The 56,134-nt window shown below is 57.7% G+C and carries 56 protein-coding genes (2 of these 56 cut by a window edge); 32 read left to right on the top strand and 24 right to left on the bottom strand.

What is annotated here, in order from left to right:
- The 4 genes from relA to eno form a co-directional block, all read left to right on the top strand.
- A protein-coding gene (relA, locus tag ES815_RS05290; protein ID WP_142486935.1) for a GTP diphosphokinase crosses the window boundary here: on the top strand, positions 1 to 2,002 show its 3' portion. 236 nt of this gene lie to the left of the window's left edge; 2,002 of the gene's 2,238 nt are visible here — the last part of the coding sequence; the start codon falls outside the window, past its left edge; its stop codon occupies positions 2,000 to 2,002.
- Between the two features lie 112 nt (positions 2,003 to 2,114).
- On the top strand, positions 2,115 to 2,906 hold the full coding sequence (gene mazG, locus ES815_RS05285; RefSeq protein WP_142486934.1) for a nucleoside triphosphate pyrophosphohydrolase: 792 nt from the start codon (positions 2,115 to 2,117) through the stop codon (positions 2,904 to 2,906).
- A gap of 224 nt (positions 2,907 to 3,130) precedes the next feature.
- Complete coding sequence (pyrG, locus tag ES815_RS05280; RefSeq protein ID WP_142486933.1) at positions 3,131 to 4,768, top strand: glutamine hydrolyzing CTP synthase; 1,638 nt, start codon at positions 3,131 to 3,133, stop codon at positions 4,766 to 4,768.
- Between the two features lie 82 nt (positions 4,769 to 4,850).
- Positions 4,851 to 6,146, top strand: coding sequence for a phosphopyruvate hydratase (eno, locus tag ES815_RS05275; protein ID WP_032613680.1), 1,296 nt, complete (start codon positions 4,851 to 4,853; stop codon positions 6,144 to 6,146).
- A gap of 54 nt (positions 6,147 to 6,200) precedes the next feature.
- Here eno and ES815_RS05270 read toward each other — a convergent pair whose 3' ends face one another.
- Positions 6,201 to 7,418 (bottom strand): glycosyltransferase, encoded by a 1,218-nt coding sequence (locus ES815_RS05270; RefSeq protein WP_142486932.1) that lies wholly within the window; start codon positions 7,416 to 7,418, stop codon positions 6,201 to 6,203.
- 254 nt (positions 7,419 to 7,672) lie between these two features.
- On the opposite strand from ES815_RS05270, the gene queE reads away from it, so the two are divergent.
- Complete coding sequence (gene queE / locus ES815_RS05265) at positions 7,673 to 8,344, top strand: 7-carboxy-7-deazaguanine synthase QueE (RefSeq protein ID WP_142486931.1); 672 nt, start codon at positions 7,673 to 7,675, stop codon at positions 8,342 to 8,344.
- 74 nt (positions 8,345 to 8,418) lie between these two features.
- Complete coding sequence (locus tag ES815_RS05260; RefSeq protein ID WP_142490018.1) at positions 8,419 to 9,204, top strand: SDR family oxidoreductase; 786 nt, start codon at positions 8,419 to 8,421, stop codon at positions 9,202 to 9,204.
- A gap of 57 nt (positions 9,205 to 9,261) precedes the next feature.
- On the opposite strand, the gene queD is transcribed toward ES815_RS05260, so the two are convergent.
- Positions 9,262 to 9,627, bottom strand: a complete 366-nt coding sequence (gene queD / locus ES815_RS05255) for a 6-carboxytetrahydropterin synthase QueD (protein WP_185902389.1) — start codon at positions 9,625 to 9,627, stop codon at positions 9,262 to 9,264.
- Positions 9,628 to 9,931: 304 nt separating this feature from the next.
- On the opposite strand from queD, the gene cysJ reads away from it, so the two are divergent.
- The 3 genes from cysJ (at position 9,932) to cysH (ending at position 14,257) form a co-directional block, all read left to right on the top strand.
- Positions 9,932 to 11,737 (top strand): NADPH-dependent assimilatory sulfite reductase flavoprotein subunit, encoded by a 1,806-nt coding sequence (cysJ, locus tag ES815_RS05250; RefSeq protein ID WP_142486930.1) that lies wholly within the window; start codon positions 9,932 to 9,934, stop codon positions 11,735 to 11,737.
- Positions 11,737 to 13,449 (top strand): assimilatory sulfite reductase (NADPH) hemoprotein subunit, encoded by a 1,713-nt coding sequence (gene cysI, locus ES815_RS05245; protein ID WP_142486929.1) that lies wholly within the window; start codon positions 11,737 to 11,739, stop codon positions 13,447 to 13,449. The genes cysJ and cysI overlap by 1 nt, the downstream gene beginning before the upstream one ends.
- Positions 13,450 to 13,522: 73 nt before the next feature.
- A complete protein-coding gene (gene cysH, locus ES815_RS05240; protein WP_142486928.1) occupies positions 13,523 to 14,257 on the top strand; it encodes a phosphoadenosine phosphosulfate reductase in 735 nt (244 codons plus the stop codon).
- Between the two features lie 90 nt (positions 14,258 to 14,347).
- Here the strand turns inward: cysH and ES815_RS05235 are convergent, their stop codons facing one another.
- A complete protein-coding gene (locus tag ES815_RS05235; RefSeq protein WP_142486927.1) occupies positions 14,348 to 15,391 on the bottom strand; it encodes an aminopeptidase in 1,044 nt (347 codons plus the stop codon).
- A 239-nt stretch (positions 15,392 to 15,630) separates the two neighbouring features.
- On the opposite strand from ES815_RS05235, the gene cysG reads away from it, so the two are divergent.
- The 13 genes from cysG (at position 15,631) to rpoS (ending at position 26,869) form a co-directional block, all read left to right on the top strand.
- A complete protein-coding gene (gene cysG, locus ES815_RS05230) occupies positions 15,631 to 16,989 on the top strand; it encodes a siroheme synthase CysG (protein ID WP_142486926.1) in 1,359 nt (452 codons plus the stop codon).
- A gap of 155 nt (positions 16,990 to 17,144) precedes the next feature.
- Positions 17,145 to 18,053, top strand: coding sequence for a sulfate adenylyltransferase subunit CysD (cysD, locus tag ES815_RS05225; protein ID WP_142486925.1), 909 nt, complete (start codon positions 17,145 to 17,147; stop codon positions 18,051 to 18,053).
- 9 nt (positions 18,054 to 18,062) lie between these two features.
- A complete protein-coding gene (gene cysN, locus ES815_RS05220) occupies positions 18,063 to 19,490 on the top strand; it encodes a sulfate adenylyltransferase subunit CysN (protein ID WP_142486924.1) in 1,428 nt (475 codons plus the stop codon).
- Positions 19,490 to 20,095, top strand: a complete 606-nt coding sequence (gene cysC / locus ES815_RS05215; RefSeq protein ID WP_142486923.1) for an adenylyl-sulfate kinase — start codon at positions 19,490 to 19,492, stop codon at positions 20,093 to 20,095. The genes cysN and cysC overlap by 1 nt, the downstream gene beginning before the upstream one ends.
- 56 nt (positions 20,096 to 20,151) lie before the next feature.
- Positions 20,152 to 20,475 (top strand): DUF3561 family protein, encoded by a 324-nt coding sequence (locus tag ES815_RS05210; RefSeq protein WP_142486922.1) that lies wholly within the window; start codon positions 20,152 to 20,154, stop codon positions 20,473 to 20,475.
- Between the two features lie 166 nt (positions 20,476 to 20,641).
- Positions 20,642 to 20,953, top strand: coding sequence for a cell division protein FtsB (gene ftsB / locus ES815_RS05205; protein WP_039029953.1), 312 nt, complete (start codon positions 20,642 to 20,644; stop codon positions 20,951 to 20,953).
- A 21-nt stretch (positions 20,954 to 20,974) separates the two neighbouring features.
- Positions 20,975 to 21,685: a 2-C-methyl-D-erythritol 4-phosphate cytidylyltransferase gene (ispD, locus tag ES815_RS05200; protein WP_142486921.1), complete on the top strand. Its 711-nt coding sequence runs from the start codon at positions 20,975 to 20,977 to the stop codon at positions 21,683 to 21,685.
- On the top strand, positions 21,685 to 22,164 hold the full coding sequence (gene ispF / locus ES815_RS05195; RefSeq protein WP_040074259.1) for a 2-C-methyl-D-erythritol 2,4-cyclodiphosphate synthase: 480 nt from the start codon (positions 21,685 to 21,687) through the stop codon (positions 22,162 to 22,164). Before ispD ends, ispF begins: the two co-directional genes overlap by 1 nt.
- Positions 22,161 to 23,210: a tRNA pseudouridine(13) synthase TruD gene (gene truD, locus ES815_RS05190; protein WP_142486920.1), complete on the top strand. Its 1,050-nt coding sequence runs from the start codon at positions 22,161 to 22,163 to the stop codon at positions 23,208 to 23,210. The genes ispF and truD overlap by 4 nt, the downstream gene beginning before the upstream one ends.
- A complete protein-coding gene (gene surE, locus ES815_RS05185; protein WP_142486919.1) occupies positions 23,191 to 23,952 on the top strand; it encodes a 5'/3'-nucleotidase SurE in 762 nt (253 codons plus the stop codon). The genes truD and surE overlap by 20 nt, the downstream gene beginning before the upstream one ends.
- Positions 23,946 to 24,572: a protein-L-isoaspartate(D-aspartate) O-methyltransferase gene (locus ES815_RS05180; RefSeq protein WP_142486918.1), complete on the top strand. Its 627-nt coding sequence runs from the start codon at positions 23,946 to 23,948 to the stop codon at positions 24,570 to 24,572. The genes surE and ES815_RS05180 overlap by 7 nt, the downstream gene beginning before the upstream one ends.
- A gap of 116 nt (positions 24,573 to 24,688) precedes the next feature.
- Positions 24,689 to 25,816: a murein hydrolase activator NlpD gene (nlpD, locus tag ES815_RS05175; protein ID WP_142486917.1), complete on the top strand. Its 1,128-nt coding sequence runs from the start codon at positions 24,689 to 24,691 to the stop codon at positions 25,814 to 25,816.
- A 60-nt stretch (positions 25,817 to 25,876) separates the two neighbouring features.
- Positions 25,877 to 26,869, top strand: coding sequence for an RNA polymerase sigma factor RpoS (gene rpoS / locus ES815_RS05170; protein ID WP_032613624.1), 993 nt, complete (start codon positions 25,877 to 25,879; stop codon positions 26,867 to 26,869).
- 53 nt (positions 26,870 to 26,922) lie between these two features.
- On the opposite strand, the gene ES815_RS05165 is transcribed toward rpoS, so the two are convergent.
- Positions 26,923 to 27,300: a DUF4440 domain-containing protein gene (locus ES815_RS05165; protein ID WP_142486916.1), complete on the bottom strand. Its 378-nt coding sequence runs from the start codon at positions 27,298 to 27,300 to the stop codon at positions 26,923 to 26,925.
- Positions 27,297 to 27,713: a MarR family winged helix-turn-helix transcriptional regulator gene (locus ES815_RS05160; protein WP_142486915.1), complete on the bottom strand. Its 417-nt coding sequence runs from the start codon at positions 27,711 to 27,713 to the stop codon at positions 27,297 to 27,299. Before ES815_RS05160 ends, ES815_RS05165 begins: the two co-directional genes overlap by 4 nt.
- A gap of 172 nt (positions 27,714 to 27,885) precedes the next feature.
- Here ES815_RS05160 and ES815_RS05155 point away from each other — a divergent pair, with 172 nt between their 5' ends.
- From ES815_RS05155 to ES815_RS05145, 3 genes are read left to right on the top strand one after another with little or no spacing between them, the layout of a single operon-like run.
- Positions 27,886 to 28,488 (top strand): non-oxidative hydroxyarylic acid decarboxylases subunit B, encoded by a 603-nt coding sequence (locus ES815_RS05155; RefSeq protein ID WP_142486914.1) that lies wholly within the window; start codon positions 27,886 to 27,888, stop codon positions 28,486 to 28,488.
- Positions 28,478 to 29,905, top strand: coding sequence for a non-oxidative hydroxyarylic acid decarboxylases subunit C (locus ES815_RS05150; protein ID WP_142486913.1), 1,428 nt, complete (start codon positions 28,478 to 28,480; stop codon positions 29,903 to 29,905). The genes ES815_RS05155 and ES815_RS05150 overlap by 11 nt, the downstream gene beginning before the upstream one ends.
- A 10-nt stretch (positions 29,906 to 29,915) precedes the next feature.
- Positions 29,916 to 30,137, top strand: a complete 222-nt coding sequence (locus ES815_RS05145; protein WP_142486912.1) for a non-oxidative hydroxyarylic acid decarboxylases subunit D — start codon at positions 29,916 to 29,918, stop codon at positions 30,135 to 30,137.
- Between the two features lie 94 nt (positions 30,138 to 30,231).
- Here ES815_RS05145 and mutS read toward each other — a convergent pair whose 3' ends face one another.
- Together mutS and ES815_RS05135 are read right to left on the bottom strand one after the other, a co-directional pair.
- Positions 30,232 to 32,793, bottom strand: a complete 2,562-nt coding sequence (gene mutS, locus ES815_RS05140; RefSeq protein ID WP_142486911.1) for a DNA mismatch repair protein MutS — start codon at positions 32,791 to 32,793, stop codon at positions 30,232 to 30,234.
- A gap of 113 nt (positions 32,794 to 32,906) precedes the next feature.
- Positions 32,907 to 33,137, bottom strand: coding sequence for a SymE family type I addiction module toxin (locus tag ES815_RS05135; protein ID WP_142486910.1), 231 nt, complete (start codon positions 33,135 to 33,137; stop codon positions 32,907 to 32,909).
- A gap of 190 nt (positions 33,138 to 33,327) precedes the next feature.
- Between ES815_RS05135 and ES815_RS05130 the strand changes: the two genes are divergently transcribed.
- Complete coding sequence (locus ES815_RS05130; RefSeq protein WP_185902388.1) at positions 33,328 to 33,672, top strand: nitrous oxide-stimulated promoter family protein; 345 nt, start codon at positions 33,328 to 33,330, stop codon at positions 33,670 to 33,672.
- A 3-nt stretch (positions 33,673 to 33,675) separates the two neighbouring features.
- Here the strand turns inward: ES815_RS05130 and ES815_RS05125 are convergent, their stop codons facing one another.
- The 6 genes from ES815_RS05125 to ascF form a co-directional block, all read right to left on the bottom strand.
- A complete protein-coding gene (locus tag ES815_RS05125) occupies positions 33,676 to 34,908 on the bottom strand; it encodes an MFS transporter (RefSeq protein WP_142486908.1) in 1,233 nt (410 codons plus the stop codon).
- 13 nt (positions 34,909 to 34,921) lie between these two features.
- A complete protein-coding gene (locus ES815_RS05120; protein ID WP_142486907.1) occupies positions 34,922 to 35,683 on the bottom strand; it encodes an ABC transporter ATP-binding protein in 762 nt (253 codons plus the stop codon).
- Positions 35,683 to 36,720, bottom strand: coding sequence for a FecCD family ABC transporter permease (locus ES815_RS05115; protein ID WP_142486906.1), 1,038 nt, complete (start codon positions 36,718 to 36,720; stop codon positions 35,683 to 35,685). Before ES815_RS05115 ends, ES815_RS05120 begins: the two co-directional genes overlap by 1 nt.
- Positions 36,720 to 37,718, bottom strand: coding sequence for an ABC transporter substrate-binding protein (locus ES815_RS05110; RefSeq protein ID WP_142486905.1), 999 nt, complete (start codon positions 37,716 to 37,718; stop codon positions 36,720 to 36,722). Before ES815_RS05110 ends, ES815_RS05115 begins: the two co-directional genes overlap by 1 nt.
- 193 nt (positions 37,719 to 37,911) lie before the next feature.
- Entirely contained in the window at positions 37,912 to 39,336 is a 1,425-nt protein-coding gene (locus ES815_RS05105; RefSeq protein WP_142486904.1) for a 6-phospho-beta-glucosidase, read from the bottom strand.
- Between the two features lie 18 nt (positions 39,337 to 39,354).
- Positions 39,355 to 40,806, bottom strand: a complete 1,452-nt coding sequence (gene ascF, locus ES815_RS05100; RefSeq protein ID WP_142486903.1) for a PTS cellobiose/arbutin/salicin transporter subunit IIBC — start codon at positions 40,804 to 40,806, stop codon at positions 39,355 to 39,357.
- Between the two features lie 244 nt (positions 40,807 to 41,050).
- Here ascF and ES815_RS05095 point away from each other — a divergent pair, with 244 nt between their 5' ends.
- The gene (locus tag ES815_RS05095; RefSeq protein ID WP_142486902.1) at positions 41,051 to 42,070 is read left to right on the top strand and encodes a LacI family DNA-binding transcriptional regulator; all 1,020 of its coding nucleotides are present in this window, start codon (positions 41,051 to 41,053) and stop codon (positions 42,068 to 42,070) included.
- On the opposite strand, the gene ES815_RS05090 is transcribed toward ES815_RS05095, so the two are convergent.
- A complete protein-coding gene (locus tag ES815_RS05090; protein WP_142486901.1) occupies positions 42,065 to 43,717 on the bottom strand; it encodes an SgrR family transcriptional regulator in 1,653 nt (550 codons plus the stop codon). The genes ES815_RS05095 and ES815_RS05090 overlap by 6 nt on opposite strands.
- Before the next feature lie 43 nt (positions 43,718 to 43,760).
- Here ES815_RS05090 and ES815_RS23745 point away from each other — a divergent pair, with 43 nt between their 5' ends.
- Positions 43,761 to 43,925, top strand: a complete 165-nt coding sequence (locus ES815_RS23745) for a hypothetical protein (RefSeq protein ID WP_185902387.1) — start codon at positions 43,761 to 43,763, stop codon at positions 43,923 to 43,925.
- Between the two features lie 29 nt (positions 43,926 to 43,954).
- On the opposite strand, the gene ES815_RS23740 is transcribed toward ES815_RS23745, so the two are convergent.
- The 3 genes from ES815_RS23740 to norV form a co-directional block, all read right to left on the bottom strand.
- Positions 43,955 to 44,113, bottom strand: a complete 159-nt coding sequence (locus ES815_RS23740) for a hypothetical protein (RefSeq protein ID WP_185902386.1) — start codon at positions 44,111 to 44,113, stop codon at positions 43,955 to 43,957.
- A gap of 164 nt (positions 44,114 to 44,277) precedes the next feature.
- The gene (gene norW, locus ES815_RS05085; RefSeq protein ID WP_142486900.1) at positions 44,278 to 45,411 is read right to left on the bottom strand and encodes an NADH:flavorubredoxin reductase NorW; all 1,134 of its coding nucleotides are present in this window, start codon (positions 45,409 to 45,411) and stop codon (positions 44,278 to 44,280) included.
- The gene (gene norV, locus ES815_RS05080) at positions 45,408 to 46,856 is read right to left on the bottom strand and encodes an anaerobic nitric oxide reductase flavorubredoxin (RefSeq protein ID WP_142486899.1); all 1,449 of its coding nucleotides are present in this window, start codon (positions 46,854 to 46,856) and stop codon (positions 45,408 to 45,410) included. The genes norW and norV overlap by 4 nt, the downstream gene beginning before the upstream one ends.
- Before the next feature lie 189 nt (positions 46,857 to 47,045).
- Here norV and norR point away from each other — a divergent pair, with 189 nt between their 5' ends.
- Entirely contained in the window at positions 47,046 to 48,560 is a 1,515-nt protein-coding gene (gene norR / locus ES815_RS05075; protein WP_142486898.1) for a nitric oxide reductase transcriptional regulator NorR, read from the top strand.
- On the opposite strand, the gene gutQ is transcribed toward norR, so the two are convergent.
- The 7 genes from gutQ to srlA form a co-directional block, all read right to left on the bottom strand.
- On the bottom strand, positions 48,557 to 49,522 hold the full coding sequence (gene gutQ / locus ES815_RS05070; RefSeq protein ID WP_142486897.1) for an arabinose-5-phosphate isomerase GutQ: 966 nt from the start codon (positions 49,520 to 49,522) through the stop codon (positions 48,557 to 48,559). The two genes, norR and gutQ, sit on opposite strands and share 4 nt — an antisense overlap.
- Complete coding sequence (locus ES815_RS05065; RefSeq protein ID WP_142486896.1) at positions 49,515 to 50,288, bottom strand: DNA-binding transcriptional repressor; 774 nt, start codon at positions 50,286 to 50,288, stop codon at positions 49,515 to 49,517. Before ES815_RS05065 ends, gutQ begins: the two co-directional genes overlap by 8 nt.
- A 63-nt stretch (positions 50,289 to 50,351) precedes the next feature.
- Complete coding sequence (gene gutM / locus ES815_RS05060) at positions 50,352 to 50,711, bottom strand: transcriptional regulator GutM (protein WP_142486895.1); 360 nt, start codon at positions 50,709 to 50,711, stop codon at positions 50,352 to 50,354.
- An 83-nt stretch (positions 50,712 to 50,794) separates the two neighbouring features.
- Positions 50,795 to 51,574 (bottom strand): sorbitol-6-phosphate dehydrogenase, encoded by a 780-nt coding sequence (gene srlD, locus ES815_RS05055; RefSeq protein ID WP_142486894.1) that lies wholly within the window; start codon positions 51,572 to 51,574, stop codon positions 50,795 to 50,797.
- Positions 51,575 to 51,589: 15 nt separating this feature from the next.
- Positions 51,590 to 51,952 (bottom strand): PTS glucitol/sorbitol transporter subunit IIA, encoded by a 363-nt coding sequence (srlB, locus tag ES815_RS05050; protein WP_142486893.1) that lies wholly within the window; start codon positions 51,950 to 51,952, stop codon positions 51,590 to 51,592.
- A gap of 12 nt (positions 51,953 to 51,964) precedes the next feature.
- Complete coding sequence (locus ES815_RS05045) at positions 51,965 to 52,924, bottom strand: PTS glucitol/sorbitol transporter subunit IIB (protein WP_142486892.1); 960 nt, start codon at positions 52,922 to 52,924, stop codon at positions 51,965 to 51,967.
- On the bottom strand, positions 52,921 to 53,484 hold the full coding sequence (srlA, locus tag ES815_RS05040) for a PTS glucitol/sorbitol transporter subunit IIC (RefSeq protein WP_142486891.1): 564 nt from the start codon (positions 53,482 to 53,484) through the stop codon (positions 52,921 to 52,923). Before srlA ends, ES815_RS05045 begins: the two co-directional genes overlap by 4 nt.
- A gap of 269 nt (positions 53,485 to 53,753) precedes the next feature.
- Here srlA and mltB point away from each other — a divergent pair, with 269 nt between their 5' ends.
- The 3 genes from mltB to recA form a co-directional block, all read left to right on the top strand.
- A complete protein-coding gene (gene mltB / locus ES815_RS05035; protein WP_185902385.1) occupies positions 53,754 to 54,848 on the top strand; it encodes a lytic murein transglycosylase B in 1,095 nt (364 codons plus the stop codon).
- A 175-nt stretch (positions 54,849 to 55,023) separates the two neighbouring features.
- Positions 55,024 to 55,521, top strand: a complete 498-nt coding sequence (gene pncC / locus ES815_RS05030; RefSeq protein ID WP_142486889.1) for a nicotinamide-nucleotide amidase — start codon at positions 55,024 to 55,026, stop codon at positions 55,519 to 55,521.
- Positions 55,522 to 55,608: 87 nt separating this feature from the next.
- On the top strand, positions 55,609 to 56,134 hold the 5' portion of the coding sequence (gene recA, locus ES815_RS05025) for a recombinase RecA (protein ID WP_142486888.1). Its footprint extends 533 nt past the window's final position; only the first 526 of its 1,059 coding nucleotides appear in the window; its start codon is at positions 55,609 to 55,611; its stop codon lies beyond the right edge, outside the window.

Here is a 56,134-nt window from a genome sequence, read left to right as displayed (position 1 = left end):
CATGCTGTTCCCGCTGGCCGACGCCGAGGTCGTCTCCGAAGAGGTGCTGCGCGAAAGCGTCGGTAAATCGATCGTGTCGCTGATCCACGGCGTGCGCGACATGGCGGCGATCCGCCAGCTGAAGGCCACCCACACCGACTCCGTCTCCTCCGAACAGGTCGACAACGTTCGCCGTATGCTGCTGGCGATGGTGGATGACTTCCGCTGCGTGGTCATTAAGCTTGCCGAACGCGTCGCCCATCTGCGGGAAGTGAAGGACGCGCCGGAAGACGAACGCGTGCTGGCGGCGAAAGAGTGCACCAATATCTATGCCCCGCTGGCGAACCGGCTGGGGATCGGGCAGCTGAAATGGGAGCTGGAAGATTACTGCTTCCGCTATCTGCACCCGGCGGAATACAAACGTATCGCTAAACTGCTGCACGAGCGCCGTATCGATCGCGAACACTATATCGAGGAATTTGTCGGCGGCTTACGTCAGTCGATGAAAGAAGAGGGCGTGAAGGCCGAAGTCTACGGCCGGCCGAAGCATATCTACAGCATCTGGCGCAAAATGCAGAAAAAGCATCTCGCCTTTGATGAGCTGTTTGATGTGCGCGCCGTGCGCATCGTGGCCGAGCGTTTGCAGGACTGCTACGCCGCGCTGGGGATTGTTCATACCCACTTCCGCCACATGCCGGATGAGTTTGACGACTACGTCGCCAATCCGAAACCGAACGGCTACCAGTCGATCCATACCGTGGTGCTGGGGCCGGGCGGTAAACCGGTCGAAATCCAGATCCGCACCAAACAGATGCACGAAGAGTCCGAGCTGGGCGTTGCCGCGCACTGGAAGTACAAAGAGGGCACCTCAGGCGGGGCGCGCTCCGGCCACGAGGATCGCATCGCCTGGCTGCGTAAGCTGATTGCGTGGCAGGAAGAGATGGCCGACTCCGGCGAGATGCTCGACGAAGTGCGCAGCCAGGTCTTTGACGACCGGGTCTACGTCTTTACGCCGAAAGGCGACGTGGTTGACCTGCCGGCAGGCTCAACGCCGCTCGACTTCGCCTATCATATCCATAGCGACGTGGGGCACCGCTGCATCGGCGCCAAAATTGGCGGGCGCATCGTGCCGTTCACCTATCAGCTGCAGATGGGCGATCAGGTGGACATCATCACCCAGAAACAGCCGAACCCGAGCCGCGACTGGCTGAACCCGAACCTGGGCTATATCACCACCAGCCGCGGACGCTCCAAGATCCACGCCTGGTTCCGTAAGCAGGATCGTGACAAGAACATCCTTGCCGGTCGTCAGATCCTTGACGACGAGCTGGAGCATCTGGGCATCCACCTGAAAGAGGCGGAAAAGCAGCTGCTGCCGCGCTACAACTTCAACGAGCTGGATGAGCTGCTGGCCGCCATCGGCGGCGGGGATATTCGTCTTAACCAGATGGTGAATTTCCTGCAGGCGCAGTTCAACAAACCGAGCGCGGCGGAGCAGGATGCGGCGGCGCTGAAGCAGCTGCAGCAGAAGAGCTACACTCCGCAGCACCGCAGCAAAGAAAAAGACAACGGCAGGGTCGTGGTGGAAGGCGTCGGTAACCTGATGCACCACATTGCCCGCTGCTGCCAGCCGATCCCGGGTGACGAGATCGTCGGCTTTATTACCCAGGGGCGCGGGATCTCTATCCACCGTGCGGACTGCGATCAGCTCGAGGATTTACAGTCTCACGCGCCCGAACGTATCGTTGATGCGGTGTGGGGCGAGAGTTACTCTGCGGGCTATTCGCTGGTAGTGCGGGTTTCGGCCAACGATCGCAGCGGCCTGCTGCGCGACATTACCACCATTCTGGCGAACGAAAAGGTGAACGTGCTGGGCGTCGCCAGCCGCAGCGACACCCGTCAGCAGCTCGCCACCATCGATATGACCATCGAAATCTATAATCTGCAGGTGCTGGGCCGGGTGCTCGGCAAGCTGAACCAGGTGCCAGATGTGATCGACGCCCGTCGTCTGCACGGCGGGTAATCCATCGCACATTCTTCTCCCCGGCGGCGTGTTGCTTGCCGGGGCTACGCTTTCACGTAGGCCGGGTAAGGCGCAGCCGCCACCCGGCGTTACCGATTTAACAGGATAAGACATGACCCAAATCGACCGCCTGCTCGGCATTATGCAACGTCTGCGCGACCCGGAAACCGGCTGTCCGTGGGATAAAGAGCAGACTTTCGCCACCATCGCCCCCTACACCCTGGAAGAGACCTACGAGGTGCTGGATGCCATCTCCCGGGAGGATTTTGACGATCTGCGCGGCGAGCTGGGCGACCTGCTGTTCCAGGTCGTGTTCTACGCCCAGATGGCCCAGGAAGAGGGACGTTTTGATTTCAACGATATCTGTGCCGCCATCAGCGATAAGCTGGAGCGCCGCCACCCGCACATTTTTGGCGATGCCACCGCTGAAAACAGTACTGAAGTGCTGGCCCGCTGGGAGCAGATCAAAAGCGCAGAACGCGCTGAAAAATCGCAGCATTCAGCGCTGGACGATATCCCGTTAAGCCTGCCGGCGCTAATGCGCGCGCACAAGATCCAGAAACGCTGCTCGACGGTCGGGTTTGACTGGACCTCATTAGGCCCGGTGCTCGATAAAGTCCATGAAGAGATCGACGAAGTGATGCACGAAGCGCAGCAGGCGGTGGTGGATCAGGAGAAGGTCGAAGAGGAGATGGGCGATCTGCTGTTTGCTACCGTCAACCTTTCACGTCATTTGGGCGTCAAAGCCGAAGTGGCGCTGCAAAAAGCCAACCTCAAATTCGAACGCCGTTTCCGGGAAGTGGAGCGCATTATCGCTGCCCGCGGCCTGGAAATGACCGGCGTGGACCTTGAGGCGATGGAAGAAGTATGGCAGGAAGTAAAACGCCAGGAATCTGATCTCTAACGAGTTTTTACGATCAAGCGCAATTTGTGTGATTTTTTAAATGACAAGCGCTTGATTTGCGTCAAAAACATTTACCCAAAAGGGGCTATTTTCTCACTCCCAATATGAGTCAAAGCCTGAGACAGGAGACGGAGAATGAAAGTTTGTGGCGCTCGCCGTGTTCGGGTATACTACTTTCCCGTCCTGGTTATTCCATCGTTTCACCCTAACTTCTCAGGTTCAGCATGACAACGAACTATATTTTTGTGACCGGCGGGGTTGTATCCTCTCTGGGTAAAGGCATTGCCGCAGCCTCCCTCGCAGCCATTCTTGAAGCCCGTGGCCTCAATGTGACCATGATGAAGCTGGATCCGTACATCAACGTCGATCCAGGTACCATGAGCCCGATCCAACACGGGGAAGTGTTCGTTACTGAAGACGGCGCTGAAACCGACCTGGACCTGGGTCACTACGAGCGTTTCATTCGCACCAAAATGACCCGTCGTAACAACTTCACGACTGGCCGTATCTACTCCGACGTTCTGCGCAAAGAGCGCCGTGGCGACTATTTGGGCGCTACCGTTCAGGTTATCCCGCACATCACCAACGCCATTAAAGAGCGTGTTCTGGCAGGTGGCGAAGGCCACGACGTGGTGCTGGTCGAAATCGGCGGTACCGTAGGTGATATCGAATCCCTGCCGTTCCTTGAAGCGATTCGCCAGCTGGCGGTAGATATCGGTCGTGAACACGCGCTGTTCATGCACCTGACCCTGGTGCCGTACATGGCTGCCGCAGGTGAAGTGAAAACCAAACCGACCCAGCACTCCGTGAAAGAGCTGCTCTCCATCGGTATTCAGCCTGACATCCTGGTTTGCCGTTCCGATCGTGCCGTTCCGGCCAACGAACGTGCGAAAATTGCATTGTTCTGTAACGTGCCAGAAAAAGCCGTTATTTCAATGAAAGATGTCGATTCCATTTATAAAATCCCGGGCCTGTTGAAATCACAGGGTCTGGACGATTATATTTGTAAACGATTCAGCTTGAACTGTCCGGAAGCTAACCTGTCTGAATGGGAACAGGTTATTTATGAAGAAGCGAACCCGGCAGGCGAAGTGACTATCGGTATGGTCGGCAAGTACATTGAACTGCCGGACGCCTATAAGTCAGTTATCGAAGCGCTGAAACACGGTGGCCTGAAGAACCGCGTAACCGTCAACATCAAGCTGATTGATTCGCAGGATGTTGAAACCCGCGGTGTCGAAATTCTGAAAGATCTGGATGCTATTCTGATCCCTGGCGGCTTCGGCTACCGTGGCGTTGAAGGCAAGATCGCTACCGCACGCTATGCGCGTGAAAACAATATTCCTTACCTCGGCATTTGCCTGGGTATGCAGGTTGCGCTGATTGAATTTGCCCGCAACGTGGTGGGGATGGAAAACGCGAACTCTACGGAATTTGTGCCAGACTGTAAGTACCCTGTTGTGGCGCTTATTACCGAATGGCGCGACGAAGAAGGTAACGTCGAAGTCCGTACCGAGAAGAGCGATCTGGGTGGCACAATGCGTCTGGGCTCTCAGGCCTGTCAGCTTTCCGACGACAGCCTGGTACGCCAGATGTACGGTGCGCCGACAATCACTGAACGCCATCGTCACCGTTATGAAGTCAACAACCTGCTGTTGAAACAAATTGAAGCTGCGGGCCTGCGTATTGCGGGCCGCTCCGGGGATGATCAGTTGGTCGAGATCATCGAAGTGCCGAACCACCCATGGTTCGTCGCCTGTCAGTTCCACCCGGAATTTACTTCTACGCCGCGTGATGGACATCCGCTGTTTGCTGGCTTTGTGAAAGCCGCCAATGAGTTCCAGAAGCGTCAGGCGAAGTAAGAAAAGTTAGAACGGCAGCGCGTACCAGGGGTACGCGTTGTTTGTCTGGAGTTTTAGTTTAACTTGTACTGAGGAAAATCTAATGTCCAAAATCGTTAAAGTCATCGGTCGTGAAATCATCGACTCCCGTGGTAACCCGACTGTTGAAGCCGAAGTACACCTGGAAGGTGGTTTCGTCGGTATGGCAGCTGCGCCGTCAGGTGCATCTACTGGTTCCCGCGAAGCGCTGGAACTGCGCGATGGCGACAAATCCCGTTTCCTGGGCAAAGGCGTAACCAAAGCTGTTGGCGCGGTTAATGGCCCAATCGCACAGGCAATCCTTGGCAAAGACGCCAAAGACCAGGCTGGCATCGATAAAATCATGATCGATCTGGACGGTACTGAAAACAAATCTAACTTCGGTGCGAACGCAATCCTGGCTGTTTCCCTGGCGAACGCCAAAGCAGCAGCTGCTTCTAAAGGTCAGCCACTGTTCGAACACATCGCTGAACTGAACGGCACTCCAGGCAAATACTCTATGCCAGTTCCGATGATGAACATCATCAACGGCGGCGAGCACGCAGACAACAACGTTGATATTCAGGAATTCATGATTCAGCCAGTTGGCGCGAAAACCCTGAAAGAAGCAGTACGTATGGGTTCTGAAGTGTTCCACAACCTGGCTAAAGTTCTGAAAGCTAAAGGTATGAACACTGCTGTAGGTGACGAAGGTGGTTATGCACCTAACCTGGGTTCCAACGCCGAAGCACTGGCTGTCATCGCTGAAGCGGTTAAAGCAGCAGGCTACGAGCTGGGCACCGACATCACCCTGGCGATGGACTGTGCAGCATCTGAATTCTACAAAGACGGTAAATACGTTCTGGCTGGCGAAGGCAACAAAGCCTTTACCTCTGAAGAGTTCACTCACTTCCTGGAAGACCTGACCAAACAGTACCCAATCGTCTCTATCGAAGACGGTTTGGACGAATCTGACTGGGATGGCTTCGCATACCAGACTAAAGTACTGGGCGACAAAATCCAGCTGGTTGGTGACGATCTGTTCGTAACCAACACCAAGATCCTGAAAGAAGGTATCGAGAAAGGCATCGTTAACTCCATCCTGATCAAATTCAACCAGATCGGTTCTCTGACCGAAACTCTGGCTGCGATCAAAATGGCGAAAGACGCTGGCTACACTGCCGTTATCTCTCACCGTTCAGGCGAAACTGAAGACGCGACCATCGCTGACCTGGCTGTTGGTACCGCTGCTGGCCAGATCAAAACGGGTTCTATGAGCCGTTCTGACCGTGTTGCTAAATACAACCAGCTGATTCGTATCGAAGAAGCGCTGGGCGAAAAAGCACCATACAATGGTCGTAAAGAGATCAAAGGTCAGTAATTCATTCTGAACCTTCATCTTTAGAAAAAACCCGCTTCGGCGGGTTTTTTTTTATCATGACACCGTCGGTACGCTATGACGTGTACATACCGCCTGTTCAATAATATCGGCAGCCCGTGCTGCCCCTCCGGCGTTTATCAGTTGAGTCTGGAGGGCGGTGATGCGCTGCGTGTACTGCTTATTTTCCAGCAGGTCGAGAAGATGCTGGCTGAGCGTGCGGCTCGGCGAAAAACGGCAAGCCTTAAGGCCAATGCCGCTGAAGACGACTCGGGCAGCGACGCCTGGCTGATCAAACGCCAGAGGCACGGCGAGGATCGGCGTGGCGGTGGCGATGGCATCCATAACCGTATTCAGCCCTGCGTGGGTAATGACGGCGCTGGCATCGCGCAATACCGCCAGCTGATCGGTAAATCCTATGGTATGCGCCCCCGCATGCGCCAGCCGGGCGGTTTGACTGGCATTTAGTCCGTCACAGTGGGCAATAAGCAAGGGCACTCCAGCCTGTCGGCAGGCGCGGGCAATCTTGCGGAACAGCCCATAGCGGTAGCCCTGGAGCGTGCCTAATGACGCAAAAACAAACGGCTTTTTATTGCCGGAAGAAACCCTTGGCGGATCGTAGCGTAGCGGGCCTACCGCATGGAAGCAGGCGGGCAAGGTGCGTGGAAAATCAAAGCCTGGGATGGTCTGGCTGATTTGCGCCAACGGAGACAGGCATTGATCCAGCCTGTTGCGCGAGGCCAGACCAAATGCCCGGGCATGACGGGCAATGACCCGCCCCTGTCTCGACATCAGCCAGTCATAAACATCCGCGCTGGAGGCGTATAATTTCCGGCTGCGATCGCTGGTGCCATAGCGAAAAGGCATCACCGGCAAGGGGATGGTGTTATCCCGGTTTACCGGCAGGGCGCAGCAGATGGAGATAAAGGGCAGGTTGAGCGCTTGAGCAACCAGCCCTCCTGCCGGCTCCATCTGATCGACAATCACGGCGTCAATATTGTGCCGTTGGAAGGCGAGGGGCAGTTCACGGCACAGCATATCGGTAACGCTTGCCATACCTGATATCAGGCGAAAAAACCCCGGCTCGTTTATCGCTGACGGCGTTGGGTGACCCACGGCGATGAAGTTTGCCTGCGGTTCCCTAAGCAAGGTGCGAGCCTCTTCCTGCTGAAAAAAAGTAACCCGATGGCCGCGCACGATAAGGTGTTTTGCCAGTGCTTCCATAGCGTGCATATGGCTGTATAACGGTAGCGTTATTACCGCAAAATGGCTCATTCTGCTTGTCCAGTATTCTGATGGCTACTCAGTCAAGGGGGTTAACATCGACGCGAGCCGGGTGGGCGATATCTTAAAAGCGTAGCGTAAGTTTTCATGTTTTTAACATTGCCTTCTGACGACAGCTTTCCACCTTAAGGCTGTTAACCTGGCTATCCTTAAACTGACAGGAATAAAATCGTGGCCAGGGTTGTTTTGCCTGATTATGTGCGATCTGCAATAATGCCCACCTGTAAATCTGACCAGAGATAACTATGCAGTACCCGATTAATGAGATGTTCCAGACCCTGCAAGGCGAGGGTTACTTCACCGGCGTTCCCGCTATCTTCATTCGTTTGCAGGGATGCCCGGTTGGCTGTGCCTGGTGTGATACCAAACATACCTGGGAAACGCTTAGCGATCGGGAAGTGTCACTGTTCAGCATCCTGGCCAAAACCAAAGAGAGTGATAAATGGGGCGCGGCGAACCCGGAAGATCTGCTGGCGATTATTGGTCGTCAGGGCTGGACGGCGCGCCATGTGGTGATCACCGGCGGGGAACCCTGCATTCACGATCTCTTGCCGCTGACCACACTGCTCGAAAAAAATGGCTTTAGCTGCCAGATTGAGACCAGCGGAACGCACGAAGTGCGCTGCTCCCACACCACCTGGGTGACGGTATCGCCAAAAGTGAATATGCGTGGCGGTTACGAAGTGTTGTCCCAGGCGCTGGAGCGTGCCGACGAGATTAAGCACCCGGTAGGGCGCGTTCGTGATATTGAAGCGCTGGATGAACTGCTGGCGACGCTGACCGATGACAAACAGCGGGTGATTGCTTTACAGCCGATCAGTCAGAAAGAGGACGCCACGCGTCTGTGCATTGAGACCTGTATTGCGCGTAACTGGCGACTGTCGATGCAGACTCACAAATACCTCAATATCGCTTAGCAATGACGTAGATATTGTCGGACGGAGGCATATTGTCCGGCAATCATTACGCTTCAGGGAGAGTAATTGACATGATGTCAACTGAGCCACTCAACGCATTTTCCATGGATTTTTTCTCGCTGAAGGGAAAGACCGCCCTGGTGACCGGCGGCAACCGAGGCCTGGGGCAAGCTTTTGCTGTGGCACTGGCGAAAGCGGGGGCCAATATTTTTATCGCGGGGATTAGCGATGAGAATGCCAGCACCCGCGAGCTCATCGAATTGCAAGGCGTTGAGGTTGAATTCATGTCAGTGGATATTGCCGGTGAGGGTATGCCCGAACGGATAATCAATGCCTGCTGTCAGCGTTTTGGTACCCTGGATATTCTGGTCAACAATGCGGGCATCTGTAAGCTAAACAAGGTGCTGCGTTTTGGGCGAGATGACTGGGATCCGATGATTGAGGTTAATCTCACGGCAGCATTTGAGCTCAGCCATAAAGCGGCAAAAATAATGATCCCGCGCCGTAGCGGTAAGATTATTAATATCTGTTCGGTTTTTTCATATTTAGGCGGAAGGTGGTCTCCGGCCTATTCAGCAACCAAGCATGCGCTGGCTGGATTAACCAAATCCTATTGCGATGAGTTAGGCGAATATAATATTCAGGTGAATGGTATTGCCCCTGGCTACTATCACACCGATATCACGGCAATAACGCACAGCACCCCAAAGGAATATAAGCGGGTACTTGAGCATATTCCTGCCAACCGATGGGGGGAGCCGCAGGATTTAATGGGGGCGGTAGTATTTCTTGCCAGCCGGGCCTCAGATTATGTCAATGGCCATATCCTGGCCGTAGATGGCGGCTATCTGGTGCGTTAGCGCGTTGAAAACGGTAAAGACCCGCCAGACGGCGGATCTGATGCGGGAAAGGGGAGATTACTCTCCGCGATACACACAGCCTGCCGTGCAGGTCTCTTTGATCATCACTGCGCTCAGCAGGGGCACCAGCGGCTTAATCTCATCCCAGATCCATTTCGCCAGCACTTCGCTGGTCGGATTCTCCAGTCCTGGAATATCATTCAGATAGTAGTGATCGAGACGGTTATAGGTTGGCTTAAACGCGGCCTTCAGCTCGGCAAAATCCATGATCCAACCGGTATGCGGATCGACTTCACCCGTGATCTCCAGGCGCACCATAAAAGAGTGCCCGTGGAGGCGACCACATTTATGCCCTTCCGGGACGTGAGGGAGATGGTGGGCGGCTTCGAAGATGAAATCTTTAAACAGTGTGGTGGACATCATGAACTCTCAAAAATGCGGAAAAAACCGCCGCATAATACCGGAAAGGACATTTTTTATCATTACCTAAAACGGCCATTCATACCCGGCTGGTTTTTCGAGACCACTAACTCGGTTTTTTCCTATAATTTTCAATTTGTTAATTAATCGTTTTTATCGTTAAGAACGATAGCAAAAACAGGTTAGTCCATTTGGTTATTTATTATTTCCATCCCGTCTTTAATTGTTATGATCCGCGCCGTTAACCTTACACTCTGTTCTGTCTTTCAGATAAAAATTCAGCTTTGCTACTGGAACATAACGACGCATGACAACACAGGCCCCACCTTCAAATTTGCTTCCCCTGAACCCGGAGCAACTGGCACGCCTGCAGGCGGCCACCACTGATTTTTCGCCTACCCAGCTTGCCTGGGTCTCCGGTTATTTCTGGGGAATGCTCAATCAACAGCCGGGTGCTGTGGTGAGTGCACCGGCTGCGGCCGTTGAGATCCCGGCAATTACGCTTATCTCCGCTTCGCAAACCGGCAATGCCCGTCGCGTGGCGGAAGCCCTGCGGGACGATCTGCTCGCGGCCAAACTGAACGTGAACCTGGTGAACGCCGGGGATTATAAATTTAAGCAAATCGCGTCAGAGAAGCTGGTCGTTGTCGTGACCTCTACCCAGGGTGAAGGTGAGCCGCCTGAAGAAGCGGTTGCGCTGTATAAGTTTCTGTTCTCGAAAAAAGCGCCAAAACTGGCGGGCACCGCCTTTGCGGTCTTCGGCCTTGGCGACTCCTCCTACGAATTCTTCTGCCAGTCGGGCAAAGATTTTGACAGCAAGCTGGCCGAGCTGGGCGGTGAGCGCCTGCTGGACCGCGTAGATACTGATGTCGAATACCAGGCCGCGGCTGCCGAATGGCGCGCGCGCATTGTCGATGTGCTGAAAGCCCGCGTGCCGAAAGAGACGCCTGCGCAGGCAACCCTCACCGCGACGGGCGTAGTCAACGATATTCACACCAGCCCGTACACCAAAGAAGCCCCGCTGACGGCGAGCCTCTCGGTTAACCAGAAAATCACCGGTCGCGACTCTGAAAAAGACGTGCGCCATATCGAAATCGATTTGGGCGACTCCGGCCTGCGTTACCAGCCGGGCGATGCCCTTGGCGTCTGGTATCAGAACGATCCGGCGCTGGTCAAAGAGCTGGTTGAGCTGCTGTGGCTGAAGGGCGATGAGCCGGTCAGCGTAGACGGCAAAACCCTGCCGCTCTCTGAAGCGCTGCAGTGGCATTTCGAGTTGACCGTCAACACCGCCAACATTGTGGAAAACTACGCCACCCTGACCCGCAGTGAATCCCTGCTGCCGCTGGTGGGTGACAAAGCCAAACTGCAACAGTATGCCGCTACCACCCCAATCGTCGATATGGTGCGTTTTGCCCCGGCACAGCTGGACGCCGACGCGCTGATTGGCCTGCTGCGCCCGCTGACGCCGCGTCTGTATTCTATTGCCTCTGCGCAAGCCGAGGTGGAGAGCGAAGTCCACGTCACCGTGGGCGTGGTGCGTTATGACATCGAAGGCCGTGCCCGTGCCGGTGGTGCCTCCAGTTTCCTGGCGGATCGCGTGGAAGAAGAGGGCGAGGTGCGGGTCTTTATCGAGCACAACGACAACTTCCGTTTGCCAGCCAACCCGGAAACTCCGGTAATTATGATTGGCCCGGGCACCGGCATTGCGCCGTTCCGCGCCTTTATGCAGCAGCGTGCCGCCGACGAAGCGCCGGGCAAAAACTGGCTGTTCTTCGGCAACCCACACTTCACCGAGGATTTCCTCTACCAGGTGGAGTGGCAGCGCTACGTGAAAGAAGGGGTTCTGAGCCGCATCGATCTGGCCTGGTCCCGGGATCAAAAACAAAAAATATACGTACAAGACAAACTGCGCGAACAGGGCGCAGAGCTGTGGCGCTGGATCAATGACGGTGCCCACATTTATGTCTGCGGCGACGCCAATCGCATGGCGAAAGACGTTGAGCAGGCGTTGCTGGAAGTGATTGCTGAATTCGGTGGCATGGATACTGAATCGGCGGATGAATTTTTAAGTGAGCTGCGCGTCGAGCGCCGTTATCAGCGAGATGTCTACTAATGAGCGAAAAACATCCTGGCCCTCTGGTGGTCGAAGGCAAACTGTCTGATGCCGAGCGCATGAAGGTTGAGAGCAACTACCTGCGCGGCACCATTGCTGAAGATTTAAACGACGGTCTGACCGGCGGTTTCAAAGGCGACAACTTCCTGCTGATCCGTTTCCACGGCATGTACCAGCAGGACGATCGCGATATCCGTGCCGAGCGTGCTGAGCAGAAGCTGGAGCCGCGTCACGCGATGCTGCTGCGCTGCCGTCTGCCGGGCGGCATCATCACCACCAAACAGTGGCAGGCGATCGACAAGTTCGCCCATGACAACACCATTTACGGCAGCATCCGTCTGACCAACCGTCAGACCTTCCAGTTCCACGGTATTCTGAAGAAGAATGTGAAGCCGGTACACCAGATGCTGCACTCCGTCGGGCTGGACGCGCTGGCGACCGCCAACGACATGAACCGTAACGTGTTGTGTACCTCCAACCCGTACGAGTCCGAGCTGCATGCCGAAGCCTACGAGTGGGCGAAGAAGATCTCCGAACATCTGCTGCCGCGCACCCGCGCCTATGCCGAGATTTGGCTGGATCAGGAGAAGGTTGCGACCACCGACGAAGAGCCGATCCTCGGTCAGACCTATCTGCCGCGTAAGTTTAAAACTACGGTGGTGATCCCACCGCAGAACGATATCGATCTGCACGCCAACGACATGAACTTCGTGGCGATTGCCGAGAACGGCAAGCTGGTGGGCTTTAACCTGCTGGTGGGCGGCGGCCTGTCCATTGAGCACGGTAACAAGAAAACCTACGCCCGTACCGCGAGCGAGTTCGGCTTCCTGCCGCTGGAGCACACCCTGGCTGTGGCGGAAGCGGTAGTGACTACGCAGCGCGACTGGGGCAACCGTACCGATCGTAAAAACGCGAAAACCAAATACACCCTGGAGCGCGTGGGCGTAGAGACGTTCAAAGAGGAAGTGGAGCGTCGCGCCGGCATCAAGTTTGAGCCGATCCGCCCTTACGAATTCACCGGTCGCGGCGATCGCATTGGCTGGGTGAAAGGTATCGACAATAAATGGCACCTGACGCTGTTTATTGAAAACGGCCGAATCCTGGATTATCCGGGACGTCCGCTGAAAACCGGCCTGCTGGAGATCGCGAAGATCCACAAGGGCGAGTTCCGTATTACCGCCAACCAGAACCTGATCATTGCCGGCGTGCCGGAAAGCGAGAAAGCGAAGATCGAGAAGCTGGCGCGGGATCACGCTCTGATGGACGCGGTGAAACCGCAGCGTGAAAACTCGATGGCCTGCGTCTCCTTCCCGACCTGTCCGCTGGCGATGGCCGAAGCCGAGCGCTTCCTGCCGTCGTTCACCGATAAAGTGGAAGCGGTGCTGGAAAAACACGGCATTCCTGATGAGCATATCGTGATGCGCGTAACCGGCTGCCCGAACGGCTGTGGCCGTGCGATGCTGGCAGAGCTGGGTCTGGTGGGCAAAGCTCCCGGGCGTTACAACCTGCACCTGGGCGGGAATCGCAGCGGGACGCGCATTCCGCGTATGTATCGCGAGAACATTACGGAACCAGAAATTCTAGACTCCATAGACCTGCTTGTCGGGCGCTGGGCGAAAGAGCGCGAAGCGGGTGAAGGCTTCGGCGACTTTACGGTGCGTGCGGGCATCATTCGCCCGGTGCTCGATCCCGCAAGGGATTTCTGGGAGTAACATCCCACGGGTTTATCAGTTGTAGGCCGGGCAAACGCAGTGCCGCCCGGCAAAACAGGCAAACGAGGTTCTTATGTCCGTACTCGATCTAAACGCCCTTAACGAACTGCCGAAAGTCGAACGTATTCTGGCCCTGGCGGAAACCAACGCCCAGCTGGAAAAGCTGGACGCCGAAGGCCGCATCGCCTGGGCGCTGGAAAATCTGCCGGGTGAATACGTGCTCTCGTCGAGCTTTGGTATCCAGGCGGCGGTCAGCCTGCATCTGGTGAATAAGATCCGCCCGGACATCCCGGTGATCCTCACCGATACCGGATACCTGTTCCCGGAAACCTACCAGTTTATTGACGAGCTGACGGACAAGCTCAAGCTGAATCTGAAGGTCTACCGCGCGGAGCAGAGCGCGGCTTGGCAGGAGGCGCGTTACGGCAAGCTGTGGGAGCAGGGCGTGGAGGGCATTGAGAAATACAATGCCATCAACAAAGTCGAGCCGATGAACCGGGCGTTGTCCGACCTCAACGCTAAAACCTGGTTTGCCGGTCTGCGCCGGGATCAGTCCGGTAGCCGGGCATCACTACCGGTGCTGGCGATCCAGCGCGGGGTGTTCAAGGTGCTGCCGATCATCGACTGGGATAACCGGACCGTTTACCAGTACCTGCAACAGCATGGCCTGAAATACCACCCGCTGTGGGATCAGGGCTATCTGTCGGTGGGGGATACCCACACCACCCGCAAATGGGAGCCGGGTATGGCAGAAGAAGAGACCCGTTTCTTTGGCCTTAAGCGCGAGTGCGGATTGCACGAAGGGTAAGTTTTGTGCCCGGGGGCGCTGTGCTTACCGGGCCTACGGTTCGTGCCGTTTTGTAGGCCCGGTAAGGCGTAGCCGCCACCGGGAATGACCTTATGCCTTTCCTGCCTTCGCCAGCTCTTTCACCAGCGGCAGCATTACGCGCACCACGTCCCGGCTGCGGTGCTCGATCCGTTTTGGCAGCGCCTCGTCAATGTACTGCAGATTATCCAGCCTGACGTTATGCCAGCTGGTTCCCTGCGGGAAGGCTTTCGATTTCGCCCGCTGCTGATAACCGTCTTTCTTACCTAATGACCAGTTGGTCGCCTCGACATACAGCACCGGGATCCCGGCTTTGTCGAAAACCTCACCGTCATTGCAGCAGCCGGTCCCTTTCGGGTAGTTGGCGTTGCCGCCCGGATTGGTGGCGGCGAAGATACCCTGGGTGCGGGCAATCGCCAGCGCGCGGTCGCGGGTTAATTTGCGCACCGGGGCAGGGGTGGTTTTGCCGCTGTTAAAATAGAGCTTATCGCCCACGATAAGGTTATCGAGGTTGATCACCAGCAGCGTGTTTTTCTTCTCGGCCGCGCTCATGCGGTTAAGCACGTTCTCGGCGCCCAGGCGTCCCTCTTCTTCACCGCTGGTGGCGATAAATCGGATGCTGTACTGCGTTGGGATATTTTTCAGCCGCTCCGCCAGCTCCAGCATCACCCCGACGCCAGCGGCATTATCATCGATGCCCTGTAACGTGAGGCCGCCGAGGTTGTTATCGGCATCGCTGTCGCTCATCGGAGCGTAGGTATCCAGATGCGCCAGGATAATAATTTGCTGCGCGGCTTTACCTTCATGGGCAGCAATTACGGTGCTGCCGGTCACGTTGTGCCAGTTTTTGCTCTGGTTACGCGAAGTGTAGATATAGCGGCTCTGGAAGGTGCGGATATCGCTCTGGTAACCCATTTCGGCGAACTGCTGGCGCACATAGTCAGCGGAGAGCATCTCGGCGGGGGTGCCGGTCATACGGCCCGGGAAAAAGGTCGCTATATGACGCGCCTGCGTCGCGGCGATCTCACCCGGAAGAGGGGTTTTAGCCTGAACCGTTCCGATCAAGCAAACGCCGATCGCCAGGGCAGCGATACGGTGGCGCATTGCGGAAAACATAGTGAGTCCTTAAAAAATAGAGCAAAATTTTACCGCGCTTAGTATGAAACTGTGACCGCGCTTACACAATTTGAATTGCTCTTAAATGCCCGTAATTACGCATGTTAAGCACTTTTTGATATTTGCTTTTCCAGAGCGTTATTCCATTGAGTAACTACTCATTCCAATTCGTAATTTCATTCGCTATGAGCAGCCCCCTATAGTCCCACTATTCCTGGTTGTTAGCGAGTTGTAGCATTGTGGATTACCTTCCTTTATTTGCTGACATAAAAGACCGTCCGGTACTGGTGATCGGCAGCGGTGAAATTGCCGAGCGCAAAATTGCCTTTTTACACCGGGCAGGCGCGCGCGTGCAGGTGATTGCCGAAGCGGACTTTGATGAAGCGCAAATCGACAATGTGGTATTGGTCATTGCCGCAACCGAAAACCGTGCGCTCAACCAGCGCATCTCTGATGCCGCCCACGCCCGTCACCGTCTGGTGAACGTGGTGGACGATCAGCCGCTGTGCTCGTTTATCTTCCCGTCGATTGTCGACCGCTCGCCGCTGTTGGTGGCGATCTCCTCCGGCGGCACCGCACCGGTGCTGGCGCGCGTCCTGCGGGAAAAAATTGAAGCGTTGCTGCCAACCAGCCTTGGCCGGATGGCAGAGAAAGCCAGCTTCTGGCGCAACCACCTGAAAACCCGCCTGACCAGCGTGGCGGAACGCCGTCGCTTCTGGGAGCGGGTGTTCCGCGGCCGCTTTGCCAGCCTGATGCAGGCCGGTAATGAGACAGCGGCGCAGCAGCTTCTTGAGGACGAACTGGATAACCCGGGCAGCACCAGCGGGGAGATCATCCTCGTCGGAGCGGGGCCGGGCGATGCCGGGCTACTGACGCTTCGTGGCCTGCAGGTACTCCAGGATGCGGACGTGGTGTTCTACGACCATCTGGTGACCGAGGGTATACGCGAGCTTATTCGTCGCGACGCCGAGCAGATCTGCGTCGGCAAACGCGCGGGCGGACACGCCGTACCGCAGCACGACACTAATCAGATGCTGATTGCCGCAGCGAAAGCGGGCAAGACCGTGGTGCGTCTCAAAGGCGGCGATCCCTTTATCTTTGGCCGCGGCGGCGAAGAGCTACAGGCAGCCGCCGAAGCGGGCGTACCCTTCCAGGTGGTGCCGGGGATCACCGCGGCCTCCGCGGTAACGGCCTATGCCGGTATTCCGCTGACGCACCGGGATTACGCCCAGAGCGTCACCTTTGTCACCGGTCACTACAAGGCCGACAGCACCCCGTTCGACTGGACCCATCTGGCCCAGAGTCGTCAGACGCTGGCGATCTATATGGGCACCATGAAGGCGGCGGAAATCAGTGAACAACTTATTCACCACGGGCGTGATGCAAACACGCCCGTGGCGGTGATATCCCGCGGCACGCGCGTCGATCAGCGCGTGGTGACCGGCACACTACAACACCTTGCAAGCCTGGCGAAAGACGCCCCAATGCCCGCCCTGATTGTGGTGGGTGAAGTGGTGCAGCTGCACAGCACGCTCGCCTGGTTTCAACACACTACCGACACAGAAGGGTTTGGCTCTTCTGTCGTAAATTTGGCTTAGCCCTGGAGCAACAGGCTATTTTATTTGCCATTTTTGCCCCGGGCTGTGCTCGCAATCCTCACGTACTTGAGTACGCTCCGGTTGCTGTGCGCAGGCCGTGACAAAACTGGCTGCAACAATAATGCCTGTTGCACCAGGCCTTATAAGGAACGGTTATGGATCAAAAACGACTGACTCACCTGCGGCAGCTTGAAGCGGAGAGTATTCATATCATCCGCGAAGTGGCCGCCGAGTTCGCTAACCCGGTAATGATGTACTCCATCGGGAAAGACTCCAGCGTGATGCTGCACCTGGCGCGTAAAGCGTTTTATCCGGGCACGCTGCCGTTCCCGCTGCTGCACGTGGATACCGGCTGGAAATTCCGCGAGATGTATGAGTTCCGTGACCGTACCGCCAAAGCGTATGGCTGCGAACTGCTGGTGCATAAAAACCCGGAAGGGGTGGCGATGGGTATCAACCCGTTCGTGCACGGTAGCGGCAAACACACCGACATCATGAAGACTGAAGGGCTGAAGCAGGCGCTGAACAAATACGGCTTTGATGCGGCCTTTGGTGGCGCCCGTCGCGATGAAGAGAAATCCCGCGCCAAGGAGCGTATCTACTCCTTCCGCGATCGCTTCCATCGCTGGGATCCGAAGAACCAGCGCCCGGAGCTGTGGCACAACTACAACGGCCAGATCAATAAAGGCGAAAGTATTCGCGTCTTCCCGCTCTCCAACTGGACCGAGCTGGATATCTGGCAGTACATCTATCTGGAAAATATTGAGATCGTTCCTCTGTATCTGGCGGCTGAACGTCCGGTGCTGGAGCGCGACGGCATGCTGATGATGGTGGATGACGATCGTATCGATCTCCAGCCTGGCGAAGTGATCAAAAAGCAGATGGTGCGCTTCCGTACCCTCGGCTGCTGGCCGCTGACCGGCGCGGTGGAATCCAACGCGCAGACGTTGCCGGAGATCATTGAAGAGATGCTGGTGTCGACCACCAGCGAGCGACAAGGGCGCGTGATTGACCGCGACCAGGCAGGCTCGATGGAGCTGAAGAAACGTCAGGGTTATTTCTAAGGAGCCGCCATGAATACCACTATTGCTCAACAGATTGCGGATGAAGGCGGCGTTGAAGCCTACCTGCACGCACAACAGCACAAAAGCCTGCTGCGTTTTCTGACCTGCGGCAGCGTTGATGACGGCAAAAGTACGCTGATTGGCCGTCTGCTGCACGATACCCGTCAGATCTATGAAGATCAGCTCTCCTCCCTGCATAACGACAGCAAACGTCACGGCACCCAGGGTGAGAAGCTCGATCTGGCCCTGCTGGTGGATGGCCTGCAGGCGGAGCGCGAGCAGGGCATCACCATCGACGTGGCCTATCGCTACTTCTCCACCGAGAAGCGCAAATTTATTATTGCCGACACCCCGGGGCACGAGCAGTACACCCGCAACATGGCAACAGGCGCGTCTACCTGCGACCTGGCGATCCTGCTGATCGACGCCCGTAAAGGGGTGCTGGATCAGACCCGCCGTCACAGCTTTATCTCCACGCTGCTGGGGATCAAGCACCTGGTGGTGGCGGTCAACAAGATGGACCTGGTCAACTTCAGCGAAGAGAAGTTTAACGAGATCCGCGAAAGCTACCTGACCTTTGCCGAACAGCTGCCGGGCAACCTCGATATCCGCTTCGTGCCGCTCTCGGCGCTGGAAGGGGATAACGTGGCTTCCCAGAGCGCCAGCATGCCGTGGTACAGTGGCCCGACGCTGCTGGAGGTGTTAGAGACCGTCGAGATCCAGCGCAGTGTGGAAACGCAGCCGATGCGCTTCCCGGTGCAGTACGTTAACCGCCCGAACCTCGATTTCCGCGGCTTCTCCGGCACCATTGCCTCCGGCAGCGTGCAGGTGGGGCAGCGCGTGAAGGTGCTGCCCTCAGGCGTAGAATCTGCGATTACCCGTATCGTCACCTTTGATGGCGATCTGCAGGAAGCCGGGGCAGGCGAAGCCGTTACTCTGGTGCTGAAAGACGAAATCGATATCAGCCGTGGCGACCTGCTGGTGGATGCCGCAGAAACGCTGCCTGCGGTGCAAAGCGCCTCCATTGATGTGGTGTGGATGGCCGAGCAGCCGCTGAGCCCGGGCCAGAGCTATGACATCAAAATCGCTGGCAAGAAAACCCGCGCCCGCGTGGACGGCATTCAGTATCAGGTGGATATCAACAATCTGGCGCAGCACAGCGTCACTGAACTGCCGCTGAACGGCATCGGCCTGGTCGATTTCACCTTCGACGAACCGCTGGTGCTGGATCAGTATCAGCAGAACCCGGTAACCGGGGGCTTAATCATTATCGATCGCCTGACCAACGTCACCGTGGGCGCCGGGATGGTGCGTGAGCCTAAATCGCAGGCGAACGCGGTGCCGTCAGAGTTCAGCGCCTTTGAGCTGGAGCTGAACGCGCTGGTACGCAAACACTTCCCGCACTGGGGCGCACGCGATCTGCTGGGAGGCAAGTAATGGCCCAGCATGATGAGAACGTCGTCTGGCATCCTCATCCGGTCACTGTAGCCGATCGCGAACAACTCCACGGTCACCGTGGGGTTGTGCTGTGGTTTACCGGGCTCTCGGGCTCCGGTAAGTCCACCGTCGCGGGCGCGCTGGAGGAGGCGCTGCATAAAGCGGGTGTCAGCACCTATCTGCTGGATGGCGACAACGTGCGCCACGGGCTGTGCAGCGATCTCGGCTTTAGCGATGCGGATCGTAAAGAGAACATCCGTCGGGTGGGTGAAGTGGCCAGCCTGATGGCCGATGCCGGGCTGGTGGTGTTAACGGCCTTTATTTCGCCGCACCGCGCCGAGCGGCAGTTCGTGCGCGAGCGCGTCGGCCAGAACCGCTTTATTGAAGTCTTCGTCGATACCCCGCTGGAGATCTGCGAGCAGCGCGATCCGAAGGGGCTGTATAAAAAAGCCCGCGCGGGTGAACTGAAAAATTTCACCGGCATTGACGCAGTTTATGAAACCCCCGATGCGCCCGACATCCATCTGGAAGGTCAACAATTGGTAACAAATTTAGTGAGCCAATTATTAGACCTGCTCAGACAGGGCGATATTATCAGATCCTGAGATGGTATTGATGGGGTGATTAACCCCATCGATATGTCATGGTCACAGGATCAGCTATGCGAAACAGTGAGAACTACATTATCACCGGGGCGGACAGGGTATCGACAAATGACGACACGACCTGGTCTTTCCCTGGGGCGATTGTCGGCTTCGCGTCATGGCTGATGGCACTGGGTATCCCTTTCCTGTTTTACGGCAGTAATACCCTGTTCTTTTTCCTCTATACCTGGCCTTTCTTCCTGGCGCTGATGCCCGTTGCCGTCGTGGTGGGGATTGCGTTGCACTCTCTGCTCAACGGCAAGCTGCTCTACAGTTCATTCACCACCGTAATGACGGTGGTGGCAATGGTCGGACTGTTATTTTTATGGCTCATGGGATAAGTTCAGCCATAATTCAAACCGTCACTAACTGTGTCACGTTGAAGGCTGCGCGAATCTGCAAAAAAAATGTGGTACATTTGCCCGCAATGGTGCGGCATCTCTGTAGCCCCGATGTAGAGTCGTGGGGAAAGTTATGGGATGATGATGCCGTTTTTCAGGGGGCAGGATGGGTAAACTTACGCTGCTGTTGCTGGCATTGCTGGTCTGGCTTCAGTATTCACTGTGGTTCGGTAAGAACGGCCTTCACGATTACAGTCGCGTCAGCGATGACGTGACGGCGCAGCAGGCAACAAACGGCAAACTTAAAGCGCGAAACGATCAGCTGTTTGCGGAAATTGACGATCTCAATGGCGGACAAGAAGCCATTGAAGAGCGCGCGCGCAACGAACTCAGCATGACTAAGCCGGGCGAAACCTTCTATCGTCTGGTGCCGGATGCGTCTAAACGCAACCAGGGCTCAGTACAAAACACCCGATAATCAGGCCCAGGATTATTAGCCATGGCAGTCACTTTTTCAAACGTATGCGCCGTTGTGCCAGCCGCCGGGTTTGGCCGGCGCATGCAGACAGAATGTCCTAAGCAGTACCTTTCAATTGGTGATAAAACGATCCTTGAGCACGCCGTAGCGGCGCTGCTGGCGAACCCACGCGTGACGCGGGTCGTTATCGCCATCAGCTCGGGCGACGCCCGCTTTGCCGCGCTGCCGCTTGCCCGCCATCCGCAGGTCACCGTTGTAGAGGGCGGCACGGAGCGCGCCGACTCGGTACTGGCAGGTCTCCAGGCCGCCGGTGAAGCGCAGTGGGTGCTGGTGCATGACGCGGCGCGTCCGTGCCTGCATCAGGACGACCTGGCGCGTCTGCTGGCCATCAGCGAAACCAGCCGCGTCGGCGGCATACTGGCAACGCCGGTACGCGATACCATGAAGCGCGGCGAGCCGGGAATTCCGGCCATTGCCCATACGGTAGATCGCGTTGACCTCTGGCATGCGCTGACGCCGCAATTTTTCCCCCGCGAGCTGCTGCAGGCCTGCTTAACCCGTGCGCTGGATGAAGGCGCAACCATCACCGACGAAGCCTCAGCGCTGGAGTACTGCGGTTTCCACCCGGAACTGATTGAAGGGCGCGCAGATAATATAAAAGTGACGCGCCCCGAAGATTTACAGCTGGCAGAATTTTATCTTACCCGTTCGACCCATCAGGAGAAGGCATAATGCGAATTGGACATGGTTTTGACGTACACGCCTTTGGCGGCGAGGGCCCAATTATCATTGGCGGCGTACGCATCCCTTATGAAAAAGGACTGCTTGCGCATTCTGATGGCGATGTTGCCCTGCACGCGTTAACCGACGCGCTGCTGGGTGCGGCGGCGCTGGGCGATATCGGCAAGCTGTTCCCGGACACCGATCCGGCCTTCAAAGGGGCCGACAGCCGCGAACTGCTGCGCGAAGCCTGGCGTCGTATTCAGGCCAAAGGTTTTACCCTCGGTAACGTGGACGTGACCATTATTGCTCAGGCACCAAAAATGCTGCCGCATATCCCGCAGATGCGGGTGTTTATTGCCGAAGATCTCGGCTGCCACATGGATGACGTCAACGTCAAAGCCACCACCACCGAAAAGCTCGGCTTTACCGGTCGCGGTGAAGGTATCGCTTGTGAAGCCGTGGCGCTGCTGGTGAAGGCGGCCAAATGACGGATTTCGATAACCTGACGTACCTGCACGGTAGACCGCAGGGCACGGGCCTGCTGAAGGCCAATCCGGAAGATTTCGTGGTGATCGAAGATCTGGGCTTTGAGCCGGACGGCGAGGGCGAACACATTCTGGTGCGGATCCTGAAAAATGGCTGCAACACCCGTTTTGTGGCCGAGGCGCTGGCTAAGTTTCTGAAAATTCACGCCCGCGAAGTGAGTTTCGCCGGGCAGAAGGACAAACACGCTGTCACCGAACAGTGGCTCTGCGCCCGGGTGCCCGGTAATGCAATGCCTGATTTAAGCCAGTTCCAGCTTGAGGGCTGTAAGGTGCTCGAATACGCCCGTCACAAGCGCAAACTGCGCCTCGGCGCGTTAAAGGGCAACGCCTTTACGCTGGTGCTGCGTGAGGTAAGCAACCGCGACGAGGTCGAAAAACGTCTTACTGCCATCACCGGGCAGGGCGTGCCGAACTACTTCGGTGCCCAGCGTTTTGGTATTGGCGGCAGTAACTTACAGGGTGCGCTGCGCTGGGCGCAAAGCAATGCCCCGGTACGTGACCGCAATAAACGCAGTTTTTGGTTGTCGGCAGCCCGTAGTGCGTTGTTTAATCAAATCGTGAGCGAACGTCTGAAAAAAACGGACGCGAATCAAGTTGTTGTTGGCGATGCGCTACAATTAGCGGGGCGCGGCAGCTGGTTCGTCGCCACCGACGAAGAAATGGGTGATTTGCAGGCGCGCGTCAATGCGAAAACGCTGCTGATCACCGCGGCCCTGCCGGGTACCGGCGAATGGGGTCCGCAGGGCGAGGCGCTGCAGGCGGAGCAGGCAGCCGTCGCCGGTGAAAAAGAATTATGCTCTCTGCTGGTGCGTGAAAAAGTCGAAGCGGCACGCCGGGCGATGCTGCTCTATCCGCAACAGCTGAGCTGGAACTGGTGGGATGACGTAACCGTTGAGTTACGTTTTTGGCTACCGGCAGGTAGCTTTGCCACCAGTGTTGTCAGGGAACTTATCAACACTTCGGGTGACTATGCGAATATTGCTGAGTAACGATGACGGGATCCACGCGCCGGGCATTCAGACGCTGGCTAAGGCGCTACGTGATTTCGCTGAGGTGCAGGTTGTGGCTCCCGATCGTAACCGCAGCGGTGCCTCTAACTCGTTAACCCTCGAGTCGTCCCTTCGCACCTTTACCTTCGACAATGGCGATATCGCCGTTCAGATGGGCACCCCGACGGACTGTGTTTTTCTCGGCGTTAACGCCCTGATGCGTCCGCGTCCGGACGTGGTGGTCTCCGGCATTAATGCCGGGCCCAATCTGGGCGATGATGTGATCTATTCCGGCACCGTGGCGGCCGCCATGGAAGGGCGCCATCTCGGTTTCCCTGCGCTGGCCGTCTCGCTCAACGGGCATCAGCATTACGACACCGCTGCCGCGGTGACCTGCTCCATTCTGCGCGCGTTGAGCCGCGAGCCGCTGCGCACCGGGCGGATACTCAATATCAACGTCCCGGACCTGCCGCTGGATCAAATTAAAGGCATTCGCGTGACGCGCTGCGGTAGCCGTCATCCGGCGGATAAAGTGATTCCGCAGGAAGATCCGCGCGGCAATACCCTGTACTGGATTGGCCCGCCGGGTGAAAAACATGATGCCGGCCCGGATACCGACTTCGCTGCGGTGGACGAAGGGTACGTTTCCGTCACGCCGCTGCATGTAGATTTGACCGCGCATAACGCGCAAGATGTGGTGTCAGGCTGGCTGGATCGCGCCGGAGTGAGCTCCCAATGGTAAGTAAACGTGTACAAACACTCCTGAATCAATTACGCACTCAGGGTATCGCTGATGAGCATGTGCTTAATGCCATCTCGCTGGTGCCGCGTGAAAAGTTCGTCGATGAGGCGTTTGAGCACAATGCATGGGAAAACGTCGCCTTGCCAATAGGCCAGGGGCAGACCATTTCCCAGCCTTATATGGTGGCGCGAATGACCGAGCTGCTGGAGCTGACCCCGGACTCGCGGGTGCTGGAGATCGGCACCGGGTCAGGATACCAGACCGCCATTCTGGCGCACCTGGTACATCATGTCTGCTCGGTTGAACGTATTAAAGGCTTGCAGTGGCAGGCGCGTCGGCGCCTGAAGCAGCTTGACCTACATAATGTTTCTACCCGTCACGGCGATGGCTGGCAGGGCTGGAAGGCTCGCGGCCCGTTTGATGCCATTATCGTGACGGCCGCACCGCCGGAAATCCCGGCTGCGCTTATGGCGCAACTGGACGACGGCGGGATCCTCGTTTTACCGGTGGGCGATGAACATCAGCTGTTAAAGCGTGTTCGTCGACGGGGCGACGAGTTCATCATCGATACCGTAGAAGCCGTACGTTTTGTGCCTCTGGTAAAAGGAGAGCTGGCCTGAGACTCGGATTTTTCCAGGGTTATTCAGGCCAATTCAGCGTATGGTGTGGCGCAAAAGCGCGTGACATTACGGTTAATTTTAAGTCACTGGTAACTAATAATATTCCTGGGGGATAAATGAGCGCGGGAAGCCCAAAATTCACCATCAGCCGTGTTGCGGCACTGTCACTGGTTTCACTGTGGCTGGCAGGTTGTACATCCTCGAATAATGCCCCTGCGCCGGTGAGTTCAGTTGGCGGCAACAGCGGTACCAGCACCGGCAATTCATCCGGCGGCATGCTGATCACTCCTCCGCCTAAGATGGGCACCACAGCACAACAAACGCCTCAGATTCAGCCTGTTCAGGCACCGGTAACCCAGCCAACACAGATTCAGCCAGTGGATCAGCCTGTCCAGACGGAAAATGGCCGCATTGTGTATAACCGTAAGTATGGGAACATTCCGAAAGGGAGCTATACCGGCGGCAGCACCTACACCGTAAAACGTGGCGATACATTGTTCTATATCGCCTGGATCACCGGGAACGATTTCCGTGACCTTGCACAACGAAATAACGTTCAGGCCCCGTATGGACTGGAAGTTGGCCAAACGCTGCAGGTAGGTAACGCAACGGGCAAACCGCTTACGCCAGGCAATACCGTGTCGGTTGCTGACGTGACGGCGCAAAATAACAGTGTGACGCCTGTGCAAAAATCAAGCACAGTGGTTGCGTCGCAACCGACAATTACGTATTCTGAGGACTCAGGTGAACAGAGTGCTAACAAGATGTTGCCGAATAATAAAGGGTCTGCGGCTGTGGTCACAGCGCCCGTTACGGCACCTGTCGTTAGCTCTACCGTGCCCGTTGCCAGCAGTCAGACGTCCAGCTCGCCAATCTCTTCGTGGCGCTGGCCGACTGAAGGCAAGGTTATCGAGAACTTTTCTTCCTCCGAGGGGGGAAATAAAGGGGTCGATATCGCAGGAAGTAAGGGACAGGCTATTATCGCGACCGGAGATGGACGCGTGGTATATGCCGGTAACGCTCTGCGCGGTTACGGTAATCTTATTATCATAAAACACAACGATGATTACCTGAGTGCCTACGCCCATAACGATACGATGCTGGTCCGGGAACAACAAGAAGTTAAGGCGGGGCAAAAAATAGCTACTATGGGTAGCACCGGAACCAGTTCTACACGCTTGCATTTTGAAATTCGTTACAAGGGGAAATCCGTAAACCCGCTGCAATATTTACCGCAGCGATAATTTGGCGGGACATACCACTTCGGGTGTCTCGTTCAGGGATCACGGGTAGGAGCCACCTTTATGAGTCAGAATACGCTGAAAGTTCATGATTTAAATGAAGACGCGGAATTTGATGAGAACGGAGCTGAGGTTTTTGACGAAAAAGCCTTAGTAGAAGAGGAACCCAGTGATAACGATTTAGCTGAAGAAGAGCTGTTATCGCAGGGCGCCACTCAACGTGTGCTGGACGCGACTCAGCTTTACCTTGGAGAGATTGGATACTCTCCACTGTTAACAGCAGAAGAGGAAGTTTACTTCGCGCGTCGGGCATTGCGTGGTGATGTGGCATCACGCCGCCGTATGATTGAAAGTAACCTGCGTCTGGTGGTCAAGATTGCCCGTCGTTACAGCAATCGTGGTCTGGCTCTGCTGGATCTGATTGAAGAGGGCAACCTGGGGCTTATCCGCGCGGTAGAGAAATTTGACCCTGAACGTGGGTTCCGTTTCTCAACATACGCGACGTGGTGGATCCGACAGACTATCGAACGGGCAATCATGAACCAAACCCGTACGATCCGACTGCCTATTCACATCGTGAAAGAGCTGAACGTCTATCTGCGTACCGCACGCGAGTTGTCCCATAAGCTGGACCACGAGCCAAGCGCGGAAGAGATTGCCGAGCAGCTTGATAAACCGGTTGATGACGTAAGCCGTATGCTGCGTCTCAACGAGCGTATTACCTCCGTCGACACCCCGCTGGGTGGCGATTCCGAGAAAGCGCTGCTGGACATCCTGGCCGATGAAAAAGATAACGGCCCGGAAGACACCACGCAGGACGATGATATGAAACAGAGCATCGTCAAATGGCTGTTCGAACTGAACGCCAAACAGCGTGAAGTGCTGGCACGTCGTTTCGGTCTGCTGGGGTATGAGGCTGCAACACTGGAAGACGTCGGTCGTGAAATCGGCCTGACCCGTGAACGTGTTCGTCAGATTCAGGTAGAAGGTCTGCGTCGCCTGCGTGAAATCCTGCAGGGGCAAGGGCTGAATATCGAAGCGCTGTTCCGCGAATAAGCAACTTTTCGTCAAAAAAAGGCCCGTCGAGAGACGGGCCTTTTTCTTATGCGTTAAGGCTGCGTGGTTTCGTGCAGCAGACGCCAGGTTATCCTGTCACCTTCCTGATTCAGTATGGCGCTGGACCAGCGCACGTTGACCGGCTGATCGGGGCGGGTTTGCGTTTCACGGTAGTGAAGCACCGCGCCGTTATCCCAGGTCTGCAACGTCGTTAATTCGTCAATCACGATCTTCAGTCCTGGACGGGTGCCGCGCTGAGTCTCCAAAAAACGCGCCAGCGCGGGGTGATCCAGATGTGCGCCGCTGGGAGCAATCATCAGAAAGTCCTCGCGAAAACGGGCGAGCAGGGCGGCAAAATCGCCTTCACCCTGGCCTAACCAGTTTTCTAACGCGATGTGAGCATCAATAATTTCTGTTTCATAGCGGGTCATTCTCTCTCCTTTACCATCATTTTGCGGACCAAATCCGTAAACTGGCGACGCTCCTCGGCGGTTAAACGCCCCAGAAAAGCCTCATCGACGTTATTCCCTACCGGCTTGCAGCTCCCGAGCAGCGCTTCACCTTCCGGCGTTAAGAAGACAAACCGTCGGCGCTTATCGGCCGGATCGGCTTCGCGCGTCACCAGCCCGCGTGATTCCATGCGGCTCAGCATTTCCGCAAGGGTGGCTTTGGTACTGACAGCGGCTTCGGTCAGCGCCACCTGCTCGATACCGGGATGTTCGGCGATGGAACGCAGCACCGCATATTGCGGCTTGGTCAGCTCGGGCAAGGCCTGCTGCCAGTGCGCGGTATGCTGCTGAAAAAGCTGACGTAACAGGTGGAACGCTTCTTGTCTCAGTTCCATGAACTCTCCGGCGTAAAAATCACCTCTCTATGATAGCCGTTATCAGCCGGGAATTTAACGCGACCCTTTTTAGCATTACGTGTGATCGTATACGAACGATATTGCGAGGTGGCGTATCCAGGCGTAGGGTAAACAACACGTTCGTATGCGAACAAATTAGATGAGGTACTGAATGCGATTGATTGTTGGGATGACAGGAGCGACCGGCGCGCCGCTCGGGGTGGCACTGCTACAGGCGCTGCGCGACATGCCGGAAGTGGAAACCCATCTGGTGATGTCGAAGTGGGCCAAAACGACGATTGAGCTGGAAACGCCCTACACCGCTCAGGATGTAGCCGCGCTGGCCGATGTGGTCCATAGCCCGGCCGATCAGGCCGCAACCATCTCATCCGGATCCTTTCGTACCGACGGCATGATCGTCATCCCCTGCAGCATGAAAACGCTGGCGGGTATCCGTGCAGGCTATGCAGAAGGGCTGGTGGGGCGTGCCGCCGACGTGGTGCTGAAAGAGGGCCGCAAGCTGGTGCTGGTTCCGCGGGAAACGCCGCTCAGCACTATTCATCTGGAGAACATGCTGGCTCTTTCCCGCATGGGGGTGGCGATGGTGCCGCCGATGCCCGCTTATTACAACCACCCGCAAACCGCCGATGACATCGCCCAACACATTGTGACCCGGGTGCTCGACCAGTTTGGTCTGGAGTATAACAAAGCCCGTCGCTGGAAAGGCTTACAGGCGGCCAGAAATTTTTCACAGGAGAATGAACATGGCATTTGATGATTTGAGGAGCTTTTTGCAGGCGCTTGATGAGCAAGGGCAACTGCTGAAAATCCCGGAACAGGTCGATGCGGAGCCGGATCTGGCGGCGGCAGCCAACGCCACCGGGCGCATTGGTGACGGTGCGCCTGCGCTATGGTTTGACAACATTCGCGGCTTTACCGACGCTCGCGTGGCGATGAATACCATCGGCTCCTGGCAGAACCACGCCATCTCAATGGGCCTGCCGCCGAATACGCCAGTTAAAAAGCAGATCGACGAGTTTATTCGCCGCTGGGATAAATTCCCGGTCGCGCCGGAGCGCCGCGACAACCCGGCATGGGCAGAGAATACCGTCGACGGCGAAGCAATAAACCTGTTCGATATTCTGCCGCTATTTCGCCTGAACGACGGTGACGGCGGGTTCTATCTGGATAAAGCCTGCGTGGTCTCCCGCGATCCGCTCGATCCGGATCATTTTGGCAAGCAGAACGTCGGCATCTACCGGATGGAGGTGAAGGGCAAACGCAAACTCGGCCTGCAGCCGGTGCCGATGCACGATATCGCCCTGCATCTGCATAAAGCGGAAGAGCGCGGACAGGATTTGCCGATTGCTATTACCCTTGGCAACGATCCGATCATCACCCTGATGGGGGCCACGCCGCTGAAGTACGATCAGTCGGAATATGAGATGGCGGGCGCGCTGCGTGAAAGTCCGTACCCGATCGCCACCGCGCCGCTGACCGGTTTTGATGTGCCCTGGGGCTCGGAAGTGATCCTCGAAGGGGTGATTGAGGGCCGTAAACGCGAAATCGAAGGGCCGTTCGGGGAGTTTACCGGACACTACTCCGGTGGCCGCAACATGACCGTAGTGCGCATCGACAAAGTCTCATACCGCACCAAACCGATTTTTGAGTCGCTCTATCTTGGCATGCCGTGGACCGAAATCGACTATCTGATGGGGCCGGCAACCTGCGTGCCGCTCTATCAGCAGCTGAAAGCCGAGTTCCCGGAAGTGCAGGCGGTAAATGCGATGTACACCCACGGTCTGCTGGCGATTATCTCCACCAAAAAACGCTACGGCGGCTTTGCCCGTGCCGTAGGCCTGCGGGCGATGACCACGCCGCACGGGCTGGGCTACGTGAAGATGGTGATCATGGTGGATGAGGATGTTGATCCGTTCAACCTGCCGCAGGTGATGTGGGCGCTGTCGTCGAAAGTGAACGCTGCAGGGGATCTGGTGCAGTTGCCGAACATGTCGGTGCTGGAGCTGGATCCGGGGTCAAGCCCGGCGGGGATCACCGACAAACTGATTATCGACGCCACCACGCCGGTTGCCCCGGATCTCCGTGGACATTACAGCCAGCCGGTGCAGGATCTGCCTGAAACCAAAGCCTGGGCTGAAAAACTGACCGCGATGCTGGCCGCACGTAAATAAGGAGGGAAAAATGATTTGTCCACGTTGTGCCGATGAACATATTGAAGTGATGGCGACGTCGCCGGTTAAAGATGTCTGGACGGTGTACCAGTGTCAGCACTGCCTGTACACATGGCGAGATACCGAGCCGCTGCGCCGCACCAACCGCGAGCACTATCCTGAAGCGTTTCGCATGACGCAGAAAGATATCGACGAGGCCCCGCAGGTGCCCACCATTCCGCCGCTATTGTAAAAAAAGCCGGGCGGCGGCTACGCCTTACCCGGCCTACGCGGTTCCAGTAGGCCCGGCAAGCACAGCGCCGCCGGGCGATACAAGCCGCAGCGATCTACACCAGATTCTTTAAGCGATAAATCCACTCCAGCGCCTGACGTGGCGACAGGGAATCCGGATCGAGGTTCTCCAGGGCCTCCAGCGCCGGGGAGGTCTCTTCGGCTGGCATCAGCAACGACATCTGCGTCCCGTCCACCTGAGTGGCCGCCGCGTTAGGCGCGAGGCTTTCCAGCTCGCGCAGTTTTTGACGCGCACGCTTGATTACCTCTTTCGGCACCCCCGCCAGAGCCGCCACGGCCAGACCGTAGCTTTTGCTCGCCGCGCCATCCTGCACGCTGTGCATAAAGGCAATAGTATCCCCGTGCTCCAGCGCATCCAGATGCACGTTCGCCACGCCCTCCATCTTCTCCGGCAGCTGGGTCAGCTCAAAGTAGTGGGTGGCAAACAGGGTCAGGGCTTTGATTTTATTAGCCAGGCTTTCGGCGCATGCCCACGCCAGCGAGAGCCCGTCATAGGTGGAGGTTCCGCGGCCAATCTCATCCATCAGCACCAGGCTGTATTCTGTGGCGTTGTGCAGTATGTTGGCGGTTTCGGTCATCTCCACCATAAAGGTCGAACGACCGCTCGCCAGATCGTCCGCCGCGCCCACGCGGGTAAAGATACGATCGATGGGACCGATCTCCACCTTTTGCGCCGGAACGTAGCTGCCGATATAGGCCAGCAGGGCAATCAGCGCCGTCTGTCGCATATAGGTACTTTTACCGCCCATATTCGGCCCGGTAATGATCAGCATCCGCCGCTGCGGCGACAGGTTCAGCGGGTTAGCGATGAACGGTTCGTTCAGCACCTGCTCCACCACCGGATGACGGCCTTCGGTAATGCGCACGCCGGGCTTATCGCTAAAGGTCGGGCAGCAGTAGTTCAGCGTCTCGGCGCGTTCCGCCAGGTTGACCAGCACATCCAGCTCGGCCAGCGCGGTGGCGCTCTGTTGCAGATCCGCCAGATGCGGCATCAGCATATCGAACAGGGCGTCATACAGCTGTTTTTCCAGCGCCAGCGCTTTGCCTTTTGAGGTGAGAACCTTGTCTTCGTACTCTTTCAGCTCAGGGATAATATAACGCTCGGCGTTTTTCAGCGTCTGACGGCGCACGTAGTGAATGGGTGCCAGGTGGCTCTGCCCGCGGCTGATCTGAATAAAGTAGCCGTGTACGGCGTTATAGCCAACCTTCAGGGTATCCAGCCCGAGACGCTCGCGTTCGCGGATCTCCAGCTTATCAAGATAGTCCGTTGCGCCATCGGCCAGCGCGCGCCACTCGTCCAGCTCTTCGTTATAGCCCGGGGCGATAACGCCGCCGTCACGCACCAGCACCGGCGGGGCTTCGATAATGGCGTTTTCCAGTAGTTCGCGCAGTTCGCTGAATTCGCCCATCGCCTCGCGCAGCTTCTGCACCGGCGCGCTGTCGATCTCTGCCAGCTGGCTGCGCAGTTCTGGCAGTTGCTGGAACGCGTGACGCATCCGGGCCAAATCGCGCGGGCGTGCGGTGCGCAGCGCCAGACGTGCCAGAATACGCTCCAGATCGCCCACCTGGCGTAACACCGGCTGCAGTTCGCTGTACCGATCCTGCAGAGCGCCGATGGTCTGCTGGCGTCCGGTGAGCGTAGCGGTGTCGCGAACCGGCATGTGCAGCCAGCGCTTCAGCATCCGGCTGCCCATCGGGGTGACGGTGCTGTCGAGCACCGAGGCGAGGGTGTTTTCCACGCCGCCGGCCAGGTTCTGGGTGATCTCCAGATTGCGACGGGTGGCGGCATCCATGATGATGCTGTCCTGCTGGCGTTCAATGGTAATGGAGCGGATATGCGGCAGGGCAGTGCGCTGGGTGTCTTTCACGTACTGCAGCAAACAGCCGGCAGCGCAAAGGCCACGCGGGGCGTTTTCAACCCCAAAGCCGGTCAGATCGCGGGTGCCAAACTGCAGGTTGAGCTGCTGGCGCGCGGTATCGATCTCAAACTCCCACAGCGGACGGCGACGCAGGCCGCGACGGCCTTCGAGCAGCGCCATCTCCGCAAAATCTTCGGCATACAGCAGCTCCGCCGGGTTGGTGCGTTGCAGCTCGGCGGCCATGGTTTCCCGATCGGCCGGTTCGCTCAGGCGAAAACGTCCGGAGCTGATATCCAGGGTGGCATAGCCGAAACCTTTGCTGTCCTGCCAGATGGCGGCGAGCAGATTATCCTGACGCTCCTGCAGCAACGCTTCATCGCTGATGGTGCCGGGCGTCACGATGCGCACTACTTTACGCTCGACCGGGCCTTTCGAAGTGGCCGGATCGCCAATCTGTTCGCAGATGGCAACCGACTCTCCCTGATTAACCAGCTTTGCCAGGTAGTTCTCAACCGCGTGATGCGGGATCCCGGCCATCGGGATCGGTTCCCCGGCCGAGGCGCCGCGTTTGGTCAGCGAGATGTCGAGCAGCTGTGACGCGCGTTTCGCATCGTCATAAAATAGCTCGTAAAAGTCACCCATACGGTAAAACAGCAGGATTTCCGGATGCTGAGCTTTCAGCTTCAGGTACTGCTGCATCATGGGGGTGTGCGCGTCGAAATTGTCAGTAGTGGTCATGGAGTGATGATGTCCATTTCTTTGAAAATAGTGCTGTTCAGGCGACGTTAGCGTCGTGTATTGCCGCTATTGTCGCATGAAAAAAACACCCGGCGCAGCAAAATGTCGCGACTTTACGAGGCCTCTTCCACAACCAGTTCGATCACTAATTTTCCCTGTTCTACCAGCACCCGTACCCGGGAATGGGTTTTAAAACCCGCCTCTTCCAGCCAGTCGCCTTTTAGACTTAGCGCGGCGTGCACGCTGTAGCGCGTTGGGATCTTGGTCTTGCGATCCTCGTGACGTTTTCTGAAATAGCCCACGGTGAGATGACGGCTGGGTCTGGAAATACACATATCCGACATAGAAACTCCTTTTTCTCAGGGAAGGATCCGGTGAAATAAACACCTGTATAAAATGCCAGTAAAAAGAGGCGGAGACAAACGCATAACTGCGAAGCGCCTTCAGAAAATGAAATGTAAAATATGAAATCTGGCTGAATATCCGGCCTGAAAAAATGTATTATAAATGCAATTTATCAGTGGATATCAGGCTATGTCAGGAAAACGTATCGCGCGCGAAAAAGAGACCATCCGCAAGATGATTGCGCTCTATGAAAAGCAGTGCCCGCAGGCATCGAAAGAGGCTGGGCACTATCCGGCACTGAATGATTATGCCGACAAGCGGCTGGATAAATGCGTGTTTGGCGAGGAAAAACCGGCCTGCAAACAGTGCCCTGTTCACTGTTATCAGCCGGCTAAACGGGAAGAGATGAAACAGGTGATGCGCTGGGCGGGGCCGCGGATGCTCTGGCGACACCCGATTTTAACGGTTCGCCACCTGATAGACGATCGCCGCCCGGTGCCGGAGCTGCCGGAAAAATACCGTCCGAAAAAATAACGCTCAGGCGCGTGGCCTGCGCATTGGCCGACAGATAACGACCATGGCGAGGGCGCTGCAAAACGGAAACACCGCCAGCACCAGCCACGGGTACATCGCCCCGACAGAGGGTGTCAGCGCCCGATCGAGCAGATCACCCAGCAATAAATTCCCCGCCAGCACCGCGCAGCCGCCTGCGGTCGCCAGCGCGCCGTAATGCGCGCCTAAGGTCGCTTCGCTGGCAAACCACGGCACCACGTCTTTGCCCGCCGGCACCAGCAGCATCTGCCCGGTAGTCAGCAGCGTGACGAAGCAGGCCGCAGGCAGCAGACGCAGCCAGCCGGCCGCTGGTTCTGATGGCGCAAAGAGCGCGACGCTCAGGAACGATACGGCAATCAGCAGAAAGCCCACCGGCAGGATCCGCACTGCGCCCACCCGTCGGGCAAAGCGCGCCAGCGGCAGCTGAAAAAGGATCACCAGCCCCGACGCCAGCATAAACAGCGGGCCGAGATCTTTTTCGCTGCCTCCGGCACGCTGGATCTCGACCGGCAGCGCCAGATAGAGCTGGTTATAGCTTAACAGCCAGCTGCTCCAGGCGATGATGAACGCCACGAACCGCGGCTGGCGAAAGGTGGTCCACCACGGGGTTATCTGCAGCGGCTGGTTTCTTGCCGACCCGGCCGGCAGGCAGAAGAACAGCACGATCAGCGCCACCACGAAGACCGCGGCCCCTGCCAGCGCCACCTGGCGAAAGCCCAGGCCAGTGAGCAGGGCGCCCGCTACCGGCCCAAGCACTGCCCCCAGCTCGCCGCACACCGCAAACAGCGCGAACCACTCGGCGCGGCTGCGTTTGCCCTGCACCTCGCTGCGGGTTCCGGCTTTTGCAAGTAAGGCTTCAATGGAGGGAGAAAATAGCGCGCCGCCGATCCCGGTGAGGCACGCTCCGGCGATGATAACGGGCAGACTGTAGCCAAAGGCCAACAGCAGGTAGCCCACCACCCGCACCACGCAGCCGCAGAGAATAATCACGCGCGCGCCGTAGCGGTCGGAGAGGGCACCGCCGACGATAAACATCCCCTGCTGGGAGAAGGTTCTCAGCCCGAGCACCAGCCCGATAAGCCCGCCCGAGAGCAGCATATCGTCGCGTAAAAAGATCGCCAGAAAGGGGACAACGGCATAAAAACCGATGTTGAAAACAAACTGGCTGCCCAGTAAGACGGGCGGCCAGAGTTGTGTTGCGGGACGGATCGGGAACACGGCTTACCTCGCCTCAGACGAGGTAGTGAATATGTTTTTTGCCGTGATAAGGCGACAGCTCAATGCGGGTTTTCACCCGGAACACCTCCCACAGCAGCTCTTCGGTAAGAATTTCCTGCGGCGTGCCGGTAGCAACAATACGCCCTTTCTGCATCACAATCAGCGCATCGCAGAACATCGAGGCGTGATTAAGGTCGTGGATGGCGACGATGCTGGTGACCGGCAGCTGGCTGATCAGCTGCATCAGCTGCATCTGATGATGGATATCCAGGTGGTTGGTGGGTTCATCCAGCAGGATCTCGGTCGGCATCTGGGCCAGCGCCCGGGCGATGTGCACGCGCTGGCGTTCACCACCGGAGAGGCTCTGCCAGCCCTGATCGCTGTTATGCAGCATATCCACCGTCTTCAGTGCCGAATTGACGGTCTCGTCATCCTGCGCCGTCCAGCCGGAAAATGGGGAGTGGTGCGGAATACGCCCCAGCTTCACCACGTCCCGCACGCGCATGTTGGCATCGGTCATACCGTGCTGTTCCACAAAAGCCACCCGACGGGCGAGCTGCTTTTTGGCGATCCCGGCAATGCTTTTGCCATCCAGCGCGACGGTGCCGGTATGCGGGCGACGCAAACCGGCAAGGATCCGCAGCAGCGACGATTTGCCGGAGCCGTTTGGCCCCAGCAGACCGACGGTCTGCCCCTGCGATACCGCCAGCGAGACATTATCGACGATGACCTTTTTACCCACCTTCCAGGTGATATTTTCAGCAGTGATGCTCATCACTTATTCCTTGAACGATAGATAATCATGGCAAAGAACGGGACGCCAACCAGCGCGGTGACCACGCCAACCGGCAGGCTTTGCGGGGCGATCAGAAGACGGGAGGCGATATCCGCCAGCACCATCAGGATCGCGCCGGCCAGCGCGCTGGCGATGAGCAGCGTGCGGTGCAACGGGCCAAAGAAGAAGCGCATCACGTGCGGTACCACCAGGCCGACAAAGCCAATGGAGCCCGCCATGCTGACGATGGTCGCGGTCATTAACGCGGTGACGATAAACAGGATCAGGCGCACCCAGGGCACGGCGATCCCCAGCGAGGCGGCGGCATCGTCGCCAAAGGTGAAGGCGTCGAGCGCGCGGGCGTAATAGAGGCAGATCGCCAGACCCACCAGCACCATTATCAGGACCAGCTGGAACTCGGGCCATCTCACGCCGCTAAAGCTGCCCAGCAGCCAGAACATCACGTCGCGCGCCTGCTGGGCGCTGGCCGAGGTGCTGACGGTCCAGGCGGTGATGGCGTTAAACAGCTGCGAGGCGGCAACCCCGGCAAGAATGGTGCGTTCACTACCGCCGCGCGCGCCGTTGGTCAGCAGGGCCACAAACGCAAAGGCGGCAAAGGCTCCGGCAAAGGCCCCGGCGGAGAGGGTGACGGTGCCGCTGCCAACGCCCAGCACCACCACGGCGACCGCGCCGGTGGACGCCCCGGCAGACACGCCCAGCACGTAGGGCTCAGCGAGGGCGTTTTTCAGCAGGCTTTGCAGTACCGCACCGCAAATCGCCAGCCCCGCGCCGCAGCAGGCCGCCACCAGCGCCCGGCTCAGGCGGAAGTCCCAGATTACGCTCTCGTAGATGCGGTTGAGCGGAACCTCGGTTAAGCCGATTTTGTTGGTAATGGCATAGAACACGCTCTGCAGGGGGATCGACAGCTCCCCCACGCTGACGCCGATGGCGATCACCAGCAGTAACGCCACTATCGCCAGAAAACCCGATGCCGGCAGCAGCCAGTTATGTCGGGTCTGTTGAACCACTGCGGTCATTAATTAAGTCCCATCTTTCTGAGCTGTTCACCGACCTGTTCCGCGCCGTAGATAGTGCGGATGGTTGGGTTCATCGCCTGGCCGTCCATGATCACAATGTGACCTTTTTTAACGGCTTCCAGCTGGCTGACGGCCGGATCGTTCTTCAGGAATTTGATTTTCTCCTGGGCATCGTCCAGCGCCCAGCGATTACGGTCGAGGCTGGAGACCACGATCACGTCCGGGTTGGCGGCAATAATGCTTTCCCAGCCGACGGTCGGCCATTCGGTTTCGGAGGTGATGGCGTTGTGGCCACCCAGCACGTTGGCAATAAAGCCGGAGGCGCTGTTTTTGCCGCCGACGTAGGCGTCAGAAGAGGGGGAAGAGCTGGAGAACCAGAAGACGAAGGAGAGGTCTTTTTTGTTTTTGCTGAATTCGCTGCGCAGATCGGCTTCGCGCTTTTTGAAGTCGGCAATCAGCGCCTGGCCGCGATCTTCCACGTTAAAGATTTTGGCGAAATCTTCGATCTCTTTGTACAGGAAGGTCATATCCCACAGCTTCTGGCGGCTGCCGTACATATCGCCAATATCTTTTTTGGTGGCGCACATGCCCGGCGACATATAGCTGTTCACGCCCACGGTCGCCAGATCTTCGCGTTTGGCGACTTTACTCTCCGGGCCCAGCAGCAGCGGCAGCTGCGCCGGAACGAAGTCCGGGTTTTGCGCCAGGATAGACTCCAGAGTGGGGATCTCGACGGTCAGCGTTTTGACTTTTTTGTTCTGTTCAGCCAGCTGCGGCAGCACTTTGGTTGGCCAGAAGGCGCTGGCGGCTACCTTATCTTCAAGGCCCAACAGCAGCAGAATTTCAACGGTATTTTGTCCCAGCGCCACGACGCGTTCCGGCGCTTTGGTGAAGGTTTCTTTATATCCGCAATTCTCAATCGTCAGAGGATACGTGGTCGCAAAAGCCGAGCCTGCTGTTGCGATCAGCAATCCTAATGCGCTGATGACCTTTTTCATGGAACGCTATCCTTCATTAATGTAGTTATGGCAGCCCGGGCACCTGGCTGAGAATGAATATCATTTATTTCGGCGGAGTTTTATACAATGATATATTCATGGTGTCAATGAACGATAATAACGCCATGAAACTATTGGGTTTGAGAGGACGTTTGTAGGCCGGGCAAGCGTAGCGCCGCCCGGCGAAGGGGGATTAATCTAAATCTGCACCGTTGCTGGTGATCACTTTCTTGTACCACCAGAACGATTTTTTGCGTTTGCGATCGAGGGTGCCGTTCCCGGCGTCATCGCGATCGACATAGATAAAGCCGTAGCGTTTGCTCATCTCGCCCGTTGAGGCGGCCACCAGATCGATGCAGCCCCAGCTGGTGTAGCCGATCAGCGGGATGCCGTCTTCAATCGCATCGCCCATAGCGCGGATATGCTCCCGCAGGTAGCTGATGCGGTAGTCGTCGTTGATCTCGCCGTTAGCGTCAATCTCATCTTTCGCCCCCAGCCCGTTTTCCACCAGGAACAGCGGCTTCTGGTAGCGATCGTACATCATGTTCATGGTGATGCGCAGGCCCAGCGGGTCGATGCCCCAGCCCCATTCGCTCACCTCGATGTGCGGGTTGCGCAGGGACTTGACGATGTTGGCCGCGCTGGTGTTGCCCGCGTTCATATCCGCCGAGGCGCAGCGCGAGGCGTAATAGCTGAACGACACAAAATCGACGGTGTGTTTCAGCAGATCGTCATCGCCGGGATCTTTGACAATCACCACCCCTTTTTCGCGGAACACGCGGGCAGAGTAGGCCGGATAGCTGCCGCGGGCCTGTACGTCGATAAAGAACAGGTTCTCGCGGTCTTTCTCCAGCGCCATCCACACGTCTTCCGGTTTGCAGGAGTATGGGTAGAAGTTACCGCCCGCCAGCATGCAGCCGACCTGGTTTTCCGGGTTCACCTCGTGGGCAATTTTGGTCGCCAGCGCGCTCGCCACCAGCTCGTGGTGCGCTGCCTGGTACTTGACCTGATCTTCGTTTTCGCCTTCCTCAAACACCAGCCCGGCGCCGGAGAAGGGGCTGTGCAGCATGATGTTGATCTCGTTGAAGGTCAGCCAGTACTTCACCAGTCCGTTGAACTCTTCGAAGCAGGTGCGTGCATAGCGGGCGAAGAAGTCGACCATCTTGCGGTTGCGCCAGGAGCCGTACTCGGTCACCAGATGCATCGGCACGTCGAAGTGGCACAGGGTCACCAGCGGCTCGATGTTGTACTTTTTGCACTCTTCGAACACCGCCCGGTAAAAGGCAATTCCCTCTTTATTAGGCAGCGGCTCGTCGCCGTTCGGGTAGAGACGGCTCCAGGCAATCGAGGTACGGAATACCGTGAAGCCCATCTCGGCCATTAAGGCGATATCTTCTTTATAGCGATGGTAAAAATCGATCGCGTTGTGGCTGGGATAGAACTCGTCGTCACGCAGCGAAAAGCGTTTTTCCTTGCCGACTTTTACCGCCAGGCGGTTAGCGCCGTGGGGGATCATATCGACGGTGGTCAGGCCCTTGCCGCCTTCACGGTATGCGCCTTCGCTCTGGTTAGCGGCCAGTGCGCCGCCCCATAAAAATCCTTGTGGAAAAACTGACATTGTTACCTCGCTATACATTTATGCTTGTGCTGCTTTGGCCTGAACCGGTGCGGTTTGCAGCGCGCGCGCTTTTTCCGCTTCCTCTTCTACCGGGATATCTTCAAAGCCCAGGATCAGGGTCAGCACGAAAGAGAGCACCACGGCCAGGGCCATCACCCCGAATACCCAGACGATAGACATCGGGTTAGCCGGGTCGAAGAACTGGACGCTGGTAAACAGACCCGGCGCCGCCATGGAGTGGCTGGCCAGTCCGGCAATCCCGGCGACGGCGCCGCAAATAAAGCCGCTGATCAGGCTCGCAATCAACGGGCGTTTCAGGCGAACCGCCACGCCGTACAGCGCCGGTTCAGAGATCCCCGCCATGATGGCAGAAGCCGCTGCGGCCAGCGCCGTCTGACGCAGTTCCGGGTTTTTGGTTTTCCACGCCACCGCCAGCGATGAACCGCCGAGTGACAGGTTGGCGCCGATTTCAGACGGCATCACCATCCCTTCTTTGCCGGTTTCGGCAATGGTCTGAATGATGGTTGGGGTAAAGACGCGGTGCATCCCGGTCATCACCAGCAGCGGCCACAGCGCGCCCATGATGGCAACGGACAACCAGCCCAGATAGCCGTGAATGGTGTAAACCAGGGAAGAGATGCCGCTACCGATCCAGATCCCCAGCGGCCCAATCAGGACGATGGCGAGCGGGGCGGCAATCAGCACGATCAGCATTGGCTTAAGGAAGTTTTTGGTGACCGCCGGGGTAATTCTGTCCACCCAGCGTTCGATATAGGACAGGCACCAGGTCATCACCAGCGCCGGGATCACCGTGTAGGTGTACTTCACCGCGGTGACTGGAATCAAGGCAAACTCAACGTGCTCGCCCTGCGCCGCTTTGGCCATCAGCTCGATAAAGCTCGGGTGCACCAGCACGCCGGCAATGGCAATCGCCAGCGACATGTTGGTTTTGAATTTTACCGCGGCAGAGGCAGCCACCATCAGCGGCAGGAAGAAGAACGCCCCGTCGCCGATCACCGTCAGAATGGTCAGCGTCGGTTCGCCTTTGGTCAGCACGCCGGTCATCTCGAGGATCATCGCCAGCAGTTTGACCATCGATCCGCCGATGATCGCCGGGATCAGCGGTGACATGGTGCCGATCAGCGCGTCGAGGATCCCGGCGCCAATGCGTTTCAGGGTCAGCTTTTGCGGCCCCTGCGGCGCGGCAGGCTGCATGTCGGCGGGCAGCAGATTGACCACCTCGCGATACGCCTGGGAAACGGTATTGCCGATGATCACCTGGCACTGGTTGTCGTTGCGCACTACCCCCAGCACGCCGCTGATGCTCTTAAGCGTGGCGCTGTCGATCAGGCTCTCGTCTTTCGCCACAAAGCGCAGTCGGGTCATACAGTGGGTGACGGCGACGATGTTATCTTTGCCGCCGAGCGCGCTGACAACGGCATTCGCCAGCGCAGCATAATTTTTGGCCATCGGGTTGTATCCTGTTTTATCAGTAAGGTACGTCTTCATCGTGTGCAACGATGAAACTTATATAGGAAACCGGTTCCACAAAATCATGAAGAGTTTCCTGAGATCAAACAAGATCACGTTTTGACCATTTTTTATATTCGTGATGACGATCACCTAACGCCATAAAAAGCGTGCGATCCACGCTGCGACAATTTTTACGCGGTGCAGTACACTGCCGCTCACTGGATTAAGACGGAACAGATTGATGACCACGATGCTGGAAGTGGCGAAGCGGGCAGGGGTCTCGAAGGCGACGGTTTCCCGGGTGCTTTCAGGCAATGGCTACGTGAGCCAGGAGACAAAAGACCGGGTTTTTCAGGCGATTGAAGAGAGCGGCTACCGCCCCAATTTACTGGCGCGCAACCTGGCCACCAAACGCACGCAAACCCTCGGGCTGGTAGTGACTAACACCCTTTATCACGGGGTCTATTTCAGCGAGCTGCTGTTCCACGCCGCCAGAATGACCGAGGAGAGAGGGCGTCAGCTGATCCTTGCTGATGGCAAGCACAGCGCCGATGAAGAGCGGGAGGCGATTCAGTATCTGCTCGATATGCGCTGTGATGCGATCATTATCTACCCGCGTTTTCTCAGCGTCGATGAGATGGATGAGATCATCCAGAAGCACGAGCAGCCGGTGATGGTGCTCAACCGTCGCCTGCGCAAAAACAGCAGCCACTGCGTCTGGTCGGATCATAAAGCCTCCAGCCAGGCGGCGGTATCGACCCTCATCGAACAGGGCCACCGCGATATCGCGTTTATCACCGGATCGCTGGATTCTCCCACCGGGATTGAACGTCTTTCCGGCTACAAGGACGCGCTTGCTGCACACCGCATTCCGCTGCGCGAATCGCTGATTGTCGAGGGCAAATGGACCCCGGCCAGCGGGGCGGCAGGGGTGGCGACGCTGCTGGCGCGCGGGGAGAGTTTTACCGCGCTGGTAGCGAGCAACGACGACATGGCGATCGGCGCCATTAAGCAGCTCCACGACCGCGGGATCGCCGCGCCAGGGGTGGTTTCGGTGGTGGGTTTCGATGATATTGCCATGGCACCCTACGTGGTGCCCGCGCTTTCCAGCGTGCGCGTGCCGGTGACGGAGATGGTGAAAGAGACCATCAGCCGCCTGATCTTTATGCTCGACGGCGGGGAGTTCACCTTCCAGCAGACCTTTGCCGGGGAGCTGATCCTGCGTGATTCGGTGATCCCCGGCCCGCACCGCCGATCATAATGCCGCCGCCGGAGGCAGCCAGGCGCGGGTAAAATCGAGCCAGCCGCCTGCGGTCAGCACCATATCCTGCACGTTTTCCAGGGCGTTGATCCGGTAGCGATAATGGAACAATGGCGTGCATCGGCCCTCCGCCAGCAGGCGCTGGAAAAAGGGCGTCAGATGGGCGTGAAAATGCGCTTCGCTGTCGCTGTTTTGCATCAGCTGCTGTTTCGCGGTCTCCCAGCCCGCCTCGCCCAGCGCCGTGGCCCAGGCGGGTTCATAGATAAACCATTCTGCCAGCGCAAAGGCTGCCATTCCGGTTGCCAGATGATCCCCCAGCAGCAGATCGGCGTCCGCCAGCGTATCGGGGGCATACCAGCCATCACGATCTTTCCACTCGGTGTGCAGCTCACAGCCGTGCGGCTGTAGCTGGTGCCGCCAGCTTTCAGCCAGCTCGCGCAGTTCAGGCGTGTTGTAGCACACCAGTTTCAGCCGGGGCGGCAGGTTGATATCAGCGGGCGCGGGCAGGCTGGGCACCTGTAGCCCGGGGAGGATTTCAGTGTGGATCTGCAGATCTTCACGCTGGCCAAAGCGCTGCTGGTTGAGCGTCAGGGCGGTCTGGCGCAGATACGCGGCCAGCGCTTTGGGCAATGTTGCATTCACCATCAGCCATGCAAAACCGCCGCTGGTTGAGGTCACCGCTTCCTGCGGGGCGCTGCCTTTCCCTACCGTGATCCATGCCGGTTTATCGGTTACCGTGCCGGTGCGCCAGAACTCAATGGCGTGCAGCAGCGGATGGGCGGCAAAGTACCAGGGCTGGCGCTCGAGGCGCAGAAAATGCGAGTGATGACGGGCAATGGCGAACGGCCCGGCGCCGACCTCCGGTTGCCGGGGGTACGGCAGACGGCAGATCGGATGGGCGAGGCGATGGGCCAGCAGCGCATCCGGGGCATGCAGATACACCGCCAGGCACCAGGGGGCGACGAGGGTGACCGTGTCGATATGCATCAGCCCGCTATTGCGCGCCGGATCGGCCAGCAGCAGCTGCATCGCACTCAGAATATCGTCGTCGCTCAGCGGCTGACCGTTGTGCCAGTGAGCGCCGCTGCGCAGGTAAAAATGCCAACGCAGTCCGTCCTCAGAGCAGGCCCAGTGGTGCGCCAGATCGGCCACCGGCTGCGCCTGACCCGGTTCATAACGGGTTAACCCGGCGTGGACCGCGCAGATAATATGCTGCTCGGCGCGCCGACGATGCAGCGCCGGATGCAGGGAGGTGAGCGGGCGATACCAGGGAATGCGCAGCGTTGGCTGATGCTTGAGCCATTTGCCGCCGAGAAACGGAGTGATGATGTGATGCAGGCTGGCCGGATCGCCGTCCGCCAGCTGGAGGGCGCTCTGATAATCACCTTTCTCCAGGCAGGCGTGCATCAGCGGGGCGCTGAGTTCGCTGGTGGTCACCAGGCAGTGCAGGGTGGCGCGATGCCCGCGCCCCGGCTGCGCCTTCCAGCTTAACCAGCCGCTTTCCGCCAGTTGGCGTAGCAGCGTGCGGGCGTGGCGTTCGCTGCACAGGGCGACTTCCGCCACCTCGGCGATGGTGGTGAGTCTGGCGCTTAAACCGTAATGCACGGCGAGCCGCTGGTACTGGCGGATTTTCTGGATCTGGCGCATGGCGGCATCCCTGACAAAGGCGTTGCGAAGAGTGTAGGGCTTTTTGCGCGATAATAAACGTTTTGCCGGGTGGCGCTTCGCTTACCCGGCCTACGGGACGGGTGCTGGCTGCTTTGCCGGGTGGCGCTTCGCTTACCCGGCCTACGGGACGGGTGCTGGCTGCTTTGCCGGGTGGCGCTTCACTTACCCGGCCTACGGGACGCTGTAGGCCCGTGCAAGCGTAGCGCCGCCGGGCAATCAGTGCTTGATCTGACTGACCGGCAGCATCAATTCGCGCAACCGCTCGATGCGCGCTTCCGGGCTGAGATAGAGCCAGCGAAAGAGAATACGTTCATGTTTTTTTGCCTGTCTGAACCAGGCAGCAAGATAGTTAAGTTCCTGGGTGAAGTTTTTCATTGGCGGTCTCCGGCTGACGAGTACCGCAACAGAGTAGGCCGTAAACAGAGATTAAAACAGGACAGGGTTTGACAGCTGTTCCGCATTAAAAAAGCCCCGGGGCACCGGGGCTGCGAAAGGCAAAATCGGACAAGCATACAACGAGTAGAGCAAGAGTTTGAGGGTTAAACAGATAATGATTTCAGCAGGGCAAAGGCCTCCTTCATGCGATCTTCACTGACCACGAAGGCGCGCAAATTGCCTTCGCTGTCCGCCCCTTTCGCCACCATCCCCTGGGGTTCGATGGCGATCTGCCAGTTCAGGTCCTGGCGCTGGGTTTCGCCTGCCAGATGCAGCGGCAGTTCCGGCGTTTTCACCTTCACCAGCATCGCAGGCAGTTTTAATGGCGTGTTGGCTCCGAGCAGGTTCTTCGCCAGATACATGGCGCTTAACTGGATCGGCTGCAGGAAGGGCAGCACCTGACCGTTGATTTCGGCGCAGTCACCCAGGGCATAGATATCCGGCTGGGTGGTTTGCAGATAGCTGTCGACCTTCACGCCGCGGTGGGTTTCTGCCCCCGCACGCTGAGCCAGTCCGATCTCGGGACGCAGGCCGGTGGCGGCAATCACCACATCCACTTCGATACAGCGGTCACGATCCAGCAGGGCGCAGATGCCGGTATCGGTTTTGGTCAGGCTTTGCAGCTGGGATTTCAGTTGCAAATGCACGCCCATATCGGTCAGCCGGTGTTGTAAGCGACTGCTTACTTCGGCTGGCATCAGCGCCGACAGAATACTGGCGGAATGGTCAACCAGGGTGACCGCTTTCCCGGCGCGGCAAAAATCCATCGCCAGTTCGCTGCCGATAAGCCCCGCGCCGACAATCATCACCCGCTGGGCGTCACGCAGCGTGGTTTCGCAGGCCCGGTACTCCATCTGGCTGTTGAGGGTCAGCATCAGCTCGCGGCCCGGAACCGGCGGCACAAAGGCCGCGGCCCCGGTGGCCAGAACCAGTTTGTCATACGACCACTGCTGGTCTTTCCCTTTAACCACGTGCGCTGCGGCATCAATGTCGGTGACCCAGGTGTAAGGGAACAGGCGCAGGTTAAACTGTTCGGCAAACTCCCCCGCCGTCTGGCGGGTGAGGTCGTCGGCATGCTGACTCTGGCTGATCACGTGGCTTAAGTCAGGCTTGTTGTACTCATCCATGCTGTCCGCGGCAATCAGCGTCAGCGGGACGTTCGCATCCTGTTTACGGATATTTTTTACCAGCTGGCGGGCGGCGAAGCCCGAGCCGATAATCACAATGCCGTGGCTCATTTTGCCTCCGATGCCAGTTCGTCAAAGACGTCTTTACCGAGGGAACATTCCGGGCACAGGAAGTTATCTGGGACGTCGCTCCACGGTGTGCCCGGCTGGACATCCTGCAGCGGTTCGCCGAGGGCCGGATCGTAGATCCACTGGCAGACGCTGCACTGCATGCAAGGGCCGAGGTCGGCGGCTGCTGCGGCCGCACAGGCGCAGGCTTCCTGCTCTGGGGTGGCTTTAGCGGTCGCTTCTGGCAGAGGAGCGAGCGCCCACTGACGTGCAATGTCGCGGCCGTGCTGGCGGCAGATTTCCAGCGCGTCCAGATCCGGACGCCATTTCGCCTTCAGGCTCATCGACATTTCAAAGCCCGCGTCCTGCAGACGGGTAGAGAGACGGTCAACCGCACCGCCGCTCCAGCCGTGGGAGCCGAAGGCGCTGGCGCGTTTGTTGCGGAAGCGCAGGCCGGTCATCTCTTCCACCAGGCCGGCAATTTTCGGCATCATCACGTTGTTCATGGTGGAGGTGCCCACCAGCACGCCTTTGGAGCGGAAGACGTTGGTCAGAATGTCGTTCTTGTCGCTGCGTGCCACGTTAAAGATTTTCACCGCCACATTTGGATCTACTTCATTGATGCCCTGAGCAATCGCGTCGGCCATCATGCGGGTGTTGTTGGACATGGTGTCGTAGAAAATGGTGATGCGATCTTCCTGATAGTCCGCCGCCCACTTCAGGTACTGCTCGACGATCTGGGTTGGGTTCTCACGCCATACCACACCGTGGGAGGTCGCAATCATATCCATCGGCAGGTTGAAGCCGAGGATTTCGGTAATTTTTGGCGTAACCAGACGGCTGAACGGGGTCAGGATGTTGGCGTAGTAGCGCTGACACTGCTCGTACAGCTCGGCCTGATCCACTTCGTCGTTGAACAGTCGTTCGTCGCAGTAGTGCTGGCCGAAGGCGTCATTACTGAACAGCACGGCGTCGCCGGTCATGTAGGTCATCATGCTGTCCGGCCAGTGCAGCATCGGGGTTTCAACGAAGATAAGCTGTTTGCCGTTGCCGATATCCAGTGAATCACCGGTTTTCACCACGTTGAAATTCCACTCCGGATGGTGGTGATGACCATTGATGGAGTCGATGGCGTTATTGGTGCAGTAGATCGGGGTGTCCGGGATGCAGGACATCAGCTCGGTCAGGGCACCGGCGTGATCTTCTTCAGCATGGTTAATGATGATGTAGTCGATATCGGCCAGGTCAATTTCACTGCGCAGGTTTTGCACGAACTCACGGCTGAATTTATGATCGACGGTGTCGATCAGCACGTTTTTTTCTTCCCGGATGAGATAGCTGTTATAGCTGCTGCCGCGCAGCGTTTTGTATTCCGTTCCGTGAAAATCACGTACTTCCCAGTCACGTTGACCAACCCAATGAATATTGTTTTTAACCAGAATAGACATAGCAACCTCAACTTAATACAGCGAAATTAAACGAAAGATGTAGTGGTAATTGCAGGTTGCGTGCCAACTTTATAACTTATTTATTTTTAATGGTTTATAAAATAATAACTCCTGATGGGTAGTCAATTTGACTGTCATTGATATAGTCAATATGACAAGATGTATTGTCAAAATGACAGCGAGGCGAAAATGAGTTTTTCTGTAGAGGTGCTGGCGAAAATCGCCATTGAATTGCAGAGCGGCATCGGGCATCAGGATCGTTTTCAGCGGCTGATCTCCACCCTGCGTCACGTCCTGGATTGCGATGCCTCGGCGCTGCTGCGCTACGAAGGGCGGCAGTTTATCCCGCTGGCGATCGACGGCCTGGCGCAGGACGTGCTGGGAAGGCGCTTTACCCTGGAGGGCCACCCGCGGCTGGAGACCATTGCCCGCGCCGGGGATGTGGTGCGCTTCCCGGCCGATAGCGACCTGCCCGATCCCTACGACGGGCTGATCCCCGGCCAGGAGAGCCTGAAGGTGCATGCCTGTATCGGCCTGCCGCTGTTTGCCGGGCAGAACCTGATTGGCGCTCTGACCCTTGACGGCATGTCGCCGGATCAGTTTGATACCTTCAGCGACGAAGAGCTGAGGCTGATCGCCGCCCTCGCCGCCGGGGCATTGAACAATGCCCTGCTCATTGAGCAGCTGGAGAGCCAGAACAGCCTGCCCGCGGGCCCGGCGGTATTTGAGCAGGTGAAAAACACCGAGATGATCGGCCTGTCGCCGGGCATGATGAGTCTGAAAAAAGAGATTGAGATTGTCGCCGCCTCCGACCTGAACGTGCTGATCGAGGGCGAAACCGGGACCGGGAAAGAGCTGGTGGCGAAAGCCATCCATGAGGCCTCACCGCGGGCGGTCAATCCGCTGGTCTACCTCAACTGCGCCGCCCTGCCGGAGAGCGTGGCGGAGAGCGAGCTGTTCGGCCACGTCAAAGGGGCCTTTACCGGAGCCATCAGCAACCGCAGCGGCAAGTTTGAAATGGCCGATAACGGCACCCTGTTCCTCGATGAGATTGGCGAGCTGTCGCTGGCATTGCAGGCCAAGCTCCTGCGTGTATTGCAGTACGGGGATATCCAGCGGGTGGGCGACGACCGTAGCCTGCGGGTCGACGTGCGGGTGCTGGCGGCCACCAACCGCGACCTGCGCGAAGAGGTGCTGGCCGGGAACTTTCGTGCTGACCTGTTCCATCGTCTGAGCGTTTTCCCGCTTTCGGTGCCGCCGCTGCGCGAGCGGGGCGAGGACGTGGTGCTGCTGGCGGGCTATTTCTGCGAACAGTGTCGGCTGCGGATGGGGTTATCCCGGGTGGTGCTCAGCCCCGGCGCCCGGGCACACCTGCTGAGCTACGGCTGGCCGGGCAACGTGCGCGAGCTGGAACATGCCATTCACCGGGCGGTAGTGCTGGCCCGGGCCGCGCGGCTCGGGGATGACGTGGTGATCCACGCGCAGCATTTTGCCCTGCATGATGAAAGCGCCCCTGCGGTGACGCCGGAAACCCCGTTGGTGGTGAATCAGAATCTGCGTGAGGCGACGGAAGCGTTCCAGCGCCAGATGATTAGCCGGGCACTGGAGCAGAACAGCCGCAGCTGGGCGGCGAGCGCGAGGGCGCTGGAGACCGACGTCGCCAACCTGCACCGGCTGGCGAAACGTCTGGGTCTGAAGGGTTAGAGGATGCCTGCCTGGTAGAAATCCTGCAGGTTGATGGCGCCGCACAGGCGGCCCGCTTCATCCACCACCGGGGCGGCGGTGATTTTGCGCTTCATCAGCAGCTCTTTGGCTTCTATGGCGCGGCTTTCAGCATTCAGCGTCAGGCCGCCAGTGGTCATGGCGCTGCTGACGTTAACGTCCAGTTTGCCGCCGCCCACCAGCCAGCGACGCAGGTCGCCGTCGGTGAAGACGCCTTTCACCTGGTTGTCGTCATCGCAAACCGCCACCAGGCCGAGCCCGGTACGGCTCAGCTCCAGCATCGCATCCATCACGCTGGTATTCAGCTTCACCTGCGGGATCGCCTCATTAGTGCGCATCAGGTGATGCACTTTATTCAGCAGACGCGCGCCCAACGCACCTGCCGGATGGGAGCGGGCAAAATCTTCTTCGTTAAAGCCGCGGGCCTGCATTACCGCCATCGCCAGCGCATCGCCCATCATCAGGGTGTTGACGGTGCTGGAGGTCGGGGCCAGATGCATCGGGCAGGCTTCGCGCTCCACCGAAATATCCAGCGTGGCTGTGGCGGCCAGCGCCAGCGGCGAGCGGGATTTTCCGGTCATCGCCAGCAGTGCTACCGATTTTTCCTGCAGGCGGGGCAGGATCAGATCCAGCTCTTTCGCCGAGCCGGAGTAGGAGATAAACAGCAGCACGTCGCGGCTTTCTATCATCCCCAGGTCGCCGTGCAGGGCCTCGGCTGGATGGACGAAAAAGGCCGGGGTGCCGGTGCTGGCCAGGGTCGCGGCAATCTTCTTGCCGATATGCCCGGACTTGCCGATGCCCGCGACGATCACTTTACCTTCGCACTGAATAATGGTGTTTGCCGCACGAACGAAATCCTCACCCAGACGTTCCGGCAGGCGGCTGGCCTCCTGCAGTTCCAGCATCAGGGTTTGACGACCCGCGTTTAACAGAAAATCACTCATCTCTCTCTCCGGTTACAATCACTTCGATTCCTTTCTCTTCCAGCGCTTTTTTGAACGCCGGATCGATACCCGCGTCGGTGATCAGCTTATCGACGCTCTCAAGGCTACAGACAATATTCGGGCTTTTACGGCCAAACTTCGACGAGTCGGCCATCAGGATCACTTCCCGGGCGGCGTTGCACATCGCTTTGCTGACGCTGAACACCTCGTTGAAGGTGGTGACACCCGCGTTGAGGTCGATACCGTCGGTGCCCATAAACAGCCTGTCAAAGCTGAAATGGTCGAAGGCGTTTTCCGCCAGCTGGCCGTGAAAGGAGGCGGATTTTTTACGGAAGGTCCCGCCGGGCATCAGGATGGTTTGTTCGTTGTCGAATTCGGACAGGGCGTTGACGATATGCAGGCTGTTGGTCATTACCGTGATGTTATTAAAGCGGTTCAGCATCGGCACCATCTGCAGCACCGTACTGCCCGCATCGAGGATAATGGAGTCACCGTCATGGATATACTTTACCGCCGCGTCAGCGATTAACGCCTTCTGGTGGGTGTTGATCAGGGTTTTATGATCGATAGGCGGATCGGCCTCGTCCTTATTCAGCACCACGCCGCCATAGGTGCGGATCACCGCCCCGGAATTCTCCAGGATCACCAGATCTTTGCGGATCGTGGTGCCGGTGGTGTCAAAGTAGTGGGCCAGATCCTCAACCGAACACTTTCCCTGCTTTTGCAGATGGTCAAGAATGGCCGCCTGCCGCTGACGGGGTTTCATAGGCGTTGAGTTCCTCAGGTTGCGAAATGATAATTTCGCAAGCTTATAGCGTTCAGAACGAAATTATCCATGTTTCAATTTAAGCGCTAATGATAGTGCATCCTGACAGAGTGAATCATTGGGAAAGATCACATCAGGCTCTAATTCCTGCAGCAGCGTGCCGTTAATCGCTGCAATTTTCACCGGTCGGGCAAAGACCGTCAGCCCACGCATCATCAATGAATCACAGACCCGGTGATTATCGTCCAGCGCAATGGCGACAATCACCCGCGGTTTAAAGCGCCCGCCGGAGCGGCCCACGCCCACGCGGCCTTTCTGGCAGAGGGCGTCGAAGGCGCGGTTAAAGCGGTGGATTTGCCAGCCGCCGAGCGCCAGCTGGCACAGCCAGGCGATAACGGCGACGGTGATGAGAGTGGTGACCATATCAGCTCCTTAATTGCCGGGCGGCGCTTCGCTTGCCCGGCCTACGATTAATCTTCCTCTCCCTGTGGGAGAGGGGAATAAACTCAGAACATCACCTGCCCGCCGGTGATGTTAATCGACTGTCCGGTGCAGTAGGAGGCTTTCGGGCTGGCATAAAACAGCAGCATATTCAGCACGTCCTGATAGTCACACCCGCGCTTCAGGGGCACTTTGTCAATGTAATACTGCTCCACTTGATCCGCCTCGATGCCCAGCTTGGTGGCATATTGTGGCAGCAGGGACTGGAACATCGGCGACTTCAGCAGGTTGCCCAGCATCAGCGAGTGCACGGTAATGCCGTACTCCGCCAGATCCAGCGCCAGAGACTGGGTCAGCCCCACGCCGCCGAACTTGGCCGCGCTGTAGCCGGAGTTGTGCTTGCTGCCCACCTTGCCGGATTTAGAGTTGATCTGAATGATGCGCCCGGCGATACCGTCGCGGATCATCAGACGCGAGAACTCCCGGGCGCAGAGGAAGTAGCCCACCAGGTTCACCTGCAATGAGCGATCGAAATCCCCCAGCTCCACGTCGCTGATAAACGCCGCTTTGGCGATCCCGGCGCTGTACACCAGCAGATCGACGCGGCCAAAGATCTCATTCACCCCGTGCGACAGCGCCATTACGCTCTGCTCGCTGGTGGCGTCGGCGCCAAAGCCGTACGCCTTGCCTTCACCAAATTCCTGGTTGATCTCGCTGGCGACCCGGGCGGCTTTTTCGCTCTGAATGTCCACCACCGCCACGCGATACCCTTCTGCGGCCAGCCCGCGGCAGAGATATTCCCCTAAGGTTTGTCCCCCGCCAATGACAACTGCAACCTGTTCCATGTTTCTCTCCTTTAATTACGCCACAAATTTCAGTACACAACCGGCTGCCACCGTCTGCGGAACCGGCCCGGCAACGTGCACGGCGCCCGGGTATTCCGCTGCGGTCTGGCCATCAAAACGCAGGGTGATATGCCCCAGCTCGCGCAGGTTTTGCTCTGCGACATCACCCACCGCCGTCACCGGATAGCGCGCGTCGCCCAGCGTGAGCTGGCTGCCCGGCCGGAGCTCGCCGCTCAGCACGCCGTGGCAGTGGATAAAACAGAACTCCTCGATATCCGCCGGAGCCCCTTCACGGAAGGTGATCAGCATCTGGTCGCTCAGGGCATCCGCGGCGCTCTGGCCAATGCGGGTAATGGTGGTCTGGTAAATCACGGTCATCACGAAGTCCTCTTATTGATAAATAAAGCCAGAGACGAACCAGGCAATCAGTACGGTTGGCGCGCCGGTCAGGAAGCGGCTCACCAGCACGGAAGGAACGCCGACGCGCACGGTGTCCTGGCGCGCTTCGGCCAGCGACAGCCCCACCGGGATAAAGTCGCAGGCGGCCTGGGCATTAATGGCAAACAGCGCGGGCAGGGCGAGGTGCGGGGGAATATTGCCGAGCCCAATCTGCACGCCAATCAGCACGCCGATCACCTGGGCGATCACCGCCCCTGGGCCGAGGAACGGCGACAGCAGCGGGAAGGAGCAAATCAGCGCCAGGGTCACCAGCCCGAGCGGATGGCTGGCCAGCGGGGCGAGGCCGTGGGCGATCCAGTCTCCCAGGCCGGAGGCCATGATGATGCCGATCAGCGCCGAGACGAAGGCCATAAACGGCAGGATGGTTTTCAGCACCGTGTCGATGGTATCGCGCCCGGACTGGAACAGTACCGCCACCGCAGAGCCCATCCCCATCCCGACTTTCGCCAGCAGGCCGTCGCTCTGCTCGGTGATCTTTTTGCTGGTGTCATACTCGCGCGGCGCGCTCTTCTTCGCCGGGGCGGCACCCTCTGCCAGGGTGATGTTCTCCTCTTTCACCCCGGAGACGTAAATGTCCTCCACGATGTGCTGCGCCAGCGGGCCGGATTTGCCCGTTGAATGGATATTGACGGTGGGAATGCGCCGTTTCGGGTAAATGCCGCAGCGCAGGGTGCCGCCGCAGTCGATCACCGCCACGCCGATCTCCGCTTCCGGCGGCTCGCCCTCCTTAAAGCCATCCACCGCGTCCCAGCCGGTGAGTTCGCGCAGCTTGTCGACAATCGCCGGACGGGTGCCTGCGGTGATATAGACGATCTTCTTCTCAGTGGTCGCGTCAAGCTCCAGCGGGCCGCCCCAGCCGCCCACGCCTTTTTCAATCCGGATACGGGTCATGCTGTGGCTCCTGCAAGCTGAACTTTCTGTTCAAGGTGGATGCCCATTTTCTTTTCGAAAATGGCGGTGGTGAGATCGGTCACCCAGCCGCGGAAAAAGTTGGTCACCAGGCCGACCAGCAGGTAACTCACCGCCAGCGGGCCGAGCGGCAGGCCGAGAGTGGTCAGGCCGCTGGCGATCCCCAGATAGACGAACAGCTCGCCGGGGTTGATGTGCGGAAACAGACCGTTCATCGAGTGGCAGCTGTAGGACGCGGCGGCGTAGTAGCTCGGCTTGTAGCGCTCGGGCATAAAGCGCCCGAGGCTCAGGGTCATCGGGTTACAAAACACGAAGGTGCCGATGCAGGGCAGCAGCAAATAGCGGGAGACCGGATTACCGGCGCAGCGCTGGGCCAGTTTTTCGATCCGATGCTGACCAATAAAGTTGATCAATGCATTCATGATCACCAGCAGGCTGATCAGCAGCGGCAGGATCCCGGTGACCATGCTGGTAAAGACCTCGCCACCTTTCTGAAACAGCCCGATAAACCACTCGGCGCCGTGGGTGATGGTTTCTATCATTGTTTTCTCCTGTAGGGTGAGTTCATCTCTGACGGGCCAATAATAATCACTTTGAAAGGTATTAAAGTGTTAAACAGATCTCACAATGAAAGAAAAATGGATTATTTTGAAAGATAATGGGCAAGGCGAGGACAGCGCGGTTGAGAAGAGGACGAATTTGTCTTTAGGCAGCGTAAAGATTTTGCCCTGCGGGTTCGCATCTCTTCCTTGAGGTGTCCCGGATGCTTTACCATACTTGCCACTTATCGAATTCGTTGAATGGATGTCTCATGCTCAAGCGTCGTTACGCAGCCATACTGCCTGCGCTTATCCTGCTCTCTGCCTGCAGCAGCAAACCTAAGACCGAAGAGGTCCAGCAACAAACGGCGGGCGTACCGTCCGGCGGCTTCCTGCTGGAACCCCAGCATAATGTGATGCAGATGGGGGGCGACTTTGCCAACAATCCCGCGGCGGAACAGTTCATCGACAAAATGGTGAGCAAGCACGGCTTTAATAAAGCCCAGCTGCAGGAGATCCTCTCCCAGGCGAAACGTCTGGATTACGTGCTGCGACTGATGGATCGTCAGGCCCCGACCACCCAGCCACCGGCCGGGCCGAACGGGGCATGGTTACGCTATCGCAACCAGTTTATTACCCCGGACAACGTGCAGAATGGCGTGGCGTTCTGGAACCAGTATCAGGACGCGCTGACCCGCGCCCAGCAGGTTTACGGCGTTCCGCCGGAGATTATCATCGGGATTATCGGGGTAGAAACACGCTGGGGCCGCGTGATGGGTAAAACCCGCATTCTGGATGCGCTGGCGACCCTCTCCTTTAACTACCCGCGCCGGGCGGAGTACTTCTCCTCCGAGCTGGAAACGTTCCTGCTGATGGCGCGCGACGAGCAGGACGACCCGCTGGATCTGAAGGGCTCCTTTGCCGGTGCCATGGGCTACGGCCAGTTTATGCCGTCTTCCTATAAGCAGTATGCGGTTGATTTCAACGGGGACGGGCACATCAACCTGTGGGATCCGGAAGATGCGATTGGCAGCGTCGCCAACTACTTCAAAGAGCATGGCTGGACGCCAGGTCAGCCGGTGGCTGTTATGGCTAACGGCCAGGCGCCAGGGCTGGAGAACGGCTTTAAAACCAGCTATACCCCGGCACAGCTGACGGCCGTAGGGTTAACGCCGCAGCAGCCGCTGAGCGGTAACCAAAAGGTCAGCCTGCTGCGTCTGGATATCGGCACTGGCTATCAGTACTGGTACGGTCTGCCGAACTTCTACACCATCACCCGCTACAACCACAGCACGCACTACGCGATGGCGGTCTGGCAGCTGGGGCTGGCCGTGGCGCAGGCGCGGGCGGCATCGCCGTTCAGTTAATACTGTCTCTTCCTGTCGAAAAAGTGAGTGGCGTTGTTCCACTCACTTTTTATTCTTAACCGCTCGGCCTGCTTAATTTTTTTCTGAAGCGCCCTCGTAAAACCTTCACCTCACCCTCATATCTACCGACTAAAGTGCTATCTTGTGCTGCACGTTTTTAAGGAGTCAAAACGCTATGACTGACCATGAATTGATGCAGCTCAGTGAGAGGGTAGGGCAGGCGCTGAAACAGCGCGGTGCGACGGTCACTACGGCGGAGTCCTGTACCGGCGGCTGGGTGGCAAAAGCCATCACCGATATTGCCGGCAGTTCCGCCTGGTTTGAACGCGGGTTTGTCACCTACAGTAATGAAGCAAAAGCGCAGATGATTGGCGTCCGTGAACCCACCCTCATCGAACATGGCGCGGTCAGCGAACCGGTCGTTATTGAGATGGCGATTGGCGCCCTGCGTGCCGCCCGGGCGGACTATGCTATCTCTATTAGTGGCATCGCCGGGCCGGACGGCGGCAGCGCGGAAAAGCCTGTCGGGACGGTCTGGTTTGGCTTTGCGACGGCGCAGGGCGAGGGCGTTACCCGTCGGGAATGCTTCAGCGGCGACCGCGAAAGCGTGCGTCGTCAGGCCACCGTTTATGCGTTAAAAACGCTCTGGCAACAATTTCTACAAAACACTTGATACTGTATGAGCATACAGTATAATTGCTGCAACAGAACAGAAATCCAAGGTGAAGCGCAGTTGTTTCACCCGGCATGAGAGGAAAAAATGGCTATCGACGAAAACAAACAGAAAGCGTTGGCGGCAGCACTGGGCCAGATCGAAAAGCAATTCGGTAAAGGTTCCATCATGCGCCTGGGTGAAGATCGTTCCATGGATGTAGAAACTATCTCCACCGGTTCGCTTTCTCTGGATATTGCACTGGGTGCTGGCGGCCTGCCTATGGGTCGTATCGTAGAGATCTACGGGCCAGAATCCTCCGGTAAAACCACCCTGACCTTACAGGTTGTGGCGGCTGCACAGCGCGAAGGCAAAACCTGTGCCTTTATCGATGCTGAGCACGCGCTGGATCCGGTCTACGCACGTAAACTGGGTGTTGATATCGACAACCTGCTCTGCTCCCAGCCGGATACCGGTGAGCAGGCACTGGAAATCTGTGACGCGCTGGCGCGCTCTGGCGCAGTAGACGTAATCATCGTCGACTCCGTTGCAGCACTGACGCCAAAAGCAGAAATCGAAGGTGAAATCGGTGACTCTCACATGGGCCTCGCGGCACGTATGATGAGCCAGGCGA

Origin of the sequence: Leclercia adecarboxylata (assembly GCF_006874705.1) — a bacterium.
In the GTDB taxonomy this organism is placed as follows: domain Bacteria; phylum Pseudomonadota; class Gammaproteobacteria; order Enterobacterales; family Enterobacteriaceae; genus Enterobacter; species Enterobacter adecarboxylatus_C.
This window is presented reverse-complemented; position numbering and strand designations above follow the sequence as displayed.

Excerpts from the sequence above, each read along its gene's own strand:
- ES815_RS05145 (WP_142486912.1), top strand. The coding sequence starts at position 29,916 with ATGATTTGTCCACGTTGTGCCGATGAACATATTGAAGTGATGGCGACG.
- srlA (WP_142486891.1), bottom strand. The coding sequence starts at position 53,484 with ATGATAGAAACCATCACCCACGGCGCCGAGTGGTTTATCGGGCTGTTT.
- ES815_RS05120 (WP_142486907.1), bottom strand. The coding sequence starts at position 35,683 with ATGAGCATCACTGCTGAAAATATCACCTGGAAGGTGGGTAAAAAGGTC.
- ES815_RS05135 (WP_142486910.1), bottom strand. The coding sequence starts at position 33,137 with ATGTCGGATATGTGTATTTCCAGACCCAGCCGTCATCTCACCGTGGGC.
- ES815_RS05115 (WP_142486906.1), bottom strand. The coding sequence starts at position 36,720 with ATGACCGCAGTGGTTCAACAGACCCGACATAACTGGCTGCTGCCGGCA.
- ES815_RS05150 (WP_142486913.1), top strand. The coding sequence starts at position 28,478 with ATGGCATTTGATGATTTGAGGAGCTTTTTGCAGGCGCTTGATGAGCAA.
- cysC (WP_142486923.1), top strand. The coding sequence starts at position 19,490 with ATGGCCCAGCATGATGAGAACGTCGTCTGGCATCCTCATCCGGTCACT.
- nlpD (WP_142486917.1), top strand. The coding sequence starts at position 24,689 with ATGAGCGCGGGAAGCCCAAAATTCACCATCAGCCGTGTTGCGGCACTG.
- ES815_RS05065 (WP_142486896.1), bottom strand. The coding sequence starts at position 50,288 with ATGAAACCCCGTCAGCGGCAGGCGGCCATTCTTGACCATCTGCAAAAG.
- ES815_RS05235 (WP_142486927.1), bottom strand. The coding sequence starts at position 15,391 with ATGTTTTCCGCAATGCGCCACCGTATCGCTGCCCTGGCGATCGGCGTT.
- mazG (WP_142486934.1), top strand. The coding sequence starts at position 2,115 with ATGACCCAAATCGACCGCCTGCTCGGCATTATGCAACGTCTGCGCGAC.
- norV (WP_142486899.1), bottom strand. The coding sequence starts at position 46,856 with ATGTCTATTCTGGTTAAAAACAATATTCATTGGGTTGGTCAACGTGAC.
- ES815_RS05180 (WP_142486918.1), top strand. The coding sequence starts at position 23,946 with ATGGTAAGTAAACGTGTACAAACACTCCTGAATCAATTACGCACTCAG.
- ES815_RS05165 (WP_142486916.1), bottom strand. The coding sequence starts at position 27,300 with ATGACCCGCTATGAAACAGAAATTATTGATGCTCACATCGCGTTAGAA.
- surE (WP_142486919.1), top strand. The coding sequence starts at position 23,191 with ATGCGAATATTGCTGAGTAACGATGACGGGATCCACGCGCCGGGCATT.
- ascF (WP_142486903.1), bottom strand. The coding sequence starts at position 40,806 with ATGGCCAAAAATTATGCTGCGCTGGCGAATGCCGTTGTCAGCGCGCTC.
- gutQ (WP_142486897.1), bottom strand. The coding sequence starts at position 49,522 with ATGAGTGATTTTCTGTTAAACGCGGGTCGTCAAACCCTGATGCTGGAA.
- ES815_RS05260 (WP_142490018.1), top strand. The coding sequence starts at position 8,419 with ATGTCAACTGAGCCACTCAACGCATTTTCCATGGATTTTTTCTCGCTG.
- rpoS (WP_032613624.1), top strand. The coding sequence starts at position 25,877 with ATGAGTCAGAATACGCTGAAAGTTCATGATTTAAATGAAGACGCGGAA.
- cysN (WP_142486924.1), top strand. The coding sequence starts at position 18,063 with ATGAATACCACTATTGCTCAACAGATTGCGGATGAAGGCGGCGTTGAA.
- ES815_RS23740 (WP_185902386.1), bottom strand. The coding sequence starts at position 44,113 with ATGAAAAACTTCACCCAGGAACTTAACTATCTTGCTGCCTGGTTCAGA.
- ES815_RS05210 (WP_142486922.1), top strand. The coding sequence starts at position 20,152 with ATGCGAAACAGTGAGAACTACATTATCACCGGGGCGGACAGGGTATCG.
- norW (WP_142486900.1), bottom strand. The coding sequence starts at position 45,411 with ATGAGCCACGGCATTGTGATTATCGGCTCGGGCTTCGCCGCCCGCCAG.
- ispF (WP_040074259.1), top strand. The coding sequence starts at position 21,685 with ATGCGAATTGGACATGGTTTTGACGTACACGCCTTTGGCGGCGAGGGC.
- ES815_RS05095 (WP_142486902.1), top strand. The coding sequence starts at position 41,051 with ATGACCACGATGCTGGAAGTGGCGAAGCGGGCAGGGGTCTCGAAGGCG.
- ES815_RS05045 (WP_142486892.1), bottom strand. The coding sequence starts at position 52,924 with ATGACCCGTATCCGGATTGAAAAAGGCGTGGGCGGCTGGGGCGGCCCG.
- cysH (WP_142486928.1), top strand. The coding sequence starts at position 13,523 with ATGTCCGTACTCGATCTAAACGCCCTTAACGAACTGCCGAAAGTCGAA.
- pncC (WP_142486889.1), top strand. The coding sequence starts at position 55,024 with ATGACTGACCATGAATTGATGCAGCTCAGTGAGAGGGTAGGGCAGGCG.
- mltB (WP_185902385.1), top strand. The coding sequence starts at position 53,754 with ATGCTCAAGCGTCGTTACGCAGCCATACTGCCTGCGCTTATCCTGCTC.
- ftsB (WP_039029953.1), top strand. The coding sequence starts at position 20,642 with ATGGGTAAACTTACGCTGCTGTTGCTGGCATTGCTGGTCTGGCTTCAG.
- ispD (WP_142486921.1), top strand. The coding sequence starts at position 20,975 with ATGGCAGTCACTTTTTCAAACGTATGCGCCGTTGTGCCAGCCGCCGGG.
- ES815_RS05130 (WP_185902388.1), top strand. The coding sequence starts at position 33,328 with ATGTCAGGAAAACGTATCGCGCGCGAAAAAGAGACCATCCGCAAGATG.
- ES815_RS05155 (WP_142486914.1), top strand. The coding sequence starts at position 27,886 with ATGCGATTGATTGTTGGGATGACAGGAGCGACCGGCGCGCCGCTCGGG.
- queE (WP_142486931.1), top strand. The coding sequence starts at position 7,673 with ATGCAGTACCCGATTAATGAGATGTTCCAGACCCTGCAAGGCGAGGGT.
- cysI (WP_142486929.1), top strand. The coding sequence starts at position 11,737 with ATGAGCGAAAAACATCCTGGCCCTCTGGTGGTCGAAGGCAAACTGTCT.
- mutS (WP_142486911.1), bottom strand. The coding sequence starts at position 32,793 with ATGACCACTACTGACAATTTCGACGCGCACACCCCCATGATGCAGCAG.
- gutM (WP_142486895.1), bottom strand. The coding sequence starts at position 50,711 with ATGGTCACCACTCTCATCACCGTCGCCGTTATCGCCTGGCTGTGCCAG.
- cysJ (WP_142486930.1), top strand. The coding sequence starts at position 9,932 with ATGACAACACAGGCCCCACCTTCAAATTTGCTTCCCCTGAACCCGGAG.
- norR (WP_142486898.1), top strand. The coding sequence starts at position 47,046 with ATGAGTTTTTCTGTAGAGGTGCTGGCGAAAATCGCCATTGAATTGCAG.
- queD (WP_185902389.1), bottom strand. The coding sequence starts at position 9,627 with ATGATGTCCACCACACTGTTTAAAGATTTCATCTTCGAAGCCGCCCAC.
- cysD (WP_142486925.1), top strand. The coding sequence starts at position 17,145 with ATGGATCAAAAACGACTGACTCACCTGCGGCAGCTTGAAGCGGAGAGT.
- ES815_RS05270 (WP_142486932.1), bottom strand. The coding sequence starts at position 7,418 with ATGAGCCATTTTGCGGTAATAACGCTACCGTTATACAGCCATATGCAC.
- eno (WP_032613680.1), top strand. The coding sequence starts at position 4,851 with ATGTCCAAAATCGTTAAAGTCATCGGTCGTGAAATCATCGACTCCCGT.
- srlD (WP_142486894.1), bottom strand. The coding sequence starts at position 51,574 with ATGGAACAGGTTGCAGTTGTCATTGGCGGGGGACAAACCTTAGGGGAA.
- truD (WP_142486920.1), top strand. The coding sequence starts at position 22,161 with ATGACGGATTTCGATAACCTGACGTACCTGCACGGTAGACCGCAGGGC.
- ES815_RS05110 (WP_142486905.1), bottom strand. The coding sequence starts at position 37,718 with ATGAAAAAGGTCATCAGCGCATTAGGATTGCTGATCGCAACAGCAGGC.
- ES815_RS05160 (WP_142486915.1), bottom strand. The coding sequence starts at position 27,713 with ATGGAACTGAGACAAGAAGCGTTCCACCTGTTACGTCAGCTTTTTCAG.
- ES815_RS05105 (WP_142486904.1), bottom strand. The coding sequence starts at position 39,336 with ATGTCAGTTTTTCCACAAGGATTTTTATGGGGCGGCGCACTGGCCGCT.
- srlB (WP_142486893.1), bottom strand. The coding sequence starts at position 51,952 with ATGACCGTGATTTACCAGACCACCATTACCCGCATTGGCCAGAGCGCC.
- ES815_RS05090 (WP_142486901.1), bottom strand. The coding sequence starts at position 43,717 with ATGCGCCAGATCCAGAAAATCCGCCAGTACCAGCGGCTCGCCGTGCAT.
- pyrG (WP_142486933.1), top strand. The coding sequence starts at position 3,131 with ATGACAACGAACTATATTTTTGTGACCGGCGGGGTTGTATCCTCTCTG.